This window comes from uncultured Bradyrhizobium sp. (assembly GCF_936928535.1).
In the GTDB taxonomy this organism is placed as follows: domain Bacteria; phylum Pseudomonadota; class Alphaproteobacteria; order Rhizobiales; family Xanthobacteraceae; genus Bradyrhizobium.
This window is the reverse complement of sequence record NZ_CAKZHY010000075.1, coordinates 1-48,407: the sequence shown is the minus strand read 5'-3', so window position 1 is coordinate 48,407 and position 48,407 is coordinate 1. Positions and strand designations below refer to the sequence as shown.

The window sequence follows — 48,407 nt, the reverse complement described above, 5'->3', positions numbered from 1 at the left end:
CCTCTCCCCTTGTGGGAGAGGGTGGCTCGCCGCACTAGCGGCGAGACGGGTGAGGGGTCTCTGTCCACGAATTCAACTCTCTTAGGAGCTCGCAGAAGCATACCCCTCATCCGGCGCTTTGCGCCACCTTCTCCCACAAGGGGAGAAGGGTTCGCACCGCGCGCGCCGACAGATTCATCTACCTGAACACATGCAGCGCCGCGTATTGCAGCAGCATGATCGCCTTGCCGTCGATAATCCTTCCGTCGGCGATCATCGCAAGGGCCTCGTCGATGCCGAGCTCCAGCACCTCGATGTCCTCGCCCTCGTGCTCCAGGCCGCCGCCGTCGCTGACCCGCATGTCCGGCTCGTACTCGGCGACGAAGAAATGCAGCTTCTCGGTGATGGCACCGGGGCTCATGAAGGCTTCGAAAACCTTGTGCACGTCGTGCAGGCGATAGCCGGTCTCTTCCTCGGCCTCGGCGCGGATGCGGGCCTCGGGTTCGGCGTTATCGAGCACGCCGGCGGCCGCCTCGATCAGCAGGTCGTCATAGCCGCGGATGAAGGCGGGCAGGCGAAACTGCTTCACCAGGATCACGCTGCGCCGCGCGCGGTTATACGGCAGGATCGCAGCGGCGTTGTCGCGCTCATAGGTCTCGCGCTTCTGCGTCTGCCACGCGCCATTGGCGCGCCGGTAGTCGAACGTAGTGCTTTTCAGCGTAGTCCAGCCGTCCGAGAGTACGCGAACGTCCTTGATGCGGACGCGATCGGAAATGGTCATTGCTGTCTTTCAGTGTTCGCGGCCGTCGAGCCATTTCTGGAACATCACTGAGGTCGATTCCTCGAACGCCAGCGACTGGTAGAACGCATTCGCCTGCGCATTTTCGCGCCGGACCAAAAGCTGCAGCTTTGCGATGCCGGCCGTGCGCAGCCAGTCCTCGGCGGCCGCCATGATCGCGCGGCCATAGCCGCGCTTGCGGCCATCGGGGTCGACCGCCACGTAATAGACCCAGCCGCGATGGCCGTCATGGCCGACCATGACGGTCGCCACCATCGCGCCGTCGTCGCGGCCAACGAGCACCGTCGAGTTCTCGCGCCGCCGCGCCAGCGCGATGTCGGCATGCGGGTCGTTCCAGGGGCGCGTCAGGCCGCAGCGCTGCCACAGCGCCACCACCGGCTCGACATCGGTATCGTTGATCGCATCGATCTTGAGAGCAGGCATGCCTAGAGCACCTTCCCCGGATTCATGATGCCCTGCGGATCGAGCATCGCCTTGATCGACCGCATCAGCTCGATCGCGGTCTTGTCCTTCACGTCCGGCAGCTCGTCACGCTTGAGCACGCCGATGCCGTGCTCGGCCGAGATCGAGCCGCCCATGCGCAGCACGATCTCGAACACCACGGCGTTCATCTCATGCCAGCGCGCCAGAAAGTCCGCGGTGTTGGCGCCGATGGGCTGGCTGACATTGTAGTGCAGATTGCCGTCGCCTAGATGGCCGAACGGCACCGGCCGCGCGCCTGATATCAGCTTGACCACCGCGGCATTGGCTTGCTCGATGAATTCAGGCACGGCAGCGACGGGAACGGAGATGTCGTGCTTGATCGAGCCGCCCTCCGGCTTTTGCGCCGCCGACATCTCCTCGCGCAGCTTCCAGAAGGCGTTGCGCTGGGTGAGGTTGGCCGCGATCACGGCGTCGTCCACGATCTCCGCTTCCATGGCGCGGGCGAGGATCGTCTCCAGCGGCGTGCGGGCGTCGTCGCTCGCGGAGGACAATTCCATCAGCACGTACCAGGGATGCTTCTCGGCAAGGGGATCGCGCACGTCGATGCCGTGCCGCACCGAGAAATCCACCGCCATCTCCGAGAGCAGCTCGAAGCTCGTCAGCGCGTTGGCGGCCTCGCTTTGCGCGATCGCCAGCAGCTGGAGCGCCGCCGCCGGCGACTTTAGCCCGACATAGGCGGTCTCGATCGCCCGCGGCTTCGGAAACAGCTTCAACGTCGCCGCGGTGATGATGCCGAGCGTGCCTTCCGCGCCGATGAAGAGATTATGCAGATTATAGCCGGTGTTGTCCTTCTTCAGCTTCGACAGCACGTTGAGCACCCGCCCGTCGGCGAGCACGACCTCCAGCCCCAGCGCCATCTCGCGCGCGACGCCATAGGCGAGCGCGGCGGTGCCGCCGGCATTGGTCGAGAGATTGCCGCCGATGGTGCAGCTTCCTTCCGCGCCGAGCGAGAGCGGAAACAACCGGTCGACGTCGGCGGCCTTCGCTTGCGCGATCTGCAGGATCACGCCCGCCTCGCATGTCATGGTGTTGGAGGCGGTGTCGATCTCGCGGATCTTGTCCAGCCGGCGCAGCGACACCACGACCTCGCCATTGTGCGGTGTCTGACCGCCGACGAGCCCGGTGTTGCCGCCCTGCGGCACCAACGCAATCCTGTGCTCGGACGCGAGCTTGCAGATCGCGGACACTTCCGCCGTCGAGCCCGGCCGCAGCACTAGCGGCGAGCGGCCGTGGAAGAGGTTGCGCTCCTCGGTAACGTAGGCCTCGATGTCGGCCGCGTCGGTGATGGCGTGACGATCGCCGACGATCTTGCGGAATTGGTCGATCAACTCGGGCGCAAGCGGCGGGGTGGCGGATTGATTGATGTTCATTGTCGTTTCTACTTCGCTTTTATCTCTTGCGCATGATCTCTGCGCAAACGCGTTCGCGTTTGTCGCGGGAAAACCGCTGCACACTTTTCCGGATCATGCGCTATCGAGCAACAGCTGCGCGTCGCAGCCGGTCGTTGATCGCCTCGCCCAGGCCTTCTTCCGGAATCGTCATCACGGCAATCGCCTTCGGTGCCTTCGCATCGAGGCTGCGAAGATAGCCGAACAGATTGGCCGCGGCTTCATCGAGATCAGCTGCGGGCGATAAATTCATGACAGCGGCAGCGGCCTCCTGGCCGGGCATGTGACCAGGGCCGAAAGCCAGCAGCGCCTCGCCGGGCGCAACGTCCCGCGCGTGAAGCCGCACGATGGCGCGCGGCGCGTAATGCGAGGCCAGCATGCCCGGCGCCAGCGGCTGGCTGTCGTCGCTGTCGGCCTCGACAGGCGGCCGCGCCAGCGGCGCGCCGAGCACGGCCTCGATCTTTTCGCGCGACAGCCCACCCGGGCGCAGCAGCATCGGCGCCTCGAAGCAGCCGACGATGGTCGATTCGACGCCGACCGCGACAGGCCCGCCGTCGATGATCAGGTCGATCCGCCCGGCGAGGTCGTTCTCGACATGGGCCGCCAGCGTCGGCGAGACGTGGCCGGAGATATTTGCTGACGGAGCCACCACGGCTCCGCCAAAGGCGCGCAAGATCGCCTCGGCCACCGGATGGGCGGGAATGCGGATCGCAACGGTGTCGAGGCCCGCGGTGGCAAGATCGGCCACAGGGCAGTTCTCCGTCTTCGGCACCACCAGGGTCAGCGGTCCCGGCCAGAACGCCTCCGCAAGTCGCAACGCGCGCGCGTCGAACCGGCCGATCCGCCGTGCCGCCGCGAGATCGGGGACATGGGCGATCAGCGGATTGAAGGCCGGGCGGCCCTTGGCGCTGTAGATGTGGGCGACGGCCGTCGCATTGCCGGCGTCGGCGCCGAGCCCATAGACCGTCTCGGTCGGAAACGCGACCAGCCCGCCGGCGGCCAGGATCCGGGCGGCGGCTTCCGCGCCAGCCTCGCCGGCCGGCAAAATCAGCGTTTCAAGACCCGTTTTCACAGGGACAAAATTCCTCATTCCGGCCGCTTGCGGTGCGCCAAGCCCGACGCTATAAGCCGGCCTCTTGTCGGAGTGTGGCTCAGCCCGGTAGAGCACTGCGTTCGGGACGCAGGGGTCGCAGGTTCGAATCCTGCCACTCCGACCATTCTAAAGCATTGAAATGCTTTTGATTTTTGTTTTGCTTCTTTGCTCAACCTGGGCGCAGGGTACGGGTTGGGGTACAGATTTAGCAAGCCTCGGCCTTTTCACTAAGAAGAACTAGAACTGAACGGCGTGTTTCCCGCCTTATTCGGCATGTGTCGGATCTTTGAATGCTGCATTCTGATATGCAGTGCGTCTTGCACGCAGGGCGCTTAGGTGGTGCTCTACCTATCTCAGTGACCTGGAACAAGGCGCATTTGCATTTCGATGCGCAGGTCGGTACGTCGCCTCTTGCTTGAGTTCGAGCAAGGACGTTTGCTTTTGCTTCTGGATTCAGGGCTAGCTGTGTTGCTATCCAATGCGCAGCATGATCGGGATTGGACAGACCGTCGGCCGAAGAGCGCAGAAATTCATTAAATTGATCTCGTGTTAAGAAGCGACCAATCTCGTAGCCGGCCGGAATGGTCCATAAATCTGGCAGCGCCCTATAAAAGCGATCGAGAATGGCCTTGTTCACGCGCAGCAGCGCGTCTTCTTTGTCTAGCGCCGCTCCGGCGTCCTCCACCAATATCTTGATCTTTGCTTCGTCTTTCCAAATAACAGACTGCATTAAACTGCGGCCGAGGCTTCTTACTGTCAGTTTGGTGAGTGCGGTCAAATCGCGCGATGCTGGAATGTAACGAACGGCAATTGCTGCTCTGTCATGCGCTCGGACGGCTCATGCTTGAACTGCCGCGCGGGTTCGCCGAGCCGGGTATCGGGCTAGAGGCAAATGCCTTGAAGGAATTGGAGGAGGAGACCGGTTATGTGGGGGCCGATCCGCGGCTGATCGGAACCGTCTTGACGGATAGCGGCCTGATGGACAACGAGGTTCACATCGTGCACGCCTCCGTGGTCGGCCGCCGGGAGCGGTCGCCCGAGGCACGTGAGGTCATTACCCGCACCTTGTTGATGCCTGCAGAGACGATCTGGTCAAAAATCCTGTCGCGTGAGATCAAGGACAGCTACACGCTTGAGGCAATCGCAATCTGGAGCAGACTGGAGCGGGGTATCTCGCCGAATTTCTCTTAGCGGCGCGTCACCAGCACACCCAGCAGGAACGCCACCATCAGCGATGGCAGCGGGGCCTCGCGCACCATGCCGCGGACGATCTCGGACCAGTGCGGCTCGGGGACAAGCTTTGGCGACCTGATCTTGGCCACCGGCGCGATGCCCCATTCTGTTGCGAGGTCGGCGATCTCGCCTGAAGCGAGACGCACGCCATCACGAACGCGGAAGATCGCGGCCTCCGCGCGCTCGCGTGGGGCGAGCAGCATCACGGTCGTGATCGCCGTGCGCAGCGTCATCTCGCCAAAACCTTGCAGCCTCACCGACTCCTCGGGTTCGGGCGTCATGCAAAACTCCTCACAGCGCCAGATTCTTCACAGCGCAAAGTGGCGCGCGATGGTGAAAGCCGCCGTCGCGCACAGGACCAGCGTGGAAACCGCGCCGGCCACGCCACGCGCGAAATGAGATCGCGTCAGATGCCTGGCCATGATTTAGCTCCATGCTCACCATGGCAATGGCGGGAACGCGCGTTGGTTCCGCGGCGCGCGCTCCGAATCATTGCGTGCTGGAGGACTACTTCCGCAGTAACTCCCGCAAGGCTGCCGTCGCCTCGGCGCAGCGGATGTCGTCGATCTCCCTGGACAGGTTGAGCGCGCTTGATTTCAGCTCTTCCACCTTCCAGCTCTCGGGGTGCTGGCTCTCGAGCTGGCTGAGCCGCTTGTTGAGATCGTCCAATCTGGACTGAAGCTGCCCGATGCTGGCAGCTCCATTCACGTTCCAAACGCGTTGTGCACGCATCGTCGTTCCCCTGACTTGTCTCACGGCGTTGTGAGCAGGGTTCGTGGCCGCAATGGGCGTTTCTTTTGTTCGGTGTTAGATCGTCGGGAACCGTTGCAGATTGGCAACGAAAGTTCCTGGAATGCCTGATTTCGCTGGTATCTCTAGCAGCATCGGGACCGGCAGGCGCGGAATGTGCATAGGCGCGGCTGGATATCTACGGCGTGTCTCGGGCTATCCGGAGAGCGAATGAGGGCAAACGCGTGGCGAGATTTTTGAGTGTTGCGGCCGGCCAGCTTGGCCCGATCGCGAGGACCGAGACGCGGACGGGGGTGGTGGCGCGGCTGACAGCGTTGATGCGACAGGCCAAGGCCAATGGCTGCGATCTGATCGTCTATCCCGAGCTCGCGCTGGCCACGTTCTTTCCGCGTTGGTATTTCGAGGATCAGGCGGAGATCGACAGCTTCTTTGAACGCGAGATGCCGGGGCCGGAGACGCAGGCGCTGTTCGACCTCGCTCGCGAGCTCGGCATCGGGTTTTGCCTCGGCTATGCGGAGCTTACGGTCGAGGCTGGAATCGTCCATCGCTACAACACCTCGATCCTGGTCGACAAAAGCGGCGCGACGGTCGCGAAGTACCGCAAAGTGCATCTGCCTGGACACGCCGAGCATGAGCCATGGCGCAGGTTTCAGCACCTCGAGAAGCGCTATTTCGAGCCCGGCTCCAGCTTTGGCGTCGTCGATGCCTTCGGCGGCGTGATGGGGATGGCGATCTGCAACGATCGCCGCTGGAGCGAGACCTATCGGGTGATGGGCTTGCAGGGCGTCGAGATGGTGATGATCGGCTACAACACGCCGGTGCACAATCCGCCGGCGCCGGAGCATGACGATCTCTCGCTGTTCCACAATCATCTGGTGATGCAATCGGGCGCCTACCAGAACGGCACCTTCGTGGTCGGTGTCGCCAAGGCCGGCGTCGAAGAGGGCGTCGACCACATCGGCGGCAGCTGCATCATCGCGCCGTCAGGTGAGATCGTCGCGCGATGCACGACCAAGGGCGACGAACTCGCGCTCGCCCGCTGCGATCTCGATCTCTGCATGTCCTACAAGCGCACGACCTTCAATTTCGATGTTCATCGTCAGCCGCGGGCGTACCGGATGATCGTCGAGCGGAAAGGCGTGACGACCATGGCGGACGGCACGCCGGTGCAGGCTAAGGGGTGATGCGCTCGATGCTGCTACATCCTACGCCGGGACGACATCGAGGGTGTGGCCGCCGGCCCATTCTCAATAATCACAACCCCGTGCCTTGATTTGGGAACATCATTCCCTAATATCCCGCAATGCAAAAAGCCGCCCGAAAATCCGAGCCGTCAGCTCATCCCCCCGGTCGCCCGCGGGAGTTTGACATGGACATCGCGCTGGACGGCGCCATCAGGGTGTTTTGCGAGCGCGGCTACCATGCGACCTCGATCGGCGAACTCACGGCGGCCATGCGGCTTGCCACCGGCAGCGTCTACAAGGCGTTCCGCGACAAGCATGCGGTCTTCCTTGCCGCCTTCGAGCGTTACATCGCGGTGCGGAGCGAGCAGACCCGCAGTGCAGCCGCGCGCGGCGCCAATGGCCGCGAGCGGGTGCGCAACGTGCTGCTGTCCTATGTCGAGCACTCCCAGGGCAGCGAGGGGCGCCGCGGCTGCATCGTGGTCGGCAGCGCGGTCGAGCTGTCGGCGGTCGATCCGGTGATGCGTGCGCGCGTCACGGCGCAGCTCAAGAGCAACGAAGGCTTCATCGCCGGCCTCATTCGCGAGGGCCAGGCCGACGGCTCGATCCCGGGCCATGTCGACGCCGACGATACCGCACGGCTGATGATCTGCATGACGCAGGGCATGCGCGTGGTCGGCAAGGCACGCCTGCCGCTCGACGGCGGGCGCCTGGTCGGCGTCGCGATGAAGCTGCTCGCCTGAATTTTTGTCAAATTAGGAAATGAACGTTTCCTATATGGAAGCTTCGTATGGAAGTCTTGGAGAGTCTGGAATGACGATGAATGCCACGGTCGACACCGCACCGGAAACCGATGCGGTGTCGCAACGACTGACCTTTGTGCTTGCGGCGGCCTGTGGCATGGTCGCCGCCAACATCTACTATGCCCAGCCGCTGATCGCCCCGATCAGCGCCGCGCTCGGCCTGTCGCATGCAGCGGCGGGCCTGATCGTGACCATGACGCAGATCGGCTATGGCACGGGGCTGCTCTTCATCGTGCCGCTCGGCGATCTCGTCGAGAACCGCACGTTGATCTGCGCCGTCATCGCGCTCGGTGCGGCGGCGCTGGTCGCGGCCGGATTTGCCACCCACGCGCTGCCGTTCCTGATCGCAGCGCTGTTCATCGGCCTCGGCTCGGTCGCAGTGCAGATCATCGTTCCCTATGCCGCGCATCTGGCGCCCGAAGCCGTTCGCGGCCGGGTCGTCGGCAATGTCTCGACCGGATTGATGCTCGGCATCATGCTGGCGCGGCCGGCCTCCAGCTTCGTTACATCAGTGCTGTCGTGGCATGCGGTGTTCTTCTGCTCGGCGGCATTGATGATCGCGCTGATCGTCGTGCTGCGCCTCACGCTGCCGAAGCGCAAGCCGGTGGCGCGGATGCACTACGGCACGCTGCTGCTCTCGATGCCGCATCTGGTGCGGACCATGCCGCTGCTGCGGCGCCGCGCCCTCTACCAGGCCGGCCTGTTCGGCGCCTTCGCCCTGTTCTGGACGGTCGTGCCGCTGCAGCTTGCCGGCGAATTCGGCTTGACCCAGAGCGGCATCGCGTTGTTCGCGCTCGCCGGCGTGTCAGGTGTGTTCGCGGCGCCGATCGCAGGGCGGCTCGCCGATCGCGGCCATAGCCGCATCGCTACACTTGCTGCGATGCTGTTCGTGGCCCTCGGCTTTCTCCTCACGCACGTCGGTGCGGCCGGATCGAACCTCAACCTCGCCGGTCTCGGCGTCGCCGCGATCGCGATCGATTTCGGCGTGCAGGGCAATGTCGTGCTGGGCTTCCGTGCCATCTTCGTGCTGGGGCACGAGCATCGCAGTCGCCTCAACGGCCTCTATATGGCGACGTTCTTCGCCGCTGGTGCGGCCGGATCCGCGGTCGGCGCCTGGGCGTTCGCGCAAGCCGGCTGGACGCTGGCCTCGGCCATTGGCCTTGCGCTGCCGGTCGCCAGCCTGATCTATGCCACGACCGAGTAGCGGTACGATTGTGTGACGCCGCCGTTTACCAGGACCGGATAGTCGGCCCAAAGGGCGCATTTTGCGCCTCGCAGATTCCCTGCCGTTGTAGTACTTTGGTCGCAAGCGGCCTGGTTAACGGCGGCAGGGGAGGCCCTATGAGGCGTGCGGGACTGGTTGGCGTACCGCGAGTACGGCCATGGTCGTGGCAGGCATTTCTGCTCGGATTTACGGCGGTCGCTATGTCGGCTGCGCTTCAAGGCGTATGCGTTGCGCTCGGCGCCAAGCTCTATTTCGCAACCTTCTTGCCGGGCCTGTTCGTGCTCTGCTTTGTCGCGGGTGCACCGGCGGCGATCTTCGCAGCTCTGCTCACCGTTCCGCTGGTGTGGTGGGCGTTCATGCCTCCGGTCTTCGAGATCACCCGCCTGACCGCAGCTGACGCGGATTCCATCAACCTGTTCTTCCTGCTTGCCGTCCTCCTGATCGGCCTTGCCGATCTCTGCCGCAAGGCCATGGCCATTGTCGGTCGCGGCGGGCTGAAGTCGCCAAGCGAGAGCACCGCAACGAATTCGCAATGATCGGTGGATGCGTTGCGCTCGCGCAACAGTCCGGCAACCATTCGTGCAGCTGGATCTCGCCGCTAACTTTTCGAAAAAGATTTGGCCGCAATTTCTCCCGCGGGAATACGAGGGAGTTTTCGTCATGAACGGGCACGCCATTTTCGAGAACGTGCGCCGCTACCGCGGCATCGCATCGCTCTATCGCCAGACCGCGGCGTTTCGCCCGAGCCAGCGCTGGTCGCTGCTGGAGCAGGCCAGCGAGTGGGAAGCCCGTGCGCTGTCGGAGCTCGAAGCCTATTTTGCCGCGCGTGCCGATTTCGCCACGCCGCTCGCTGCCTGATGCTTAACCATCGCCGGCATGCATGTCGGCAGGATATGTGGCGGGGATACGTGGGCCATACGGAGTTACGCCGCCGGCCCCCTATGCTAGCACTGGGCCGACAAATCCCATCATGACGACCGGGCGCGCGATGACCACCTTCAACCGCATCTTCACGACAGAGCGCCTGCTCCAGATCATCCTCATCCTGGCGGCAACAGTCGCGATGAAGCTGATGGCCTGATCGCCCCGGCGCTATCGCTCGCCGAAATCGGGCACTTCCGGCAGATAGTTCGCGCCCTCCGATCCCAGAAAATCGAACATCGCCTGCGCCGGCGGCAGCAGCACCTTGTCGCTGCGGCGGATCACGTACCATTGCCGGACGATCGGCAGGCCCGCGACGTCGAGCACGACGAGGCGGCCCTCGGCGAGCTCATGCGCCACGGTGTGCGCCGAGATGAAGGCGACGCCGAGCCCGGCGATGACAGCCTGCTTGATCGTCTCGTTGCTGCTCATCTCCATGCCGATAACAGGCTCGAGATCGGACTTCTGGAACATCCCCTCCATCAGCGTGCGGGTGCCTGATCCCGGCTCGCGGGTGAGGAAGGTCTCGTGCACGAGGTCGGTCAGGCTGAGGCCCGAATCCTTCTCCAACCAGTGCCCCTTGCGCGCGACGATGATGTGCGGATTGCGCCCGAGCTGACGCACGTCGACGCTGACATCGGCCGGTGGCCGACCCATCACGGCGAAATCGAGCTCGTAGCCGTGCATGGCCTCGCGGATCTCCTCGCGGTTGCCGATGGTGAGCTTGATCTCGATTTTCGGCGCGCGCTTGGAGAAGGCCGCGATCGCGTGCGGCACGAAGTATTTCGCGGTCGAGACCGCGCCGAGATGCACCGTGCCGCCGGTCTTGCCGGCGAGCAGGTCGAGCGCGCCCTGGCAGTCGGCGATCGCGGCTTCGACGCGTTCGGCAAGCGCCAGCACCTCCCGGCCTGCCTCCGTCAGCAGCATGCCGTCGCCGGTCCGCTGCACCAGCGGCAAACCTGCGAGGTCTTGAAGTTGTCGGAGCTGCTGCGTCACCGCCGGCTGGGTCAGTCCGAGCTGGGTCGAAGCCGCCGTCACGCTGCCCTTGGCCGAGAGCGCCGCAAGCGAGCGCAACTGCCGGATCGTCAGATGCCGGAGTTGGGTCGCCGCATGGCCGGAACCATTATAAGGAAATTCTTTGGAGCTCATTATGATTAGAAATTTTCCTTATTAAGCCGGCCCTGTCAATCTCCTCGGGTTGGGACAGACCGCGACCTGCCTCCCCACGGGAGGGAACTGGCTGCGGCGCCCGCAAGGGGATGGACGCAGATGACCGGGCAACTCAGGCTGGACGACCACCTTCAACGCTATTCCGAGACGGCGCCGCACGCCCTGGCCGTGGCCGCCGCAGTCGATGCCATCGCAACCGCCGCGATCGAGATCGCCGACCTCATCGCGACAGGCGATCTTGCCGACGCCTCCGGCCTCACCACCGGCTGCAACAGCGACGGCGACATCCAGCGCGACCTCGACGTGCAGGCCGATGCCATCCTGCGCCGCTGCCTCGGCAAGCTGCCGATCGCGGCGCTGGCCTCGGAGGAGATGCGCGAGCCGCGGATCTGCGACCGCGCAGCCAGGATCTGTGTCGCGATCGATCCGCTCGACGGCTCCTCCAACATCGACCTCAACATGACCGTCGGCACGATCTTCTCGATCCTGCCGGCACCGGACGATCTTGGTCTCGCCTTCCATCAGCGCGGCTCGGCGCAGCTCGCTGCCGGGTTCGTCACCTACGGTCCTCAGACCTCGCTGGTGCTGACGCTTGGCGAGGGTGTCGACATCTTCACGCTCGACCGCAAGGCCGGCTGCTTCCGTCTCGCGCGCAGCGCCGTGCAGATATCAGAGGCTTGCGAGGAGTTCGCGATCAACGTGTCCAACCGCCGCCACTGGGATCCGCCGGTGCGCGCCTTCATCGACGAATGCCTTGCCGGCGTCGACGGGCCCGCCAATCACGATTTCAACATGCGCTGGATCGGATCGCTGGTCGCGGAAGCCTATCGCATCCTGACCCGCGGCGGCGTGTTCCTCTATCCCTCCGACGCGCGGCCCGGTTACGGCGACGGGCGTCTCCGCCTGACTTACGAGGCCCACCCGATGGCCATGATCATCGAGCAGGCCGGCGGCTCGGCCTCGACCGGGCGCGAGCGCATCCTCGATCTCTCGGCGCAAAGCCTGCATCAGCGCGTGCCCCTGGTGATGGGCTCGAGCAATGAAGTGCGGCGCGTCGCAGAACTGCATTGCGATCCGCTGCTGGTCGCCAGCGTCTCCGCACCGCTGTTCGCGCGGCGCGGCTTCTTCTTGACGTGAGCGAGGTGTCCCATGTCCAGGAAGCATCCGATCATCTCCATCACCGGTTCGTCCGGCGCCGGCACCACCTCCGTCAAGAAGACGTTCGAGCAGATTTTCTTCCGCGAGAAGGTCAACGCCTGTTACATCGAGGGCGATGCCTTCCATCGCTACGACCGCGTCGAGATGCGCGCGCAGATGGCCACGGAGGCGGAGCGCGGCAACAAGCACTTCAGCCATTTCAGCCCCGAGACCAATCTGTTCGAGGAGTTGGAGCGCGCCTTTCGCGACTACGGCGAGACCGGCACGGCGACGACGCGGCACTACGTGCACGACGCCGAGGAATCCGCGCTGCATGGCGCTGCGCCCGGCACCTTCACCGAATGGGAGAAGCTGCCGGAGATTTCTGACCTGCTGTTCTACGAGGGCCTGCACGGCGCCGTCGTCACCGACAGGGTGAATGTCGCGCGTTATGCCGACCTCAAGATCGGCGTGGTGCCTGTCATCAATCTCGAATGGATCCAGAAGCTGCACCGCGATCGCAGCGCGCGGGGCTATTCCACCGAGGCCGTCACCGACACGATCCTGCGGCGGATGCCGGATTATATCAACTACATCTGCCCGCAATTCACCGAGACCGACATCAACTTCCAGCGCGTGCCGACCGTGGACACGTCCAATCCGTTCATCGCGCGCTGGATCCCGACGCCGGATGAATCGATGGTCGTGATCCGCTTCAAGAATCCGCGCGGCATCGACTTCCCCTATCTGCTCTCGATGCTGCCGCACAGCTGGATGTCGCGCGCAAATTCGATCGTGTGTCCCGGCGCGAAGCTCGACCTCGCCATGCAGCTCATCCTGACCCCGCTGATCATGCAGCTGATCGAGCGCAAGCGCAGCCTGAAGTGACAAGGAGGATCTGATGAACATCTCGGTTCATGCCGACGCCGACCTCACGGCCGTCGCGCACAGCGATCTCGCCAACGCCGTCCGCTTCCTCGCGGTCGATGCCATCGAGACATCGCAGTCAGGCCATCCCGGCCTACCCATGGGCATGGCCGATGTCGCGACCGTGCTGTTCTCGCGCTTCCTCAAATTCGACTCGGCGCATCCAAATTGGCCGGACCGCGACCGTTTTGTCCTTTCGGCGGGCCACGGCTCGATGCTGCTCTACGCATTGCTGCATCTGACCGGTGGCGATGTCAGCCTCGATGACATCAAGGCCTTCCGGCAATGGGGCTCGAAGACGCCGGGTCACCCCGAATATGGTCACACGCCCGGTGTGGAGACCACGACCGGTCCGCTCGGGCAGGGGATTGCGACCGCTGTCGGCATGGCGCTCGCCGAGCGCATGGCCAATGCGCGGCACGGCGACGGCCTCGTCGACCACTTCATTTATGTGATCGCTGGCGACGGCTGTCTCATGGAAGGCATCAGCCAGGAGGCGATCTCGCTCGCCGGCCATCTCGGGCTCGGCCGTCTGATCGTGCTGTTCGACGACAACGGCATCTCGATCGACGGGCCGACGTCGCTCGCGACCTCCGATGACCAGCTCACGCGCTTCGCCGCCTCCGGCTGGTCGGTGCGTCGCGTCGACGGACACGATCCCGAAGCGGTCGCGCAGGCGATCGCAGATGAGCGCGAAACCGCAAAGCCGTCGCTGATCGCCTGCCGCACCATCATCGGCTACGGCGCGCCGGACCGTCAGGGCACCGAAAAGGCGCATGGTGCGCCGCTCGGCACCGAGCAGACCGCGGCGGCGCGGCGGGCGCTCGGCTGGGACTATCAGCCCTTCGTGGTGCCTGTCACCGTCGCGAAGGCGTGGCGGATGATCGGGCAGCGCGGGCAGGTGGATCGCCTCGCCTGGCTCGATCGTTACGAAGACGCGACGCCGGAGCAGCGTGAGCTCTTCATCGAGGGCAAGTCGGTTGCCCTGCCGGACGCCTATGCCCGGGCGTCGGCGAAATTGCGCGAGCGCTTTGCCACCGAGCGTCCCAAGCTCGCGACGCGGCAGGCCTCGCAACAGGTGCTCGACGGCATCGCCGGGACCATTCCCGGATTTGTCGGCGGCTCCGCGGATCTGACGCATTCGAACCTGACGCACGCCAAGGCCCAGACGCCCGTCAAGCGTGATGCGTTTGCCGGTAACTACATCCACTACGGCATTCGCGAGCATGGCATGGCTGCGGCGATGAACGGCCTCGCGTTGCATGGCGGCTTCATTCCCTATGGCGGCACGTTCCTCGCCTTCTCCGACTACAGTCGTCCGGCGATCCGTCTTGCGGCCTTGATGCGGCTGCGGGTCATCCATGTGATGACCCATGACTCCATCGGGCTCGGCGAGGACGGGCCGACGCATCAGCCGGTCGAGCATCTCGCGGCGCTCCGCGTCATTCCCAACCTGCTTGTGTTCCGTCCGGCAGACGCCGTCGAGACGCTCGAAGCCTGGGATTGCGCACTCACGAGCGAAGATCGTCCGTCCGTGCTGTGCCTGTCGCGGCAAGCCCTGCCGACCTTTCGCAGCGATGTCCGCGGCAAGAATCGTGTCAGGCGCGGCGCCTATTTGATTGTTTCGCCGGACGGCGGCCGCGACGTCACGCTGATGGCGACAGGCTCGGAGGTCTCGATCGCGCTGGATGCTGCCCGCCTGCTTGCGACCGAGCATGTCCGTGCGGCTGTTGTGTCCGCGCCGTGCTTCGCGCTGTTCGAGGAACAGCCGGACGATTACCGCGCCGCCGTGCTCGGCACCGCACCCCGCGTCGGCATCGAGGCGGCCGTCGCCGGAGATTGGCATCGCTGGATCGGCCCTGACGGCGAGTTCGTCGGCATGCGCGGCTTCGGCGCCTCGGCCCCGGCGCCAGTGCTGTACCGCGAATTCGGCATCACGCCGCAAAGCATTGCGGAAGCCGCCCGCCGGGCAATCGCCCGCAAGCGCCAATAAGGAGGACGTCCCGTGGCCCGTATCACCCTTCGCCAATTACTCGATCACGCCGCGTCCCATGGCTACGCGGTGCCGGCGTTCAACATCAACAATATGGAGCAGGGCATCGCGATCATGCAGGCCGCGGCCGAAGTCGACGCGCCTGTCATCATCCAGGCCTCGCGCGGCGCGCGCAGCTATGCCGGCGACCTCATGCTCTCGCACATGATCGACGCGCTGGAGCGGACCTATCCTGATATCCCGCTCTGCATGCATCAGGACCACGGCAATGACGAGGCGACCTGCGCCTCCGCCATCGCCCACGGCTTCACCTCGGTGATGATGGACGGCTCGCTCAAGGCCGATGCCAAGACGGCGGCCGATTACGACTACAACGTCGCGATCACCCGCCGCGTCGTCGATCTCGCCCATTGGGTCGGGGCCTCCGTCGAAGGCGAGCTCGGCGTGCTCGGCTCGCTCGAGCATGGCGGCGGCGAGCAGGAGGATGGCCACGGCGTCGAGGGCAAGGTCAGCCACGACCAGCTCTTGACCGATCCTGATCAGGCCGTCGATTTCGTCCGCGCCACCGAGGTCGATGCGCTCGCGATCGCGATGGGCACCTCGCACGGCGCCTACAAGTTCAGCCGCAAGCCCGACGGCGATATCCTGGCGATGCGGGTGGTCGAGGAGATCCACCGCCGATTGCCGAATACGCATCTGGTGATGCACGGCTCATCCTCGGTGCCGCAGCCGCTCCAGGACATGTTCAATCAGTTCGGCGGCGAGATGCCGCAGACCTGGGGCGTGCCTGTCGAGGAGATCGTGCGCGGCATCAAGAGCGGCGTCCGCAAGGTCAACATCGACACCGATTGTCGCCTGGCGATGACGGCCGTGTTCCGCAAAGTGGCCGCGCAAGCGCGCTCCGAGTTCGATCCGCGCAAATTCCTGAAACCTGCGATGGATGCAATGCGCGCGCTCTGCCGCGAACGCTTCGAGCAGTTCAATACCGCCGGCCATGCCAGCAGGATCAAGGTCATCCCGATGAGCGAGATGGCGCGGCGCTACCGCGCCGGCGAGCTCGATCCGCGGATCGCCCCCCGCGAGCCCGTCGCCGCCTAGACATTGAGAGAGAAGAGCAGGAGAGAGCCATGAATGCACATGCTGGAACGGTCCGCGGCAAAGAGCGCTATCGCTCGGGCACGATGGAATACGCGCGCATGGGCTATTGGGAGCCCGAATACACGCCGAAGGACACCGACGTCATCGCGCTGTTCCGCGTCACGCCGCAGGATGGCGTCGACCCGATCGAGGCGTCGTCGGCGGTCGCCGGTGAGTCCTCGACGGCGACCTGGACGGTGGTCTGGACCGATCGTTTGACCGCCGCGGAGAAATATCGCGCAAAATGCTATCGCGTCGATCCGGTGCCGGGCACGCCTGGCTCGTACTTCGCCTACATCGCCTACGATCTCGACCTGTTCGAACCGGGCTCGATCGCGAACCTCTCGGCGTCGATCATCGGCAACGTGTTCGGCTTCAAGCCGCTGAAGGCGCTGCGGCTGGAGGACATGCGTTTCCCTGTCGCCTATGTGAAGACGTTCCAGGGGCCGGCGACCGGCATCGTGGTCGAGCGCGAGCGGCTCGACAAGTTCGGCCGGCCGCTGCTCGGCGCAACCGTCAAGCCGAAGCTCGGACTTTCCGGCCGCAACTACGGCCGCGTCGTCTACGAGGCGCTGAAGGGCGGGCTGGACTTCACCAAGGACGACGAGAACATCAACTCGCAGCCCTTCATGCACTGGCGTGATCGATTCCTCTATTGCATGGAGGCCGTGAACCGCGCGCAGGCCGCCTCCGGCGAGGTCAAGGGGACCTATCTGAACATCACCGCTGCTACGATGGAGGACATGTACGAGCGGGCGGAGTTCGCCAAGGAACTCGGCTCCTGCATCGTCATGATCGACCTCGTGATCGGCTACACCGCGATCCAGTCCATGGCGAAATGGGCGCGACGCAACGACATGATCCTGCATCTGCATCGCGCCGGTCACTCGACCTATACGCGGCAGAAAAGCCACGGCGTCTCGTTCCGCGTCATTGCCAAATGGATGCGGCTCGCCGGGGTCGATCACATCCATGCCGGCACGGTGGTCGGCAAGCTCGAAGGCGATCCCAACACCACGCGCGGCTATTACGACGTCTGCCGTGAGGAGTTCAACCCGACCAGGCTCGAGCACGGCATCTTCTTTGACCAGTCCTGGGCGAGCCTGAACAAGATGATGCCGGTTGCCTCCGGCGGCATTCATGCCGGCCAGATGCACCAGTTGCTCGATCTGCTTGGCGAGGATGTCGTGCTGCAATTCGGCGGCGGCACCATCGGCCATCCCATGGGCATCGCGGCCGGCGCAATCGCCAACCGCGTCGCGCTGGAAGCGATGATCCTCGCCCGTAACGAGGGTCGCGACTACGTCCATGAAGGTCCGGAGATCCTGGCCAAAGCGGCGCAGACCTGCACGCCGCTGAAGTCCGCGCTCGAGGTCTGGAAGGACGTCACCTTCAACTATCAATCCACCGACACGCCGGACTTCGTGCCGACGGCGCTGGAAACGGTTTGAGGAGAACCATCATGAAGTTGACCCAGGGCTGCTTCTCGTTCCTGCCTGATCTCACTGACGACCAGATCTACAAGCAGGTGCAGTATTGCCTCGCCAACAGCTGGGCGGTGAACATTGAGTTCACCGACGATCCGCATCCCCGCAACACCTATTGGGAGATGTGGGGCCTGCCGATGTTCGATCTCCAGGACGCCGCCGGCGTGATGATGGAGCTCGCCGAGTGCCGCAGGGTGTATGGCGATCGTTATATCCGCATCAGCGGTTTCGACTCGAGCCACGGCTGGGAATCGGTGCGGATCTCGTTCATCGTCAACCGGCCGCCGCAGGAGGCCGAGTTCGAGCTGGTGCGGCAGGAGGTCGGTGGCCGCGCGATACGCTACACCACCGTGCGCAAGCCGGCGGCCCACGCCTCGCAATAGCCACTCCTTATCCGCGCGGAGCGCTCCCTGCTCCGTTTCCTTGGCGGACCACTGCTTCGCCGCTCCCCCCGCGGCGAAGCTCCTTTCTTCGAGGCTAGCCATGCTCGACGTTCCCCACGCCGTCACGACATCAGGGCCGAACGAAACCCAGTTCGATCTCCGCAAGGAGGCCGAGGCGGCCGGCATCACCGATACCCTGCAACAGCTCGAACGCGAGCTGATCGGGCTGAAGCCGGTCAAGAGTCGCGTGCGCCAGATTGCTTCGCTGTTGCTGATCGAACGCATCCGGCAGCGTGCGGGGCTCGCCTCGGCGCCGCCGACGCTGCACATGTCGTTCACCGGCAATCCCGGCACCGGCAAGACCACCGTGGCGCTGCGCATGGCAAAGATCCTGCACGGGCTTGGCTTCGTGCGACGCGGACAGGTGATTTCGGTGACGCGTGACGATCTGGTCGGGCAATATATCGGCCACACCGCGCCCAAGACCAAAGAGATCCTGAAGAAGGCGATGGGCGGCGTGCTGTTTATCGACGAGGCCTATTATCTGCACCGCCCCGACAATGAGCGCGATTACGGCCAGGAGGCGATCGAGATCCTGCTCCAGGTCATGGAGAACCAGCGCGAAGACCTTGTCGTGATCCTCGCCGGCTATGGCGAGCGTATGACGAAGTTCTTCGGCTCAAATCCCGGCTTCCGCTCGCGCATCGCCCATCACATCGAATTTCCTGATTATGCGGAAGCCGAGCTGCAGGTCATCGCCGAGCTGATGCTGAGGGAACGCGGCTATCGCTTCTCGGCGGCGGCACGCGAGGCGTTCGAGAGATACATTGCGCTCCGGCGGACCCAGCCGTTCTTCTCCAACGCCCGCTCGATCCGCAACGCGGTCGACCGTATCCGCCTGCGCCAGGCCGACCGTTTGGTGTCGGATCTCGACCGCATCCTTGACGTCGCCGATCTCGAAACCATCGATCCCGTGGACGTTCTGGCGAGCCGTGTCTTCAGCGGTGGAACGGATGTAGGGAGCGAAAAGCCATGACCCGGGAGATCATCATAGCCCCGTCGATCCTGGCGGCGGATTTCGCGCGTCTTGGCGAGGAGATCGCGGCCATCGACGCCGCTGGCGCCGACTGGATCCATTGCGACGTCATGGACGGGCACTTCGTCCCGAACATCAGCTTCGGTGCCGAGATCATCAAGGCGATCCGGCCGATGACGAAGAAGATCTTCGACGTGCATCTGATGATCGCGCCTGTCGATCCCTATCTCGAGGCGTTCGCAAAGTCGGGCGCCGACGTCATTGCTGTTCATGCAGAGGCCGGCCCGCATCTCGACCGTTCGCTCCAGGCGATTCGCGCGCTCGGCAAGAAGGCCGGCGTCAGCCTGTGTCCATCAACGCCCGAGAGCGCGATCGAATATGTGCTTGATCGTCTCGACCTCGTGCTGGTGATGACGGTCAATCCGGGCTTCGGCGGACAATCGTTCCTCGGTTCCCAGCTCGAGAAGATCGCACGCATCCGCAACATGATCGGCGAGCGGCCGATCCGGCTCGAGGTTGACGGCGGTGTCACGCGCGACAATGCCACTGCGATCGCAGCCGCCGGTGCCGATACGCTTGTGGCCGGTTCCGCGGTGTTCCGCGGCAACAACAGTGCCGACTATGCCGCCAACATCGCGGCCATCAGAACCGCCGCCGAGGCCGGCCTGGTTCCGAAACGGCATGATAGTTCCGCGCAGCCGGTGCGCGCCGGAGAACGCGTGCTCGTCCGGTAGACTACGGAGGCACCGCGCGCACATGCGGCGCTTCTCCGGGCTCCTACGGGGAATTGGTTGCGAATGGGCCGCGGCCTTCATGCCGGGGTAACCAACGGCGGCAAAGCAGGCGCTGGATTAACGCCGACGCAATGCGCGACGTCACAATCTGTGGTTCAAGGACCGCAGAGAGCGCGGGATGCAGATTCAATATCGCCACTGGAATGCTGCCCACGGCTGGCGCGGAGCGAGTGCCCTGCGCGAGCCGCCTCAGCTCGTGCTTTATTTCGGCAGCCGTGAGGGACTGGCGGGCGGCGAGCGCTATCGCGAGCTGCGCGCCTTTTATCCCGACAGCCACATCGTCGGTTGCAGCACGGGTGGCCAGATTCATGGCGACGACGTCGCCGACGACGTCATCGTGGCCGTCGCCCTGCATTTCGACCGGACACAGTTACGGGTGGTGAACGAGACGATCGAATCCCGCGAGGCATCGCGCGCGTGCGGCATGCGTTTCGCCCGCGAGCTGGCGGCGCCGGATCTCGCCGGCGTCTTCGTTCTCTCCGAGGGATTGAACGTGAACGGCAGTGAACTGATTGCTGGTATCACCGAGATACTTGGACCCGAGATGTCGGTGACCGGTGGCCTTGCCGGCGACGGGACCAGGCTCGAGCAGACCCTGGTCGGCGCCAACAGCGAGCCGCAGCCGAACCAGATTGCCGCGATCGGCTTCTATGGTGCGTCCTTCCGCTTCGCACATGGCTGCGCCGGCGGCTGGGACGTGTTCGGCCCGCGTCGCAAGGTGACGAAATCGGACGGCCCCGTCGTGGTCGAGCTCGACGGCGAGCCGCCGCTCGACCTTTACACCCGTTATCTCGGCGAGGAGGAGGCCGCGGCGATGCCGGGCTCGGGCCTTGCGTTTCCCTTGCGTATTCACGACGAGGCCGCACCGGAGCGGCAGATCGTGCGCTCCGTGTTCGCGGTGGATCGCGATGCCGGGACGCTGACATTTGCGGCCGATATTCCGGAGGGATGCACTGCGCAATTGATGCGCGCCAATTTCGATAGCCTCGCCGCAGGTGCGGGGGAGGCAGGGCGACAGGCGCGTAGCGCCCTTGCCGACGAGGTCGTGGGCGACAAGCTTGCGATCCTCGTGAGCTGCACCGGCCGTCGCAAGGTGATGGGACAGCGCACCCAGGACGAGCTCGATGCGGTCGCCGCCGAGCTCGGCGACGACGTCACCCGCATCGGCTTCTACTCCTATGGCGAGATCGCGCCGCCCGCGGCGGCCGGCCGCTGCGAGCTGCACAACCAGACCATGACTGTCACTGTCATCGCGGAGGCGGCCGCGTGACCGTGCATCGCCTGCTGGCAAGGCAGATCAGACAAGCGACGGACGAATCCGGGCAGGTCGACATCACGAAGCTCAGCGAGCTCGTCAGCGCGGCCTATGAGGAGAGCGATCGAGATCGCAGACGGACCGATCGTGCGATCAAGCTGATGATCGAGGAGCTTGAGCAAACGCACAGGCGCGCCGAGCAGGACCTGTTGCGGGCACGCGAATTTCTCGACGGCATCATCGAGAACATCCCCATTGCGGTGTTCGCCAAGGATGCGCGAGACTCGCGCTACATCCTGCTCAACCGCGCCGGAGAAGAGTATTACGGCATGCCCCGCCAGGAGATGCTGGGCAAGACCCCGGAGCAGATCTTTCCCGACGATATCGCCCGCATCGTCACCGAACAGGATCGCCGTGTCGTCGATAGCGGCACGCCGATGTTCCTGGAAGGGCACCGGCTCGAAGTCGGCGTCAACGGTCCCGACCGCGTGGTCAATTCGCGCAAGCTACTGGTCCGCGATGGGAACGGCGCGCCGCAATATCTGATCGGGGTCATCGAGGATGTCACCGAACGGATCACCAACGAGGCGCGGATCAGCCATCTGGCCCATCACGATGCGCTCACGGATTTGCCGAACCGCAGCGCCTTCAATACCGCGCTGGCCGAACGGCTGGAGCGAGCGCAGGAGGCGTCGACCAGCTTTGCGGTCCTCAGCCTCGACCTCGATCGCTTCAAGGATGTCAACGACGTGTTTGGCCATCCCGTCGGCGATATGATGATGCGCGCCGCCGGCGAGCGTCTTGTCGCGGAGGCTGACGGCGCCTTTGTCGCCCGCATTGGCGGTGACGAGTTCATGATCCTGATGCCCGACGATATCAGGCGCGAAGACGTGCTCTCGCTCGCCGAGCGCATGGTCGAGGCGATCGGCAATGAGCTCGAGGTCGACGATTTCCTATCCCATGTCGGCCTGAGCATCGGCATCGCGGTCTATCCTGATGACGGTGTGGATGCAGCGACGCTGCTTGCCAACGCTGATTCCGCACTCTATCGCGCCAAGCGCGAGGGGCGGGGAAGGGTCTGTTTCTTTGAAACCGAGATGGACCGCGAACTGCGCGACCGCCGGCTGTTGCAGCACGATTTGCGGCAGGCAGTGGAGCAGAACCAGCTCCTGGTCTACTTCCAACCGCAGGCCCGGATGGATGGCGAGATCATCGGCTTCGAGGCGCTGGTACGCTGGAACCATCCGACGCGCGGTTTCGTGCCGCCGGACCAGTTCATTCCGCTCGCCGAGGAAAACGGGCTGATCATCACGATCGGTGAATGGGTGCTGCGGGAAGCGTGCCGGGAAGCGGCCTCCTGGCCGCGGCCCTTGCAGGTCGCGGTCAATTTGTCGCCGGTCCAGTTTCAGGCCGGCGATCTCGAACGGTCCATCCACCAGATCCTGCTGGAGACCGGATTGTCGCCGACGCGGCTCGAGGTTGAGATCACCGAGGGCGTGCTGATCGGCGATTTTACCCGCGCGCTCAACCTGCTGCGGCGGCTGAAGGCGCTCGGCATCCGGATTGCGATGGACGATTTCGGCACAGGGTACTCATCGCTGTCCTATCTGCAGTCGTTCCCGTTCGACAAGATCAAGATCGATCGCAGTTTCATTTCCAACCTCGAGGCGACGCCGCAATCGGCCGAAATCGTCCGGGCGGTGTTGAGTCTCGCACACGCCCTGCACATCCCTGTTGTCGCCGAAGGGGTGGAGACGGACGCGCAGCGCGCCTTCCTGGAACGCGAGGCCTGCGAGGAAATGCAGGGCTATCTGATCGGGCGGCCGGAGCCGATCGAACATCATTTCGGTTTGATCGGCATCAACGTCGAACGCCGCCGCTACGCCTAAAAATATGGTAAACTTCAAGAGCGGGTTCGCCGATTGGAACCAATGGGCGTCTGCACATTTTTCTGGAGTTAACCAAGGTTAACGGGCCGTACGCGCAGAAAATGTTTTGCACAACCGCCATCGGCCTGACGCAAATCAGGGCAATAAGCCCGGTGTGAATGCGAGGGAGGTCTTATGGAGAACGTACGTCGCTACCGCGCGTTGGCGTCCCTCTGTCGCCAACAGGCTGCCTATCGGCCGCTGCAGAACTGGCAGCTGCTCGGTCAGGCCGAACATTTCGAATATCTCGCCGAGATCGCGCTGAAGGCGCATTTCGAGGCGTGCAATGCCCAGCGCGAAGAAGACCAAATCGCCGCCGCGGCGTGGGAGACTTCCGCGGCCGCGTAATGGCGGCCGCTTCCGTCTTCGCTAGTGCGACATCAGCGTCGGGATCGTCATGGCATCCAGCATGGCGCGGGTGACGCCGCCGAGAAAGCGCTCCTGCAATCGGGAATGGCCGTAGCCACCCATCACCAGCACATCGAGGTTTTCATCGGCTGCCAGTGACAGGATGGTCGGCTGGATATCGGCGCGCGTGGCCGACAGGCCGATCATGCGAGGCGAGAGGCCGCGTCGTCCGAGATGCTTGGCCAGATTGTTTGCCGAGACGCCGGGAGCGGCGTCGTCCTCGTTGATCGCGATGATCGCGATATCATCGGCGCGGGCGAGGAATGTTGCTGCATCGCGGAGCGCGCGGGCCGCGACGCGGCTGCCGTCCCAACAGATGCCGATTCGCTTCGCCTTGAAGTTCCCGCGGAAGGTGTAGGGCAGGAACAGGACGGGGCCGCCAGCCTGGAACAGGATCTCGCGAGGGATATCGTTGTCGAACGTGACCTGCTCGGGATCCGGTTGAAGCACGACGCTGAGGTCATGCAGCCGCGCCATCTCGCCGAGCGAACCGGCTGCATCCACCGGAATCGCGCCGAGCGGGTGGCAGGTGCAGGAGATATCCGCGTTCCCCGCCTCGCTCCTGAAGACGGCCAGTGCGGCTTCGGCCCGTTCCACCGCGCGCTCGCGTTCCATCTCGAACACGGCCGCCACGGCAGCACCGCCTTCCATCACGTAGGCCGCAGTGCTTGCGACATAGCCGACCGCGACTGCATCGACATGGGCATTGAGGCTGGCTGCGAGCGAGATCGAGCCGTCGATGACGGCGCGCATCGGTCTTTCGGTCGGGATATGGACGAGAATGTCTTTGTACATGGCAATGCCTCCGGCGGACGTCATCCGATGACTGCAGTGTTTCACTGCCCGCAGGGCTCGCGTTGAGCTGCATCAAATGCGCGTTGGGATTTTCCCTGCGGCTGCCCGCCGCACTTTCTTTGCCAAGATTTAATCGCGTGGACGGGACGTCGTAAGGTGACGCTCTCCATATTGTGGGCAAGGCGACTTACCCAACATGGACATTTCGACATGAAAGATCCCGTCAATTCCGACACCACCAAGGCCTCGAGAATTCTGAAGCCGCGCCGGCTGGCACTCCTCGGCACCGTGGCCGCGCTCGGCGTGGCCATGCTGGCTGCTTCTCCCGCTTCCACGCATTTTGGCGTGTCCTCCCTGATCTCCCCTGCCCAGGCTGCTGAAAGCGCCACGACCCCGCCGGGCTTCGGTGACCTCGTCAGCAAGGTCAAGCCGGCCGTCATTTCGGTGCGTGTGAAGATCGACCAGGACAACGACAAGAGCGCGATGCTGCAACAGAACCGGATGGACCAGGACGAGGATTCCCCGTTCGACCAGTTCTCGCGGCAGTTCGGCTTCCGCGGTCCAGGCGGCATGAACGGCATGCCGCGCCAGCATCACCAGATGATCACGGGCGAGGGCTCCGGCTTCTTCATCTCGGCCGATGGCTATGCCGTGACCAACAACCACGTCGTCGATCACGCTGAGTCCGTGCAGGTGACGATGGACGACGGCACGATCTACACCGCCAAGGTGGTCGGCACCGATCCGAAAACCGATCTCGCGCTGATCAAGGTCGACGGCAAGAAGGACTTTCCGTTCGTCAAATTCTCTGATCAGAAGCCGCGGATCGGCGACTGGGTGGTCGCGGTCGGCAACCCGTTCGGCCTCGGCGGCACCGTGACAGCAGGCATTGTCTCGGCCAGCGGCCGCGACATCGGCAATGGCCCCTATGACGACTTCATCCAGATCGATGCGCCGATCAACAAGGGCAATTCCGGCGGTCCGGCCTTCGACATGAACGGCAACGTCATTGGCGTGAACACTGCGATCTATTCGCCCTCGGGCGGATCGGTCGGCATCGGCTTCGACATTCCCGCCTCGACGGCAAAGCTCGTCGTCGCGCAGCTCAAGGACAAGGGCGCCGTCACGCGCGGCTGGCTCGGCGTCCAGGTGCAGCCGGTGACCGCGGAGATCGCCGACAGCCTCGGCCTGAAGGCGGCACGCGGCGCGATCGTCGACAATCCGCAGGACGGCAGCCCGGCGGCGAAGGCCGGCATCGAGGCGGGCGACGTGATCACCGCCGTCAACGGCACCGCGATCAAGGACTCCCGCGATCTCGCCCGCACGATTGCCGGGCTCGCGCCGGGGACCTCGGTGAAGCTCGACGTCGTCCACAAGGGCGACAGCAAGACGGTAACGCTGGCGCTTGGCGAACTGCCGAACGAGCGGCAGGCCAAGGCCGACGACGGCAAGATGCAACAGACGCCCGGTACGCCGCGTCTCGGCCTCAGCCTGGCGCCCGCCGGCGAAGTCCAGGGCGCCGGACAGAAAGGCGTCGTGGTCACCGAAGTCGATCCGCAGGGACCGGCAGCGCAGCGTGGCATCCAGACCGGCGACGTGATCCTCAATGTCGGCGGCAAACCCGTCGCCAATGTCGGCGAGGTCCGCTCCGAGCTGGCGCAAGCCAAATCGTCCGGCAAGAACAGCGTGCTGTTGCAGGTGAAGAATGCCGAGGCGACCCGGTTCGTCGCGGTGCCGCTCGCCTGACCTTGCGTGCCTGATGGCAAATTCAAAAGGCGGCCCCCAAGGGCCGCCTTTTTCGTGCGCGCCTGCGAGATACCCACAGGCCACCGATAACATTCGCGTTAACGGCAGCAATGATGACGGGTTCGTCCGAAAAAGCCGCGTTCGCTCGTCAGACTTCGGAATACTGTTGTGCTTCGGCGGCAATGAAGCCGTGGAGGCAAATTGCAGGAGTGGAACTTCGGACGTCCGGCCGCTTTGTGGAACCGGCCGGTGGTTCGCATTTGATCGGTGCCGACATGGATCGATTGAAGCTCTCGCTGAAGCTTGCGCTGCTCGTCGCGCCTTTCCTGTTGTCGAGCGGAAGCGCCCTGGGTCGCGACGACGGTCGCTTCACCGACTCGCCGCTCAAACCCTGGTTCGACAGCTTGCGCAGCCATCTTGGTCCGTGCTGCTCGGATGCCGACGGCGTTGCCGTCGCCGATCCCGATTGGGACTCGCATAATGGTCATTACCGGGTACGGCTCGATGGAGAGTGGGTCGACGTCCCCGACGAAGCCGTGATCACCGAGCCAAACCGGGCCGGCCGCACCATGGTCTGGCCGGTCAAGACGGTGTTTGGCGTTTCGATCCGCTGCTTCATGCCCGGCAGCATGATCTGACGGCGGTCAACCTTACCGCTTGGAGGATTTGCGCTTCGAGCTCTTCCTGCTCGTCTTCTTTTTGGACGTCTTTCGCTTCGACGCCTTCTTCGGCACCTTCTTGCCCTTCTTACGCGCTTTTGACAGGCCGATCGCAATCGCCTGCTTGCGGCTCTTCACGCGTCCGCCCCGACCGCCGCGTCCGCTCTTGGCGGTGCCCTTTTTGTAGCGGCGCATCTCGCTCTCGACATCGCTGCCGGAGCTGCGTGAATAGCGGCGCTTCTTTGCCTTGCGTGCCATCAGCTCTCTCCCATGGCTCTGGAAGAGAACAGGAGTGCTGACCCAACGTTCCAAAAGCGTGCGGTGCGCGACTCCTTAGAAAGAGTTCGCGAGCTCGATCTCCGCTTCCAGGACCTGGATGCGGCGTGCGGCTTCGGCAGAGGACAGATCGCGATCATATTGCGCGGGCTGGTAGGCCTCTTCGCTCAGCCGCTTCAGCCGCAGCCCCTGCGCCCGCGTCATCTGCTCCATCAGAAAAGCCTTGGCGTCGTATTTACCCTGAACCTGCATGTCACCCTCCATCCTGATTTCGTGACTTGACTATATGTTCTTATTTTGTTCTAACAAGCCATGGACAACAGAATTAATGAAATTCGACGTAAAATCAGCGTCTTGAGGCCGGAGATGGCCGATGTCGAAGCGTCCGTGCGCGATCTTGTCAATCGCGGACGCGAGTGCACCGAAGGAGCCCAGGCGCAGCTCGACCTACGCCGGAAAATCAACCTGCTGATCAGCGAATGGAAGGCCGCGGGCGGCGGCGAGGTGTTGCCCGACATCCGCGCCCGGGTGCGTCTGCGTCCGCTGAAGACCGAGAGCAGGCCAGTACGCCGCTGAGGCGTACAAGGGTGGAGGCTGGTCGTGGAGGAAGACCCGGACACCTACCGGATCCTGAGACTGCGCGCCGAGATCCTCGAATTGGGCTCTGCGATCCGGCAATTGCAGCGGGAAGGCCTCGACCACGCCACCGCGCAGCTCCTGATCGCGCGCAAGCGGGCGCAGCTCGACCATCTCGTCAAGACGAGCTCTGCCTCCCCCCTTAACATCCCTGACATCCGACGCAGCTAAAGCGGTCGCGCAACGCGACATGCCGGAGCTCGTCCATGCCGGATGCCGAAATGACCGCCCTGCTGCAAGCGGTGCTCGATGAAGTCTGCGCAGACGTACCGCCGTGGGATGCGACGACGCGCGCGCGCGTTGCGATGAGATTGCGTGCGACTGCACGCCAGGATAGCTGCTCACCGGAGGATCTGCAGCGGGCGGGGCGAGACGCCCTGATCCGCGCGCCGACGATGTGGCGGTGAGGTCTGCGAACACGCAACGAAAAGCCCCGCGTCGCCGCGAGGCTTTTGTTTACGCTGAGTTGCGCTTACTTGCTCATTCCGTTCTGGGGCTTGGTCATGCCGCCCTGATCGCCGCCGGGAGTGGTGCCACCTTGGGGCGTGGGTTCGCTGCCCTTGGACTTCATGTTGGCGCCCGTCGTCGTCTGCGACATGGAGGAATGATGCTTTTTGTGCGACTTGGCTTGCGCGGCGAACGGAGCGGCGGCGAGGCCGGTTGCCAACATCACGGCGAGAGCGAGTCTGGTCGTCTTCATGTGAGGGAACTCCCTGAGTTGAATTGACGCAGGAGCCAACCGCCATTTGTCGCAGGAGTTCCGAATAAATTCGTTCCGCGCGCTTCACGCTCGCTTCAAGAATCCTTGTCCTCGTTGAGGATGAACACCACGCCCGTCAACGAGGCACCGATGGCAAACGTCGTCACCATCGTTGCAACGAGCACGAATCCCGCCGCACGGCCGCCATGGTTCAGCAATTCTGCAACCGCAGGATTGGCTAGAATGAGTGCGAGCGTGAACACCAGGCCGAGTGCCGCGCCCATCATCGCATGGGTCATCAGCTTGATCACGCCGGTGGGAGAAATCAGACTCGGCGACCTGTTGGGCGACTTTTTTGCGCGCATGGAACTGCTCGATTTGGCATGCAACGCGCGTCGTCATTGCGGGTTCCATTGTGCATGAATGATTTGTCATCGGCCGCTTCATCCGACGTTCATGCCGGCCTTGCGAGGATGTACGCCAGCAACACGGGAACATCAGCTATGGGTAAGGTCGTCTTTCTCTACCGTTCGCTGGCTTACCGCAACGCGGCGGCCGACATATTGCGCAAGGCGCGAAAGCTGCCGCACGGCGCAGACCGCAGCGCAGCCCGCAGCTATGCAAGGGCGCTGCGCGATCTGGCGCAAACGGAAGCCTGGCTCGAAGGCCGCATTGCCGATGAACCGCGGTCGTTTCGGCGACTGAAAGTTGCCGCGTCGGGTTAACCCGACGCGCGCTGAAGCTCGGGAGATCTGCTGGGCTCGAACTTGTCCTGCGTCGCTGCGCTTCTGCGCGTCAAGGGGACTTCGAGACGGCAGAGCAGGCCCTCTGAACGCCAATCGAATTGCGCCTGTCCGCCAAGCTGGGATTCAACGCTGGCGAGCAGGCTTCTCGTCCCGAAGCCGCGCGACATTGGCGTCCTGACCAGCGGCCCGCCGGTTTCGTCCCACGTCAAGGTGAGGAGATCGTTCTCGGATTGCCAGCCGATCGCGAGCCGTCCTGATCGTGTCGAGAGCGCGCCATACTTGGCCGAGTTGGTGAAGAGCTCGTGCAGAGCGAGGGCCAGCGTCTGCGCGGTCGCCGGCAGCAATTGCACTTCGGGACCCGCAAGCTTGATCTGTCCGCCAAGCGAGTAGGGCGCCAGTTCCTCCTCAATCAGCTTGGAGAGCTCGGCGCCCTGCCAGCTCGACAACGACAGGATCGTGTGCACGCGCGCGAGCGCATTGATCCGCCCCTCGACCGCGTTGACGTAAGCCTTGACCTCGTCGGCGCGGGTGAGGCGTACGATCGATTGCGCCAGCGCCAGCGCATTCTTGGCGCGATGATCGACCTCGCGCGCCAGCAGGTTCTGCCGTTCCTCGGCGCGCTTGCGTTCGGTGATATCGACGGTGACGCCGCTCACCCGCACGACGCGGCCGTTGCCATCGACCGTTGCGGCCGCCGTGCCGACGCACCAGCGCACCTCGCCATCGGGGCGACAGATGCGAAACTCGCCTTCATAGGCATGGGAGCCGGTGTTGAACGCGGCAATGGCGTGGCCGAACTGATCGGCATCGTCAGGATGCAGCAGCGCCTGGACGTTTGCCGATGTGACGTTGAAGCTTTCCGGCGTCACGCCAAAAATGCGGTACTGGCCTTCGTCCCACATCCAGTCGCCATTGACCCAATCCCAGTCCCACGAGCCCATCTTGCCGGCGGCGATCGCCATGGTCCGCCGTTCTTCGCTCTCGCGCAGCTTGGCGGTGGAATTCTCCAGCTCGGCCGTGCGGGCGCGGACGCGATCCTCCAGATCCTGGTTCAGCCGCTCAAGCTCGCGCGTCTTGCGATAGAGCTCGGCAAACACCTTGACCTTGGCGCGCAGTACTTCCGGGATGACAGGCACCGGCACGTAGTCGACCGCCCCCATCTCGTAGCCGCGCAAGCGGTCGATGTCGCTGACCTGAATGGCCGAAATGAAGATCATCGCGGTCTTCTGGAACCGCGGATGCTCGCGGATCATGGCGGCGAGCTCGAAGCCGTCGAGCTCGGGCATGCAGACGTCGACCAGAATGACGGCGATCTCGGTCTTGAGCAGCACCTCCAGCGCGTCCCGGCCGGACGAGGCGATCACGAGGTTCTCACCGAGTTCCTTCAGGATCACCTCGTAGGCGAGCAGCTTGGCCGGCTGGTCGTCGACGAGGAGGATGTTGACCTTTTCGTGGTCCATTCTCGGATCCAAACTCAACGGTGCAGCCACATGCGGATTGCAAGCAGCAATTGATCGGTGTTGACGGGTTTGGCGAGATAATCGGAGGCTCCTGCCTCCAGGCATTTCTCGCGGTCGCCCTTCATCGCCTTCGCTGTCAGCGCGATGATCGGCAGGCGCAGGAAGGCCGGGTTCTCCCGGATCACGCCGATGGTCTGATAGCCATCCATCTGCGGCATCATGATGTCCATCAGCACGATGGCGATTTCGGGGTTGGATTCGACCAGCGTCACTGCCTCGCGCCCGGTGGTCGCCGTCAGCACCTTCATGCCGCGCCGTTCCAGCACGCTCGACAGCGCGAAGATGTTGCGGGCGTCGTCGTCGACCAGCAGCGCGGTCTTGCCGATCAGGTCCTCGTCGGAACTGTTGAGCTTCTCCAGCATGCGCTGCTTCTCGACCGGCAGCTCAGTGATCACGCGGTGCAGGAACAGCGCGGTTTCATCGAGCAGGCGTTCGGGCGATTCCACGCCCTTGACGACGATGCTCCGCGCCATGGTGTGGAGCTCGGCATCTTCCTCCGCCGACAGCTCGCGACCGGTGAACACGACGACCGGGACGTTCAAGAGGGCGTCGTCGCGGCGGATCTGGTCCAGCACCTCGAAGCCGCTCATGTCGGGCAGGCGCAGGTCGAGCACCACGCAATCGCACGGCTGTTCGCGAAGGGTCGAAAGTGCGCCCGCGCCGGTGTCGGTGGTGACGATCTCGATGTCGTCGTGATGCAGCAGCTCGCGGATCGACAGCTGCTCGGCCTCGTTGTCTTCGACGATCAGCAGCCGTTTGCGTCGCGGCCTCGCATATTCCTTGATCTGCGTCAGCGCCGCGGCAACGCCCTCGGTCGTCGTCGGCTTGTTGACGAAGGAGAAGGCGCCGCGTGCCAGCGCGTGCTGGCGGTCCTCGTCGAGCGTGATGATCTGCACCGGGATGTGGCGCGTTAGCGGATTGTGCTTGAGCTGGCTCAGCACCGTCCATCCGAGCATGTCGGGCAGGAACACGTCGAGCGACACGGCGCGCGGTTGATATTGTTTGGCGAGCTCAAGCGCCTCCGCGCCGCGCGCGGCGACCAGAACCTTGAACCCCTTGTCCCGCGCGAGATCGACCAGAATCCGCGCATAATGCGGATCGTCTTCCACGATCAGGAGGATGCTGTCGCCGGGCTCGAGGTTGAGGCGGTCGTCGGGCAATTGCTCGATGACGCGTTCGGGCGCCGCTGTCGCCGGCTGTAGCGCAGGCGCCTGATTGTATTGCTGCCCCGCGGGCGCGCGCGGTGCCAGCGTCGGGCCGGAATATTTCAGCGGCAGATACAGCGTGAAGGTCGAGCCCTTGCCTGGTGCGCTGCGCAGATGGATTTCGCCGCCGAGCAGGCTCGCCAGCTCGCGGCTGATGGCAAGGCCGAGACCGGTGCCGCCGTATTTGCGGCTGGTGCCCGCGTCGGCCTGCTGGAACGCCTCGAAGATCAGCTTCTGCTTCTCCAGGGGGATGCCGATGCCGGTGTCCGAGACCTCGAAGGCGATCACGGCCGGCGCGGAGTTCAGGACCGGGTGATCGGGGCCCCAACCGCCGATCGCGGCGGCGACCTTCAGCCGGACTTCGCCTTCGCCGGTGAACTTGAAGGCGTTGGAGAGCAGGTTCTTCAGCACCTGCTGCAGCCGCTTGGAGTCGGTGACGATGCTGCGTGCAAGGTTCGGGTCGACGTCGATCTTGAACGACAGGCCGCGGTTCTCCGCCTCGTGCCGGAACGGCCGCCCGACCGTCTCGAGCAGGTTCGCGGTGAGGATTTCCTCGGCGTCGACGGTCACCGTTCCCGACTCGATCTTGGACAGATCGAGAATGTCGCTGATGAGGTTGAGCAGGTCGGTGCCGGCGCCGTGGATGGTGCGGGCGAATTCGACCTGCTTGGCGGAGAGGTTGCCGTCCGGATTGTCGGTGAGCTGCTGTCCGAGGATCAGGATCGAGTTCAGCGGCGTGCGCAGCTCGTGGCTCATATTGGCCAGGAATTCCGACTTGTACTTCGAGGTCAGCGCGAGCTCGGTCGCCTTTTCCTCGAGCGCGCGGCGGGCCTGCTCGATTTCCTGGTTCTTGCGCTCGACCTCGACGTTGCGTTCGGCGAGCTGCTGCGCCTTCTGCTCGAGCTGGTCGTTGGTCTGCTGCAATTCGCGCTGCTGGGTCTGGAGCTCGCCGGCGAGCTGCTGCGATTGCTTGAGCAGGCCTTCGGTCTGCATCGTCGCTTCGATCGAATTAAGCACGATGCCGATGGAGTCGGTGAGCTGCTCCAGGAACGTCATCTGCGAGGTCGTGAACGAGGTGAGCGAGGCGAGCTCGATCACCGCTTTGACCTGGCCCTCGAACAGCACCGGCAGCACCACGAGGTTCTTCGGCGCGACGCGCAGCAGCGCCGAGTTGATCGGCACCACGTCGGCGGGAATATCGGAGACCACGCGCGGACGCCGGTCGACGGCGCACTGGCCGATCAGGCCGTCGCCGAATTGCAGCGCGCGCTGATAGGGATAGACGCCGTCGCCGGCATAGGAGGCGAGCAGCAGGAGCTGCGGATTGTCTTCGTTCTCGACCTGGTAGATCACGCCGGTGTGGGCGTTCACCAGCGGCGACAGCTCGGTCAGCAGCAACCGGCCGACGGTTGCGAGATCGCGCTGGCCCTGCAGCATGTTGGTGAACTTGGCGAGGTTGGTCTTGAGCCAGTCCTGCTCGGTGTTCAGCTCCGTCGTCAGACGGAGGTTCGTGATCATCGTGTTGATGTTGTCTTTCAGCTCGGCGAGTTCGCCGCGGGCGTCAACCTGGATCGACGGCGTCAAATCGCCCTTGGTCACTGCGGTCGCCACTTCCGCAATCGCGCGCACCTGCGAGGTGAGGTTGGCCGCCAGAAGGTTGACGTTGCCGGTCAGGTCTTTCCAGGTGCCGGCAGCACCAGGCACGTCGGCCTGACCGCCGAGACGGCCTTCGACGCCGACTTCGCGGGCGACCGACGTCACCTGGTCGGCGAACGTCGCGAGCGTCTCGGTCATGTTGTTGATGGTGTCGGCGAGCGCGGCGACCTCGCCCTTCGACTTCACGGTGAGGTTCTGCTTGAGGTCGCCGTTGGCGACCGCCGTCACCACCTTGACGATGCCGCGGACCTGCTCGGTCAGGTTCGCCGCCATGAAGTTGACGGTGTCGGTGAGGTCCTTCCATGTGCCGGCCACACCAGGCACCTGGGCCTGGCCGCCGAGCTCGCCCTCGGTACCGACCTCGCGCGCCACGCGGGTGACTTCGCCGGCGAAGGCGTTGAGCTGGTCCACCATGGTGTTGATGGTGTTTTTCAGCTCAAGGATTTCACCCTTCACGTCCACGGTGATCTTGCGGGACAAGTCGCCGCGCGCGACGGCCGTGGTGACCTCGGCGATGTTGCGGACCTGCGTAGTCAGGTTCGCGGCCAAGAGATTGACGTTGTCGGTCAGGTCCTTCCAGGTGCCGCCGACGCCGGGCACGACGGCCTGGCCGCCGAGCCGGCCTTCGGTGCCGACCTCGCGCGCCACGCGCGTCACTTCGGCCGCGAACGAGCGAAGCTGCTCCACCATGGTGTTCAGGGTGTCCTTGAGCAGCAGGATCTCGCCGCGCACGTCCACCGTGATCTTCTTCGACAGGTCGCCGCCGGCGATCGCGGTCGCGACCTCGGCGATGTTGCGGACCTGCGCCGTCAGGTTCGACGCCATGAAGTTGACGTTGTCGGTGAGGTCCTTCCATGTGCCGGCGACGCCGGACACTTCGGCCTGACCGCCAAGCTTGCCTTCGGTGCCGACCTCGCGCGCGACGCGCGTGACTTCGCCGGCGAAGGCATTGAGCTGGTCCACCATGGTGTTGATGGTGTTTTTCAGCTCGAGGATTTCGCCCTTCACGTCCACGGTGATTTTTCGCGACAAGTCGCCACGCGCCACGGCTGTGGTGACTTCGGCGATGTTGCGGACCTGGGCGGTGAGGTTGCCCGCCATCGAGTTCACACTGTCCGTCAAATCCTTCCAGGTGCCGGCGACGCCGGGCACGTTGGCCTGACCGCCGAGGCGGCCTTCGGTGCCGACCTCGCGCGCCACGCGCGTCACCTCGCCCGCGAAGCGGTTGAGCTGGTCGACCATCGTGTTGAGCGTGTCCTTCAGCTGAAGGATCTCGCCGCGCACGTCCACTGTGATCTTGCGCGACAGGTCGCCGCCGGCAATCGCAGTGGCGACCTCGGCGATGTTGCGGACCTGGGCGGTGAGGTTGCCCGCCATCGAGTTCACGTTGTCCGTGAGGTCTTTCCAGGTGCCCGCGACGCCCGTCACCTGGGCCTGGCCGCCGAGCTTGCCTTCGGTGCCGACCTCGCGCGCCACGCGCGTGACTTCGCCGGCGAAGGCGTTGAGCTGGTCCACCATGGTGTTGATGGTGTCCTTCAGCTCCAGAATTTCGCCGCGTACGTCCACCGTGATCTTCTTGGACAAGTCGCCGCCGGCGACCGCCGTCGTCACTTCGGCGATGTTGCGGACCTGCGCGGTCAGGTTCGACGCCATCGAGTTGACGCTTTCGGTGAGGTCCTTCCAGGTGCCGGCAACGCCGAGCACATTGGCCTGACCGCCCAATCGTCCTTCGGTGCCGACCTCGCGCGCGACGCGCGTGACTTCGCCGGCGAAGGCGTTCAGCTGGTCGACCATCGTATTGAGCGTCTCCTTCAGCTGAAGGATCTCGCCCGAGACGTTCACCGTGATCTTCTTCGACAAATCGCCGCCCGCGATCGCGGTCGCGACGTCGGCGATGTTGCGGACCTGCGCGGTCAGGTTCGAGGCCATGAAGTTGACGTTGTCGGTGAGGTCCTTCCAGGTGCCGGCGACACCGGGCACCTGGGCCTGGCCGCCGAGCTTGCCTTCGGTGCCGACCTCGCGGGCGACGCGCGTCACTTCCGAGGCGAACGAGTTGAGCTGGTCCACCATGGTGTTGATGGTGTCCTTCAGCTCCAGGATCTCGCCGCGCACGTCCACGGTGATCTTGCGCGAAAGGTCGCCGCGCGCCACGGCGGTCGTCACGTTGGCGATGTTGCGGACTTGTGCGGTCAGGTTGCCGCACATCGCGTTGACGGAGTCGGTCAGGTCCTTCCATGTGCCGGCAACGCCGGGCACGATCGCCTGGCCGCCGAGCTTGCCGTCGGTGCCGACTTCGCGGGCGACGCGCGTCACTTCCGAGGCAAACGAGCGCAGCTGGTCCACCATCGTGTTGATGGCTTCCTTGAGCTGAAGGATTTCGCCGCGCACGTCGACGGTGATCTTCTTGGACAAGTCGCCGTTGGCGACCGCGATCGTCACTTCCGCGATGTTGCGAACCTGGTTGGTCAGGTTGTTCGCCATCGAGTTGACGCTCTCGGTCAAATCCTTCCAGACGCCCGTCACCTCCGGCACCTGGGCCTGGCCGCCGAGCTTGCCCTCGGTGCCGACCTCGCGCGCGACGCGCGTCACTTCGGAGGTGAACACGCCGAGCTGCTTGATCATCGTGTTGACGATGGTCGCCGATTGCAGGAATTCGCCGCGCAGCGGACGGCCGTCGACGTCGAGCTTGACGGTCTGAAGCAGGTCGCCCTGCGCCACGGCCGCCACTGCGCGCGTCACCTCGCGCGTCGGCCAGAGCAGATCGTCGATCAGCGTGTTGACGGAGCCTTCCATATCGGCCCAGGAGCCGGAGGCGAGGCCGAACTTGACGCGCTGACGGGTCTTGCCTTCGCGCCCGACCACCTGGCCGACCAGCTCGAGCTGCTGGGCCATACGCTGGTTGGCCGCGATGATCTCGTTGAAGGTGTCGGCGATCTTGCCGTCGATGCCGAGATAGTCGCCGCTCATGCGCACCGAAAAATCGCCGCTGCGCATCGCCTGGAGCGCAAGCAGCAATTCTTGCCGGGAGTCCGGCTCTGACGTGCCGTTAGGTTTGGGTTTTGGAACGCGACGACCGGAGCGTGATGCAGTTCCGGGATCGAGGTCGCTCATACTGATTCCCCCGCGGCCATCGGCCGAATCCACGGCCTGACGCATCTGGTTAACATAGAGCGTCAGCCAAATTCGAAATCAAGCGCCAAGGTTGCGACGCCCGGAATTGGAACCTGCCATGCTCAGCCCAACGAAGCTAACGACGAAGATTGACGAGAGTTCCATTGAAATAGCTAAAAATTCTCGCGCCTTAGTGGGGCGTCGGAATGTTCCAATCGCGAAACCCGCGGCCGGCGGCTTAGGAACGCCCGGACAGGTTCTGAGGTTAGCCCTGCAAACACAGGGAGAGCGCATATGAAAGCCGGATTGGTCGTCCTCATCGCCGCATTATTCGCGAGCGGATCTGCGCTGGCGCAGGCTGGCGCGCCCAGCGGGCGCGGTGCGATGACCGGAGATCCAGCCGCCAGTTCCGCCACGCCGCGTGCGGGTTCGCAGACCACGGGGACGGCGTCGAACCCCAGTGGCAGCGGCACCTCGACCTCGGGCGGCAAGGATGCCAATGGCGACGCCGGCCGGGACAACATGCCCGACAGCAATCGCACTGTGCGCCCAATGGATCAGCAACATCATCCGCAGGACAAGTAGGTCCGCTACTTGTCGGCCATGGTACGCTCGGCGTTCTCCAACTGGGCGCGGAGCAGGGGGAGCTGCTCGCGTGCGAAGGCCGCGAGCGCGGGGTTGTCAGGAGTCCTCAGATAACGCTCGAGCAGGGTGATCGTGGTCTCGTATTCAGGGATCTGGGCGGCGTAGAACGTTCTCACATAGGCCGGCCCCTCGGAATCATCGGGTTTTGCGAGGCTGATGCCTGAAGACGCCGCCTTGCTCACGCGCGGCTCGGCACCGATCGTATCCTGAATTGCCTTCAGCGCCTTGTCGCGCTGGGCCGCCTCTTCGGCACGAAGTGCGGCGAGGTTCTTGACCTCCGCATTACCCTTGAGGTCGGTACTCTCCAACAGACCTTGCTGGAAGCGGCTGAACGTGTAGAGGCCAGTGATGACGTCGGTCGCATCAGGCGCACGATCTGCGCGCATCTGCTCGCCGGTGCTGTCGGCAAGGGCCGCGGTGCTGATGAAGGCCAGGATGATCGCGACAAATATCCGCATCCTCATCCAATGACCTGTAGGGTGCAAAGTTCCCCCTGATGTTACGATCCCGTAAGGGCGGTTGCAGGCGAGGGGTTCCGTACCCACGTCTAGATCATGAAACAGTCTGACATCTTCAGGGACAACGCTGAGAACTGCCAGCAATTGGCCGAGCGATCGGAAGGGCGTCCCGCCTATAATCGCTACTCCCGCATGGCGGATGCCTGGACGGCTTTGGCGAAAGAGCAGGACTGGCTCGATGGCGAAATCGCGCCCGTTAGGGTCAGTGGCCTGAATCGCCAGGGCGCCTGACAGCTCTGTTTTTTGTGGATCTGCGTGTGATGCTGCTCACGGAATAAGCTGCAGCAATCGACAATCATCCAGGAATGGTCGGCCGCATTGATTTTCAGATTCCAGAAGGAGGTTTTGCAATGGCTCCACGTCTGGCACTTCTCTCGCTCATTCTCGCCTTTGGCGTTTCGGTCGCGTTTGCGACCGTGACGACGGTTCGGCAGGTCCATCAGGAAAATGCATCCGTGACGGTGCACGCGGCGCACAGCTAGCACTGCGGGCCTCTCGCTCTTAGGAACATTCGATGCATGGAAGCGTAAGCGCTTCGAGGCATCGGAAGAAGCGAGAGGACATCATGGCACACTCCGACCACGGTATCGTCAAGGACAAGCGCGCGGAGGATCAGCCGCGCGACAAGCACCGTGCGCAGACCGTGCACAAGACAGATCAAGCCGGTTCGCCGTCGCGCGAGGCGACGCGCGATCCCGCGCTCAACGACAACAGCAAGACGCCGGGCTCGGGCATGACGCCGGATGATTCCGGCGCTGCTCCGAGCGGCTGACGCCGCTGGGAACGAATCTTCTGACGAAGAGTCGACTGATTGCTTCCGGTGACATGCCCCCGGTGCTCCGGAAGCAATCTCCAAGGACGGCCCTGGCACCCACCGTGCCGGGGTCGTTTTGCTTTCCGGCTGTGATCAGTCGTCGCTGCCGCTTTCGGAGTCGCTCTGACTGTGTCCATCCGGCCCACGGCCAAATACGCCGAAGCTGCTCGATTTGACCCCGGGAATCGCATCAACGCCCACAGCCGCCAGCCCCAACTTGAGAAGGTCGCGGACGGCTGCCGCACGCGTCGGCATCCGGTGCTTGAACCGGAAATCGTCAACCGCGGCCAGCTCTTCCGGAGAAAGCATGACCTGAAGACGCTCTGCGCGAAGGTCATTCATCGTCGACCACACAAATTGATGAGTTTGAGTAGCTTACTCAACGGGCGAGGTTGGCGCGAGTTCCATAAGAGTCGGTAAACTCCTCAAATGAGTAGAAATGCCCAGCAAAATCAATAAGTTATTATTGAAACGACTTGGACTCTGGCGCATTCTCCTTGGAAGGGAGGTGGGCCATGACAGATGACGTCAGGTTACCCCGCAAGCTTTCCGACGAGCCCGAAGGACCAAAGCCGGTGCGTCCGAGCCACCAGAAGGTAATCGAGCAAGTCGAGCGCTGGGCCAATAGTCCCGGCCTGCAGCCACCGAGGAGAGATGATGCGAAAACGATCTGAACCGCACACATTCGAACAGCGCCTGGATGCGCAGAGGCTGCGACTGGAGCATGAGCTGTCGCGGTTGCCGGATGGTCGCGAGCGTGACTCCGTCGCGGCCCGCATCGAACAGCTCCAGACGGCGGCTGCGATGCACGATTTCCTGATGCCACGGGAAGCGGCGGCGGCTTCGCGCTGATCGCCCTCAGCGCTTGGCCTGTGCGGTGATGCGAAGCTTTCGCCTCAGCCACCACGCAGTCACCGAGACGGCAGTCCATACCAGGATAGCGGCCGCGAATGCCCCCATCACGCTCGTCGCAACGAGGGCGTAGAAGGTGGCGGCAAACGCCGCCAGACCCACGCTTCCAAGGCCAGCCCCCGCAGCATCGAGAGCCGCGGCCTGCTGGCCGCGTCGTCGCCCGGCAAGGCCGGCCTTCTCTTTCGCGCGACGCTCGTGGCTCTCGATCAGCGTCGCGCTGGCGCAGAAGATGGCAGGGATCGCGAGGAAGAGCCCGCCGATGGCGACGCCAAAGCGTGCGCTTACGAGGCCGGTGAAAACTGTCGCCAATCCGCCGAGCACAAAGCGAACGCCGTATTCGTACCAGCGCGTTTGCTTGAGGGCGGACGATGATAGCTTGACCAGCATCAGGCGGCACCTCCGAAACCGGCGAGAAGCGCAAAGGCAACCGCAAGCCATACGACGGAAGCCATGATGGTGGCCGGCAACGCCCCGCAACGATATCGCATCAGAAGCTGGCAGACCGCGACGCTGTAGCAGGCGAGGGCCGCCGCGCCGTAGATCATTGTCCAGCTTTCCGCTGCAGCATATCGCGGGCCGTGTTGAACGACGGCGATGCTCAGCGTCGCCAACGCCACTGACGGCGCGGCGCCGAGCAGGCCCCCAAAGCTTTTGGGCCGCAACATGTCGCCGAGGATTGCGAAGGCGGATACGATCACACCGCCGGCGATGAAGCGGATGGCGTACTCAGTCATGACCGCGCTCGGCTTTTCCAGGTTGGGCGCTCCACCTTGCGAGCGTCCACGGTCGCAGCATCCGCTCGATGACGATGCCCAATGTGAAGCCCGCGACCACATCGCTGGCCCAATGCGCAAGCAGAGCGATGCGCGTCAGCGAGAGCCCGACGGCAACGCCGCGCACGAGACGGCGCCGGGGCGGCGGCAACAGGCTCGCCGCGGACGCCAGCGCGCCCATATGCACAGCATGGCCGGACGGAAAGGCATCGCGCGCCTGTCCCGAAAACGGGACGCCGCGGCGATGGCCTTGCACCGTCAGCCGATCCGGCCTCACCTGATCGAATGCGGATTTCAGGACGTGCGGAAGCAACGCAGTCACCAGCGACACCGCGAGGATATGGTTGGCGACACGGCGCTCGTCGGCAGGTCGCCTTCTGGCGTAGAGCCACCCGGCAGCAGCGAGGGCGAGCAGCACATGCTCGTCCGCGCCCCAGGTCAACGCTTCGGCAGTCTCCTCGAGCTTCGGGTTGGTGTGCTCCGCGATTCCATCCGAGATCGCGATATCGATCCGCGTGGGTTTGACTGTTACAGGCGCCATTGATCCAGGCTTGGCGAAAGGTTCTTCATGACGTTTTTGTAAAGCCTGACGTCGATGATCGTTCCTGAGCCGCTACGGTTGGCCCGATCCACCGGCAGAGCCATAGACCTGGCCGGTCGCATAACTGGCATCGGCCGCAGCTAGCTGCACGTAGATCGAGGCCAGTTCGACGGGCTGGCCAGGGCGACCAAGCGGGGTCATGCCGCCGAACTTTTCGAGCTTCTCCATCGTCGCGCCGCCGGAGACCTGGAGCGGCGTCCAGATCGGTCCCGGCGCAACGCCGTTGACGCGAATGCCCTTCGAAGCGAGCTGCTTGGCCAGCGACTTCACGTAGTTCATCGTCGCCGCCTTCGTCTGCGCGTAGTCGTAGAGATCCGGTGAGGGATCGTAAGCTTGCTCGGATGTCGTGCCGATGAGACAGGAGCCGGGCTTGAGATGCGGCAGCGCCGCCTTGATGATCCAGAACGGCGCGTAGATATTTGTCTTCATGGTCGCGTCGAAATCCTCCGACGAGACGTCGAGAATGGAGGCACGTGCCTGCTGACGCGCCGCGTTGTTGACGATGATGTCGAGACCGCCAAGGCCCTGCACCGCCTGTTCGACCAGCTTCTTGCAAAAATCTTCATCCTTGAGGTCGCCGGGCAGCGCGAGGGCGGTGCGCCCCTCCTTCTTGATCAATGCGATCACCTCCTGCGCGTCCGGCTCCTCCGCAGGCAGATAGTTGATGGCGACGTCGGCGCCTTCGCGCGCATAGGCGATCGCCGCCGCCCGGCCCATGCCGGAATCGCCACCGGTGATCAGAGCCTTGCGGCCTTTGAGGCGGCCCGAGCCCTTGTAACTGCTCTCGCCGTGATCCGGCTTGGGCTCCATCTTGCCGGCAAGGCCGGGCCAGGGCTGCGATTGCTTCTTGAATGGCGGCTTTGGATAGCGGGTGACGGGATCGATCAGGTCTTGCTCGGCCATATCGGTGCTTCCTTTCGCTGTCGTCGATGCCAGCGAGGCCGCGGCAAGCGTGGCGCTTGCGGCGTGGACGATTTGCCGGCGGGACAATGAGGTCTTGTGGTGCTGGGGCATGCTGCTCTCCGCGATGTTGCAGTCCAATGCGCGGAGATCAGGGTCGTTGCTAAAATGTCGAGGACGCCGGTCAGAACGGCGTCCTCGATGAGCGTTCAAGAGATTACCTGGATTGACCGACGCTTGGCGCCTTGCCAAGCTCCTTGGCCATGTCGAGGTGATGCTTGAGCGCCGGTAGCGTCTTGCCGGCCCAATCCTTCAATGCCGAATTGTCACCACCCTTGGCATAGCGTTCGAACAGGGACACGGCGTCCTCGTGTGCGCTGACCTGGTAGGAATTGTAGTCGGAGCTGAAGTCCTTTCCGGTCGCGCTCTTCAACTTGTCGAGCTTGCTCTGGTGCGAGCTGTCGAGCGCGGTCGGCAACGTTGCCTGCACCTTGCCGTCGTTGACGAGGCCCTTCAGCTCGCCGCTGGTCTTGGTGTGGTCCGTGATCATCTGCTGCGCGAAAGTCTTTTCCTGCGCATTGCCCTTCTGCTCGGCGAGCTTGCTCGACTCGATCTCGAACATGTCGCTGACGGCGACCTCCTTGACGAAATCGGCGGTCGCAGGCGCAACGCCGAGCGCCGAATTGACGCCGGTCTTCTCGCCAAGCGACTGGGCAAGAGCTGGGCCTGCGACAAGAGCTGGGCCTGCAAGGAGCACGCAGGCAAACGCGATGACGGTACGTTTCATGGTTCGGTCCCTCTGATTGGCCACGCGGCTCCTGCCGCGTCGGTCTTTGCGGCGATCAACACGGCTTCTGGACCGAGGTTCCTAATCGGTCGGGTGACGGCCAGTGCGGGGATTGATCGGATCGGTCGGCTTCCGCCGCAATCGTTCCGGCAGGAACGGCTCGGACGGCGAGGCCGACGGTTCGGCTCTCACGTCGGCATGGCGCTGCGCCCGCTCGTGCGGCGTCTGGTTGGTGTTGATCTGGCGCTTCACGTCGACGCCGTCGACGGGATCGTTGACGCCATGCTGAATGTCGCGAAAGTCACTCATGAGTCACCTCATTGCTTTCCAGGCAGGATCTTTTCGAGCACCTGCCGCGCGGCCCCCTCGATCACGCCTCTTTCGTTGGGATCACCTTTCATCAAGGCGAGCGAGAAGTTCTTTGCCTGCTGCAAGGTGATGTGCGGTGGCAGCGGCGGCACCTCGGGATCGGTCTTCACCTCCAGGACGACGGGCTTCTCGCTTGCCAGCGCCTGCTCCCAGGCCGAGCCGAGGAGTTGCGGGCTGTCGACGAAGATGCCGGTGAGGCCGATCATCTCGGCGAAGCGCGAGTAGGGCACGTCGGGAATGCGTTGGGAGGCCTCGAACTTGGGATCGCCATTGATGATGCGCTGCTCCCAGGTGACCTGGTTCAGATCCTCGTTGTTGAAGACGCAGACGACGAAGCGCGGATCGCGCCAGGATCGCCAGTACTTGGCGGCCGTGATCAGCTCGGCCATGTTGTTCATCTGCATGGCGCCGTCGCCGACCAGTGCGATCACGGGCCGGTCGGGATGGGCGTATTTCGCAGCGAGCGCGTAAGGCACGGCGGCGCCCATCGAGGCGAGACCGCCCGAGAGCGAGGCCGTCATGCCGCGCCGGATCTTGAGATCGCGCGCAAACCAGTTGGCGCAGGAGCCCGAGTCGCTGGTGATGATGGCGCGCTCGGGCAGGCGCGGCGACAGTTCCCAGGCGACGAGCTGCGGGTTGATCGGTGCAGCGGGCTGATGCGCGCGACCGTCCAACGTCTTCCACCATTTGGCGACGTTGTCCTCGATCCCCTGGCGCCAGGCGCCGTCGCTCTTGGGGGCGAGCCGCGGCAGCAGGCTCCGCAACGTCTCGGCGGCATCGCCGACCAGGCCGACTTCCATGGGAAAGCGGATCGATGTCATGCCGGCATCGATGTCGATCTGCACGCCGCGCGCAGCCCCTTCCTTCGGCAGGAATTCGGCGTAAGGAAACGCCGATCCGACCATCAGCAGCGTGTCGCATTCCATCATCATGTCGTAGCTGGGCTCGGTGCCGAGCAGGCCGATCGAGCCCGTTACCCATGGCAGGTCGTCGGGCAGCGCCGCCTTGCCGAGAAGCGCCTTGGCGCAGCCGGCGGACAGGCGGTCGGCGACTGCGATCACTTCGTCGGTGGCGTGCAGTGCGCCGGCACCGATCAGCATCGCGACCTTCTTGCCGGCATTGAGCACCTCGGCGGCACGATCGAGCTCGGCCTCGTGCGGCACGATGCGCGGAGCTGTGTAGCCGACGCCGGAATGCAAGGTCCCGTGCGCACGGGGCGGGCCGTCGTAAACCTCCTCCTGGAGGTCGTTGGGCAGGATGATGGCCGTTGGGGCCCGGCGCGCGAGCGCGATCCGCACCGCGCGGTCGATCAGATGCCGCACTTGGGCGGAGGAGGAGGCCTGCGCGACATAAGCGCCGGCAACGTCCTTGAACATCGAGACCAGGTCGAGTTCCTGCTGATAACTCCCGCCCAATGCGTTTCGCGCCTGCTGACCGACAATCGCCAGAACCGGCTGGTGATCGAGCAGCGCGTCGTAGAGGCCGGTGACGAGATGCGAAGCGCCAGGGCCCGACGTCGCAATGCAGACGCCAAGCTCGCCGGAAAATTTCGCATAGGCTGACGCCATGAATGCCGCCATCTCCTCGTGGCGGGCCTGCACGAAGCCGATCCTGGTCTCGGCTTTGGCCTCGGCGCGGTTCAGTGCGCCGAACACGCCGTTGATGCCATCGCCTGGGTAACCGAAAATGTGACGCACGCCCCATTGATGCAGACGCTGGACGATGAAGTCGGAGACGGTCTGAGACATCGTGGGCGGCTCCCGGTTTCCTTGCGCTGGAAAATCAAGAACAGCGCGCTTTCGGCGATGTTCCTGTCTGGTGCCGTCTGGAACGATCACCCGTTCACGCAAGTTGATCCGCACATTGGCTGAGTGGAGAACCAACATGTTGAATCAGGGCGAGCTGGATCGCAGCGAGATGGGCCGGTTGATCGGCAGCGACAAGGTCGAGGGAACATCGGTCTACGGCGCCGACCGCAACCGGATCGGTTCGATCGAACGCGTGATGATCGACAAGGTCAGCGGCAAGGTGTCCTACGCCGTGCTTGGCTTCGGCGGATTCTTGGGATTGGGCAATGATCACTATCCCTTGCCCTGGCAGTCGCTGAAATACGACACCGAGCTTGGCGGCTATGTCACCGGGATCACCGCCAAGGCGCTCGAAGGCGCGCCGAAATACGGTGAGCGCGGCGACTGGAACTGGGGTGATGACGCCGCGATGCGCGGCATCGATGCCTATTACCGCGTTCCGTTCGCTTGAACCCTCAACGCAGACGAAGGGAGACCCGATGAGCAAGGAAAAGCCCACCGACGATCCCCGGCGGCAGAACGACTGGGGATCGCACGCCCAGACGGATAAGCCCTGGAAGGGCAATCCGGAGAAGGAGCAGAAGTCCGGCGACAAAAAGCCGGACCTGGAGAAATGGCACGAGACCAACACGCACTGACCGAGTGCGCAGGCCTTTGCTGAACCGCGGCGGGAACAGGGTCGCGCTTCTTTTCTGTGCAATGCATTCACGAATAACGGCGGTACTCCCGCGCGCCGGAACCCTGCGTCGGGGCTCCGGTTAGGCTTCCGGCGAGTGCGCATGTCAATGCGCAGGGCCAAGCCGGTCGCCAAGCCAAAACCCCGAACGAGGTGTTCGCAGTGGATGCTCAAACCCGGGAGCGTGGGCCGTCCGCGGAGCAACCGCAGAAGGTGGAAGCTCCAAAGAATTCGCCCGATGCCAGGCACGACGGCAAGGCGCAGCCCGCCAGCCCGGACAAAACTCCGACGCTGCGCGAGCGCATCGCCGAGCACTGGCTGCTCGCGACCGTCGCCGCCATCGTGCTGATCGCAGCTCTGGTCGGCGGTCTGCTCTACTGGCTTCAAGTCCGGCATTACGAATCCACGGACGACGCCTTCGTCGCCGCCCGCAGCTTCTCCGTGGCCTCGAAGGTCGGCGGCTACGTGACTGACATCCCGGTGACGGACAACCAGCACGTCAACGCCGGCGACGTGCTCGCCAGGATCGACGAGCGCGACTATCGCATCGCCGTTGATCAGGCCGCAGCGCAGGTCGAGGTCTCCAAGGCCAACATCAGCAATGTCGCGGCGCAAATCGATTCCCAGCAAGAGCAGATCAAGCAGGCCCAGGCGCAGCTCGAGCAGGCGCAGGCCCAGCTCCAGTTCTCGCAGGAAGAGTTTAACCGCGCGCAGGATCTGGTCGAGAAGGGCGCCGGCACCGTGCAGCGCCAGCAGCAGACCCGCTCCGACCTCCAGGCCCAGCAGGCCAACACCGAGCGCGCCAAGACCGCCGTGACGGCTGCGCAGGTCGGTATCAAGACGCTGCAAGCCCAGCTCGAAGGCGCCAAGGCACAGCTTCAGCAGTCGCAGGCGCAGCTGGATCAAGCCAGGCTGAATCTTCAATACACCAACGTCGTCGCGGCGCAGTCGGGCCGCATCGTCAAGCTCTCCGGCGCCAAGGGCACGTTCGTCACCGCAGGGCAGAGCCTGATGATGTTCGTCCCTGACGACGTCTGGATCGTCGCCAATTACAAGGAGACGCAGCTCGCCGACATGCGGCCGGGACAGCCGGTCGAGATCCGGATCGATGCCTATCCCGGGCGCAAGCTGATCGGCCATGTCGATTCCGTCCAGCCGGGCTCCGGCACGGCCTTCAGCCTGCTGCCGGCGGAGAACGCCACCGGCAACTACGTCAAGGTGGTGCAGCGCGTGCCGGTGAAGATCGTGGTCGACAATTGGCCGGCTGATCTGCCCGTCGGTCCCGGCATGTCGGTCGTGCCGTGGACCAAGGTGCGATGACTGATACCACGCAAGACGGCGCCGGAGGCTGGTCGCCGGAGCGCTCCGCGGCCGGCGGGCATAATCCCTATCTCATCGCTTTCGTGGTCTCGATCGCGACCTTCATGGAGGTGCTCGACACCACCATCGCCAATGTCGCTTTGCGCCACATCGCCGGCGGTCTTGCCGTCGGCATCGACGAGAGCACCTACGTCATCACCAGCTATCTCGTCGCCAACGCCATCGTGCTGTCGATCTCGGGCTGGCTGTCGACCGTGATCGGCCGCAAGCGCTTCTACATGATGTGCGTGGCGACGTTTACGCTGGCCTCGCTGCTGTGCGGCTTCGCCTGGAATCTGCAAACGCTGGTGCTGTTCCGCATCCTGCAGGGGCTCGGCGGCGGCGGCATGGCGACCAGCGAGCAGGCGATCCTCGCCGATTCCTTTCCGCCGGCGAAGCGGGGACAGGCCTTTGCCATCTACGGTGTCGCGGTGGTCGTCGCGCCGGTGATCGGCCCGACGCTCGGCGGCTGGATCACTGATACCTACACATGGCACTGGGTGTTCCTGATCAACGTGCCAATGGGACTGCTTTCGCTGTTTCTGGTCGGCACGCTGGTCAAGGAGCCGTCGGGCGCGGAGGAGGAGCGGGAGAAGCTGCTGAGCAAGGGCCTGCGCGTCGACTACATCGGATTCCTGCTCGTCGCGATCGGGCTCGGCTCGCTCGAATACGTCCTCGATGAAGGCCAGCGCAACGACTGGTTCGGCTCTAACATCATCATCGTCTTCGCGGTGCTGTCGGCCGCCTCGCTGCTCGCGCTGATCCCGTGGGAGCTGACGCGCGAGGATCCGATCGTCGATCTGCGGCTGCTCGGTCGCAGGCAGTTTGCGGCGTGCTTCCTCGTGATGCTGGGCACCGGTGCGGTGCTGATCTCGACGACGCAGATATTGCCGCAATTGCTCCAGACCGATCTGAACTACACAGCCTTGCTGGCGGGTCTCGCTCTGTCGCCGGGTGGTGTTGCGACACTGATGTTGATGCCCGTGGTCGGACGCCTCGTCAGCACGGTGCAGCCGAAATATCTCATCATGATGGGCGCAACCATTGTCGCGCTGTCGATGTGGCATCTGACCGGAATCAACGGCGATATCACCTACGGCTATGCCGCGCTCTCGCGCATCTTCCTGGCGATGGGTCTTCCGTTCCTGTTCCTGCCGGTGACGACTGCTTCGTACGACGGCGTGCCACCCGACAAGACCAACCAGGCCTCCGCGCTGATCAACGTCGCCCGCAATATCGGTGGTTCCATGGGTGTCGCACTGGCGCAGACGGTTCTGGCGCAGCGCCAGCAATTCCATCAGAGCCGCCTGATCGAGCACGCCGCGCCATCCGACCTCGGCTACCAGCAGACCATCGACGCGATGACGCGCTACTTCCAGGCCCAGGGCTCGAATGCGAGCGATGCGGCGTCCCAGGCGGTCGCCTGGGTCGGAAAGACCCTGCAGCAGCAGGTCGACTTCCTCGCCTATATCGATGTGTTCTGGACTCTTGCGATCATCGCCGTGCTGATGATTCCGACCGCGGCCGTGCTCCGCCCCATCAATCTCGGCGCGCCGGCGCGGGGGCATTGAACGGGACGATCCGTCACCCTGAGGTGCTCGCCTTACGGCGCGACAGCGCCGTAAGGCGAGCCTCGAAGGGCGACGGCCCGGCTGCATCTCGGCCGTTCATCCTTCGAGGCTCCC

Annotated in this window: 56 protein-coding genes and 1 tRNA gene; 33 read left to right on the top strand and 24 right to left on the bottom strand. The window is 64.0% G+C overall.

Annotated features, from left to right (window positions below; all coding sequences use genetic code 11):
* Window positions 1–178: 178 nt before the first annotated feature.
* From Q0687_RS11525 to Q0687_RS11510, 4 genes are all read right to left on the bottom strand, one after another.
* Window positions 179–760, bottom strand: a complete 582-nt coding sequence (locus tag Q0687_RS11525) for a GDP-mannose pyrophosphatase (RefSeq protein WP_298876255.1) — start codon at window positions 758–760, stop codon at window positions 179–181.
* Window positions 761–769: 9 nt separating this feature from the next.
* Complete coding sequence (locus tag Q0687_RS11520; RefSeq protein ID WP_298876251.1) at window positions 770–1,201, bottom strand: GNAT family acetyltransferase; 432 nt, start codon at window positions 1,199–1,201, stop codon at window positions 770–772.
* 2 nt (window positions 1,202–1,203) lie between these two features.
* Window positions 1,204–2,631 carry an FAD-binding oxidoreductase gene (locus tag Q0687_RS11515; RefSeq protein ID WP_298876248.1) on the bottom strand — a complete coding sequence of 476 codons (1,428 nt, stop codon included), beginning with the start codon at window positions 2,629–2,631 and terminating at the stop codon, window positions 1,204–1,206.
* A gap of 100 nt (window positions 2,632–2,731) precedes the next feature.
* On the bottom strand, window positions 2,732–3,721 hold the full coding sequence (locus tag Q0687_RS11510) for an L-threonylcarbamoyladenylate synthase (protein WP_298876245.1): 990 nt from the start codon (window positions 3,719–3,721) through the stop codon (window positions 2,732–2,734).
* A gap of 68 nt (window positions 3,722–3,789) precedes the next feature.
* Here Q0687_RS11510 and Q0687_RS11505 point away from each other — a divergent pair.
* Window positions 3,790–3,866 (top strand) — tRNA-Pro (locus Q0687_RS11505).
* 81 nt (window positions 3,867–3,947) lie between these two features.
* Here Q0687_RS11505 and Q0687_RS11500 read toward each other — a convergent pair.
* Complete coding sequence (locus Q0687_RS11500) at window positions 3,948–4,520, bottom strand: hypothetical protein (protein WP_298876242.1); 573 nt, start codon at window positions 4,518–4,520, stop codon at window positions 3,948–3,950.
* Between the two features lie 8 nt (window positions 4,521–4,528).
* Here Q0687_RS11500 and Q0687_RS11495 point away from each other — a divergent pair, with 8 nt between their 5' ends.
* A complete protein-coding gene (locus Q0687_RS11495) occupies window positions 4,529–4,933 on the top strand; it encodes an NUDIX hydrolase (RefSeq protein ID WP_298876264.1) in 405 nt (134 codons plus the stop codon).
* On the opposite strand, the gene Q0687_RS11490 is transcribed toward Q0687_RS11495, so the two are convergent.
* Both Q0687_RS11490 and Q0687_RS11485 read right to left on the bottom strand, forming a co-directional pair.
* Window positions 4,930–5,256, bottom strand: coding sequence for a hypothetical protein (locus Q0687_RS11490; RefSeq protein WP_298876240.1), 327 nt, complete (start codon window positions 5,254–5,256; stop codon window positions 4,930–4,932). The two genes, Q0687_RS11495 and Q0687_RS11490, sit on opposite strands and share 4 nt — an antisense overlap.
* Window positions 5,257–5,482: 226 nt before the next feature.
* Window positions 5,483–5,707, bottom strand: coding sequence for a hypothetical protein (locus Q0687_RS11485; protein WP_237863412.1), 225 nt, complete (start codon window positions 5,705–5,707; stop codon window positions 5,483–5,485).
* Window positions 5,708–5,949: 242 nt separating this feature from the next.
* Between Q0687_RS11485 and Q0687_RS11480 the strand changes: the two genes are divergently transcribed.
* The 5 genes from Q0687_RS11480 (at window position 5,950) to Q0687_RS11460 (ending at window position 9,792) form a co-directional block, all read left to right on the top strand.
* Entirely contained in the window at window positions 5,950–6,909 is a 960-nt protein-coding gene (locus tag Q0687_RS11480; protein ID WP_298876229.1) for an N-carbamoyl-D-amino-acid hydrolase, read from the top strand.
* 185 nt (window positions 6,910–7,094) lie between these two features.
* Window positions 7,095–7,649, top strand: a complete 555-nt coding sequence (locus Q0687_RS11475; RefSeq protein ID WP_298876226.1) for a TetR/AcrR family transcriptional regulator — start codon at window positions 7,095–7,097, stop codon at window positions 7,647–7,649.
* A 70-nt stretch (window positions 7,650–7,719) separates the two neighbouring features.
* Window positions 7,720–8,913: an MFS transporter gene (locus Q0687_RS11470; RefSeq protein ID WP_298876224.1), complete on the top strand. Its 1,194-nt coding sequence runs from the start codon at window positions 7,720–7,722 to the stop codon at window positions 8,911–8,913.
* 221 nt (window positions 8,914–9,134) lie between these two features.
* On the top strand, window positions 9,135–9,470 hold the full coding sequence (locus Q0687_RS11465; protein ID WP_298876222.1) for a DUF4118 domain-containing protein: 336 nt from the start codon (window positions 9,135–9,137) through the stop codon (window positions 9,468–9,470).
* Between the two features lie 124 nt (window positions 9,471–9,594).
* Window positions 9,595–9,792, top strand: coding sequence for a hypothetical protein (locus tag Q0687_RS11460; protein ID WP_298876220.1), 198 nt, complete (start codon window positions 9,595–9,597; stop codon window positions 9,790–9,792).
* 234 nt (window positions 9,793–10,026) lie between these two features.
* Here Q0687_RS11460 and Q0687_RS11455 read toward each other — a convergent pair whose 3' ends face one another.
* Window positions 10,027–11,004: a LysR family transcriptional regulator gene (locus Q0687_RS11455; RefSeq protein WP_298876216.1), complete on the bottom strand. Its 978-nt coding sequence runs from the start codon at window positions 11,002–11,004 to the stop codon at window positions 10,027–10,029.
* Between the two features lie 120 nt (window positions 11,005–11,124).
* On the opposite strand from Q0687_RS11455, the gene Q0687_RS11450 reads away from it, so the two are divergent.
* The 11 genes from Q0687_RS11450 to Q0687_RS11400 all read left to right on the top strand — a co-directional run bounded on the left by Q0687_RS11450 (window position 11,125) and on the right by Q0687_RS11400 (window position 23,450).
* A complete protein-coding gene (locus Q0687_RS11450) occupies window positions 11,125–12,162 on the top strand; it encodes a class 1 fructose-bisphosphatase (protein WP_298876213.1) in 1,038 nt (345 codons plus the stop codon).
* Between the two features lie 12 nt (window positions 12,163–12,174).
* Window positions 12,175–13,050: a phosphoribulokinase gene (locus tag Q0687_RS11445; RefSeq protein ID WP_298876210.1), complete on the top strand. Its 876-nt coding sequence runs from the start codon at window positions 12,175–12,177 to the stop codon at window positions 13,048–13,050.
* Between the two features lie 13 nt (window positions 13,051–13,063).
* Window positions 13,064–15,082 (top strand): transketolase, encoded by a 2,019-nt coding sequence (gene tkt / locus Q0687_RS11440; RefSeq protein ID WP_298876207.1) that lies wholly within the window; start codon window positions 13,064–13,066, stop codon window positions 15,080–15,082.
* Window positions 15,083–15,094: 12 nt separating this feature from the next.
* A complete protein-coding gene (fba, locus tag Q0687_RS11435; RefSeq protein WP_298876202.1) occupies window positions 15,095–16,180 on the top strand; it encodes a class II fructose-bisphosphate aldolase in 1,086 nt (361 codons plus the stop codon).
* 29 nt (window positions 16,181–16,209) lie between these two features.
* Window positions 16,210–17,670 carry a form I ribulose bisphosphate carboxylase large subunit gene (locus Q0687_RS11430; protein WP_298876199.1) on the top strand — a complete coding sequence of 487 codons (1,461 nt, stop codon included), beginning with the start codon at window positions 16,210–16,212 and terminating at the stop codon, window positions 17,668–17,670.
* A gap of 11 nt (window positions 17,671–17,681) precedes the next feature.
* Entirely contained in the window at window positions 17,682–18,089 is a 408-nt protein-coding gene (locus Q0687_RS11425) for a ribulose bisphosphate carboxylase small subunit (RefSeq protein WP_298876196.1), read from the top strand.
* A 100-nt stretch (window positions 18,090–18,189) separates the two neighbouring features.
* Window positions 18,190–19,125 carry a CbbX protein gene (gene cbbX / locus Q0687_RS11420; RefSeq protein ID WP_298876194.1) on the top strand — a complete coding sequence of 312 codons (936 nt, stop codon included), beginning with the start codon at window positions 18,190–18,192 and terminating at the stop codon, window positions 19,123–19,125.
* The gene (rpe, locus tag Q0687_RS11415; protein ID WP_298876192.1) at window positions 19,122–19,859 is read left to right on the top strand and encodes a ribulose-phosphate 3-epimerase; all 738 of its coding nucleotides are present in this window, start codon (window positions 19,122–19,124) and stop codon (window positions 19,857–19,859) included. Before cbbX ends, rpe begins: the two co-directional genes overlap by 4 nt.
* Window positions 19,860–20,037: 178 nt before the next feature.
* Window positions 20,038–21,189, top strand: coding sequence for an FIST N-terminal domain-containing protein (locus tag Q0687_RS11410; RefSeq protein WP_298876187.1), 1,152 nt, complete (start codon window positions 20,038–20,040; stop codon window positions 21,187–21,189).
* Complete coding sequence (locus Q0687_RS11405) at window positions 21,186–23,063, top strand: EAL domain-containing protein (protein ID WP_298876184.1); 1,878 nt, start codon at window positions 21,186–21,188, stop codon at window positions 23,061–23,063. The genes Q0687_RS11410 and Q0687_RS11405 overlap by 4 nt, the downstream gene beginning before the upstream one ends.
* 174 nt (window positions 23,064–23,237) lie before the next feature.
* A complete protein-coding gene (locus Q0687_RS11400) occupies window positions 23,238–23,450 on the top strand; it encodes a hypothetical protein (RefSeq protein ID WP_298876182.1) in 213 nt (70 codons plus the stop codon).
* Between the two features lie 21 nt (window positions 23,451–23,471).
* On the opposite strand, the gene Q0687_RS11395 is transcribed toward Q0687_RS11400, so the two are convergent.
* The gene (locus tag Q0687_RS11395; protein ID WP_298876179.1) at window positions 23,472–24,305 is read right to left on the bottom strand and encodes a universal stress protein; all 834 of its coding nucleotides are present in this window, start codon (window positions 24,303–24,305) and stop codon (window positions 23,472–23,474) included.
* 210 nt (window positions 24,306–24,515) lie between these two features.
* On the opposite strand from Q0687_RS11395, the gene Q0687_RS11390 reads away from it, so the two are divergent.
* A complete protein-coding gene (locus tag Q0687_RS11390) occupies window positions 24,516–26,051 on the top strand; it encodes a Do family serine endopeptidase (protein WP_298876176.1) in 1,536 nt (511 codons plus the stop codon).
* A 275-nt stretch (window positions 26,052–26,326) separates the two neighbouring features.
* Window positions 26,327–26,689, top strand: coding sequence for a hypothetical protein (locus Q0687_RS11385; protein WP_298876261.1), 363 nt, complete (start codon window positions 26,327–26,329; stop codon window positions 26,687–26,689).
* Window positions 26,690–26,701: 12 nt separating this feature from the next.
* Here the strand turns inward: Q0687_RS11385 and Q0687_RS11380 are convergent, their stop codons facing one another.
* On the bottom strand, window positions 26,702–26,968 hold the full coding sequence (locus Q0687_RS11380; RefSeq protein ID WP_298876173.1) for a DUF6496 domain-containing protein: 267 nt from the start codon (window positions 26,966–26,968) through the stop codon (window positions 26,702–26,704).
* A gap of 75 nt (window positions 26,969–27,043) precedes the next feature.
* Window positions 27,044–27,238, bottom strand: a complete 195-nt coding sequence (locus Q0687_RS11375; RefSeq protein WP_298876171.1) for a DUF3072 domain-containing protein — start codon at window positions 27,236–27,238, stop codon at window positions 27,044–27,046.
* Between the two features lie 114 nt (window positions 27,239–27,352).
* Here Q0687_RS11375 and Q0687_RS11370 point away from each other — a divergent pair, with 114 nt between their 5' ends.
* Genes Q0687_RS11370 through Q0687_RS11360 form a run of 3 tightly spaced genes read left to right on the top strand, consistent with a single transcriptional unit; the run spans window position 27,353 to window position 28,029 of the window.
* A complete protein-coding gene (locus Q0687_RS11370) occupies window positions 27,353–27,562 on the top strand; it encodes a hypothetical protein (protein ID WP_298876168.1) in 210 nt (69 codons plus the stop codon).
* A gap of 24 nt (window positions 27,563–27,586) precedes the next feature.
* On the top strand, window positions 27,587–27,793 hold the full coding sequence (locus tag Q0687_RS11365; RefSeq protein ID WP_298876165.1) for a hypothetical protein: 207 nt from the start codon (window positions 27,587–27,589) through the stop codon (window positions 27,791–27,793).
* A gap of 35 nt (window positions 27,794–27,828) precedes the next feature.
* On the top strand, window positions 27,829–28,029 hold the full coding sequence (locus Q0687_RS11360) for a hypothetical protein (RefSeq protein WP_298876162.1): 201 nt from the start codon (window positions 27,829–27,831) through the stop codon (window positions 28,027–28,029).
* A 65-nt stretch (window positions 28,030–28,094) separates the two neighbouring features.
* Here Q0687_RS11360 and Q0687_RS11355 read toward each other — a convergent pair whose 3' ends face one another.
* Both Q0687_RS11355 and Q0687_RS11350 read right to left on the bottom strand, forming a co-directional pair.
* Window positions 28,095–28,322, bottom strand: a complete 228-nt coding sequence (locus tag Q0687_RS11355) for a hypothetical protein (RefSeq protein WP_298876158.1) — start codon at window positions 28,320–28,322, stop codon at window positions 28,095–28,097.
* 95 nt (window positions 28,323–28,417) lie between these two features.
* Window positions 28,418–28,687: a hypothetical protein gene (locus Q0687_RS11350; RefSeq protein WP_298876155.1), complete on the bottom strand. Its 270-nt coding sequence runs from the start codon at window positions 28,685–28,687 to the stop codon at window positions 28,418–28,420.
* Window positions 28,688–28,705: 18 nt separating this feature from the next.
* Here Q0687_RS11350 and Q0687_RS11345 point away from each other — a divergent pair, with 18 nt between their 5' ends.
* Window positions 28,706–29,047: a hypothetical protein gene (locus Q0687_RS11345; RefSeq protein ID WP_298876152.1), complete on the top strand. Its 342-nt coding sequence runs from the start codon at window positions 28,706–28,708 to the stop codon at window positions 29,045–29,047.
* Here the strand turns inward: Q0687_RS11345 and Q0687_RS11340 are convergent.
* Both Q0687_RS11340 and Q0687_RS11335 read right to left on the bottom strand, forming a co-directional pair.
* A complete protein-coding gene (locus Q0687_RS11340) occupies window positions 29,044–30,528 on the bottom strand; it encodes an HWE histidine kinase domain-containing protein (RefSeq protein ID WP_298876149.1) in 1,485 nt (494 codons plus the stop codon). The genes Q0687_RS11345 and Q0687_RS11340 overlap by 4 nt on opposite strands.
* A gap of 14 nt (window positions 30,529–30,542) precedes the next feature.
* Complete coding sequence (locus tag Q0687_RS11335; protein WP_298876146.1) at window positions 30,543–36,560, bottom strand: HAMP domain-containing protein; 6,018 nt, start codon at window positions 36,558–36,560, stop codon at window positions 30,543–30,545.
* 294 nt (window positions 36,561–36,854) lie between these two features.
* Here Q0687_RS11335 and Q0687_RS11330 point away from each other — a divergent pair, with 294 nt between their 5' ends.
* On the top strand, window positions 36,855–37,145 hold the full coding sequence (locus Q0687_RS11330) for a hypothetical protein (protein ID WP_298876143.1): 291 nt from the start codon (window positions 36,855–36,857) through the stop codon (window positions 37,143–37,145).
* Between the two features lie 5 nt (window positions 37,146–37,150).
* Here the strand turns inward: Q0687_RS11330 and Q0687_RS11325 are convergent, their stop codons facing one another.
* Window positions 37,151–37,663 (bottom strand): DUF4142 domain-containing protein, encoded by a 513-nt coding sequence (locus Q0687_RS11325; protein WP_298876141.1) that lies wholly within the window; start codon window positions 37,661–37,663, stop codon window positions 37,151–37,153.
* 96 nt (window positions 37,664–37,759) lie between these two features.
* On the opposite strand from Q0687_RS11325, the gene Q0687_RS11320 reads away from it, so the two are divergent.
* The 3 genes from Q0687_RS11320 to Q0687_RS11310 all read left to right on the top strand — a co-directional run bounded on the left by Q0687_RS11320 (window position 37,760) and on the right by Q0687_RS11310 (window position 38,495).
* Window positions 37,760–37,954, top strand: coding sequence for a hypothetical protein (locus tag Q0687_RS11320; RefSeq protein ID WP_298876138.1), 195 nt, complete (start codon window positions 37,760–37,762; stop codon window positions 37,952–37,954).
* 119 nt (window positions 37,955–38,073) lie between these two features.
* Window positions 38,074–38,205 carry a hypothetical protein gene (locus Q0687_RS11315; protein ID WP_298876135.1) on the top strand — a complete coding sequence of 44 codons (132 nt, stop codon included), beginning with the start codon at window positions 38,074–38,076 and terminating at the stop codon, window positions 38,203–38,205.
* Between the two features lie 83 nt (window positions 38,206–38,288).
* The gene (locus Q0687_RS11310) at window positions 38,289–38,495 is read left to right on the top strand and encodes a hypothetical protein (RefSeq protein ID WP_298876132.1); all 207 of its coding nucleotides are present in this window, start codon (window positions 38,289–38,291) and stop codon (window positions 38,493–38,495) included.
* Between the two features lie 135 nt (window positions 38,496–38,630).
* On the opposite strand, the gene Q0687_RS11305 is transcribed toward Q0687_RS11310, so the two are convergent.
* Window positions 38,631–38,879 carry a hypothetical protein gene (locus Q0687_RS11305; RefSeq protein WP_298876129.1) on the bottom strand — a complete coding sequence of 83 codons (249 nt, stop codon included), beginning with the start codon at window positions 38,877–38,879 and terminating at the stop codon, window positions 38,631–38,633.
* Window positions 38,880–39,194: 315 nt separating this feature from the next.
* Here Q0687_RS11305 and Q0687_RS11300 point away from each other — a divergent pair, with 315 nt between their 5' ends.
* Entirely contained in the window at window positions 39,195–39,389 is a 195-nt protein-coding gene (locus tag Q0687_RS11300; RefSeq protein WP_298876125.1) for a hypothetical protein, read from the top strand.
* Window positions 39,390–39,395: 6 nt separating this feature from the next.
* Here Q0687_RS11300 and Q0687_RS11295 read toward each other — a convergent pair whose 3' ends face one another.
* The 7 genes from Q0687_RS11295 to Q0687_RS11265 form a co-directional block, all read right to left on the bottom strand.
* Window positions 39,396–39,836, bottom strand: coding sequence for a hypothetical protein (locus Q0687_RS11295; protein ID WP_298876123.1), 441 nt, complete (start codon window positions 39,834–39,836; stop codon window positions 39,396–39,398).
* Window positions 39,836–40,183, bottom strand: coding sequence for a DUF3147 family protein (locus tag Q0687_RS11290; RefSeq protein WP_298876120.1), 348 nt, complete (start codon window positions 40,181–40,183; stop codon window positions 39,836–39,838). Before Q0687_RS11290 ends, Q0687_RS11295 begins: the two co-directional genes overlap by 1 nt.
* The gene (locus tag Q0687_RS11285; protein WP_298876117.1) at window positions 40,176–40,763 is read right to left on the bottom strand and encodes a phosphatase PAP2 family protein; all 588 of its coding nucleotides are present in this window, start codon (window positions 40,761–40,763) and stop codon (window positions 40,176–40,178) included. Before Q0687_RS11285 ends, Q0687_RS11290 begins: the two co-directional genes overlap by 8 nt.
* Window positions 40,764–40,835: 72 nt before the next feature.
* Complete coding sequence (locus Q0687_RS11280; protein WP_298876258.1) at window positions 40,836–41,726, bottom strand: SDR family oxidoreductase; 891 nt, start codon at window positions 41,724–41,726, stop codon at window positions 40,836–40,838.
* Between the two features lie 214 nt (window positions 41,727–41,940).
* The gene (locus Q0687_RS11275) at window positions 41,941–42,510 is read right to left on the bottom strand and encodes a DUF4142 domain-containing protein (RefSeq protein ID WP_298876114.1); all 570 of its coding nucleotides are present in this window, start codon (window positions 42,508–42,510) and stop codon (window positions 41,941–41,943) included.
* An 81-nt stretch (window positions 42,511–42,591) separates the two neighbouring features.
* Entirely contained in the window at window positions 42,592–42,819 is a 228-nt protein-coding gene (locus tag Q0687_RS11270; RefSeq protein ID WP_128953211.1) for a hypothetical protein, read from the bottom strand.
* Between the two features lie 8 nt (window positions 42,820–42,827).
* Entirely contained in the window at window positions 42,828–44,627 is a 1,800-nt protein-coding gene (locus Q0687_RS11265) for a thiamine pyrophosphate-requiring protein (protein WP_298876101.1), read from the bottom strand.
* A 136-nt stretch (window positions 44,628–44,763) separates the two neighbouring features.
* Between Q0687_RS11265 and Q0687_RS11260 the strand changes: the two genes are divergently transcribed.
* From Q0687_RS11260 to Q0687_RS11245, 4 genes are all read left to right on the top strand, one after another.
* Window positions 44,764–45,138 carry a PRC-barrel domain-containing protein gene (locus tag Q0687_RS11260; RefSeq protein ID WP_298876099.1) on the top strand — a complete coding sequence of 125 codons (375 nt, stop codon included), beginning with the start codon at window positions 44,764–44,766 and terminating at the stop codon, window positions 45,136–45,138.
* A gap of 28 nt (window positions 45,139–45,166) precedes the next feature.
* On the top strand, window positions 45,167–45,325 hold the full coding sequence (locus Q0687_RS11255; RefSeq protein ID WP_298876097.1) for a hypothetical protein: 159 nt from the start codon (window positions 45,167–45,169) through the stop codon (window positions 45,323–45,325).
* 200 nt (window positions 45,326–45,525) lie between these two features.
* Window positions 45,526–46,683, top strand: a complete 1,158-nt coding sequence (locus tag Q0687_RS11250; protein ID WP_298876093.1) for an HlyD family secretion protein — start codon at window positions 45,526–45,528, stop codon at window positions 46,681–46,683.
* The gene (locus Q0687_RS11245) at window positions 46,680–48,293 is read left to right on the top strand and encodes a DHA2 family efflux MFS transporter permease subunit (protein ID WP_298876090.1); all 1,614 of its coding nucleotides are present in this window, start codon (window positions 46,680–46,682) and stop codon (window positions 48,291–48,293) included. Before Q0687_RS11250 ends, Q0687_RS11245 begins: the two co-directional genes overlap by 4 nt.
* Window positions 48,294–48,407: the final 114 nt, after the last annotated feature.

Coding starts and splice junctions, on each gene's coding strand:
- Q0687_RS11525 (WP_298876255.1), bottom strand. CDS start 760: ATGACCATTTCCGATCGCGTCCGCATCAAGGACGTTCGCGTACTCTCG.
- Q0687_RS11520 (WP_298876251.1), bottom strand. CDS start 1,201: ATGCCTGCTCTCAAGATCGATGCGATCAACGATACCGATGTCGAGCCG.
- Q0687_RS11515 (WP_298876248.1), bottom strand. CDS start 2,631: ATGAACATCAATCAATCCGCCACCCCGCCGCTTGCGCCCGAGTTGATC.
- Q0687_RS11495 (WP_298876264.1), top strand. CDS start 4,529: ATGCTGGAATGTAACGAACGGCAATTGCTGCTCTGTCATGCGCTCGGA.
- Q0687_RS11490 (WP_298876240.1), bottom strand. CDS start 5,256: ATGACGCCCGAACCCGAGGAGTCGGTGAGGCTGCAAGGTTTTGGCGAG.
- Q0687_RS11485 (WP_237863412.1), bottom strand. CDS start 5,707: ATGCGTGCACAACGCGTTTGGAACGTGAATGGAGCTGCCAGCATCGGG.
- Q0687_RS11475 (WP_298876226.1), top strand. CDS start 7,095: ATGGACATCGCGCTGGACGGCGCCATCAGGGTGTTTTGCGAGCGCGGC.
- Q0687_RS11470 (WP_298876224.1), top strand. CDS start 7,720: ATGACGATGAATGCCACGGTCGACACCGCACCGGAAACCGATGCGGTG.
- Q0687_RS11465 (WP_298876222.1), top strand. CDS start 9,135: ATGTCGGCTGCGCTTCAAGGCGTATGCGTTGCGCTCGGCGCCAAGCTC.
- Q0687_RS11460 (WP_298876220.1), top strand. CDS start 9,595: ATGAACGGGCACGCCATTTTCGAGAACGTGCGCCGCTACCGCGGCATC.
- Q0687_RS11455 (WP_298876216.1), bottom strand. CDS start 11,004: ATGAGCTCCAAAGAATTTCCTTATAATGGTTCCGGCCATGCGGCGACC.
- Q0687_RS11450 (WP_298876213.1), top strand. CDS start 11,125: ATGACCGGGCAACTCAGGCTGGACGACCACCTTCAACGCTATTCCGAG.
- Q0687_RS11445 (WP_298876210.1), top strand. CDS start 12,175: ATGTCCAGGAAGCATCCGATCATCTCCATCACCGGTTCGTCCGGCGCC.
- tkt (WP_298876207.1), top strand. CDS start 13,064: ATGAACATCTCGGTTCATGCCGACGCCGACCTCACGGCCGTCGCGCAC.
- Q0687_RS11430 (WP_298876199.1), top strand. CDS start 16,210: ATGAATGCACATGCTGGAACGGTCCGCGGCAAAGAGCGCTATCGCTCG.
- Q0687_RS11425 (WP_298876196.1), top strand. CDS start 17,682: ATGAAGTTGACCCAGGGCTGCTTCTCGTTCCTGCCTGATCTCACTGAC.
- cbbX (WP_298876194.1), top strand. CDS start 18,190: ATGCTCGACGTTCCCCACGCCGTCACGACATCAGGGCCGAACGAAACC.
- rpe (WP_298876192.1), top strand. CDS start 19,122: ATGACCCGGGAGATCATCATAGCCCCGTCGATCCTGGCGGCGGATTTC.
- Q0687_RS11410 (WP_298876187.1), top strand. CDS start 20,038: ATGCAGATTCAATATCGCCACTGGAATGCTGCCCACGGCTGGCGCGGA.
- Q0687_RS11400 (WP_298876182.1), top strand. CDS start 23,238: ATGGAGAACGTACGTCGCTACCGCGCGTTGGCGTCCCTCTGTCGCCAA.
- Q0687_RS11395 (WP_298876179.1), bottom strand. CDS start 24,305: ATGTACAAAGACATTCTCGTCCATATCCCGACCGAAAGACCGATGCGC.
- Q0687_RS11390 (WP_298876176.1), top strand. CDS start 24,516: ATGAAAGATCCCGTCAATTCCGACACCACCAAGGCCTCGAGAATTCTG.
- Q0687_RS11385 (WP_298876261.1), top strand. CDS start 26,327: ATGGATCGATTGAAGCTCTCGCTGAAGCTTGCGCTGCTCGTCGCGCCT.
- Q0687_RS11380 (WP_298876173.1), bottom strand. CDS start 26,968: ATGGCACGCAAGGCAAAGAAGCGCCGCTATTCACGCAGCTCCGGCAGC.
- Q0687_RS11375 (WP_298876171.1), bottom strand. CDS start 27,238: ATGCAGGTTCAGGGTAAATACGACGCCAAGGCTTTTCTGATGGAGCAG.
- Q0687_RS11370 (WP_298876168.1), top strand. CDS start 27,353: ATGGCCGATGTCGAAGCGTCCGTGCGCGATCTTGTCAATCGCGGACGC.
- Q0687_RS11360 (WP_298876162.1), top strand. CDS start 27,829: ATGCCGGATGCCGAAATGACCGCCCTGCTGCAAGCGGTGCTCGATGAA.
- Q0687_RS11355 (WP_298876158.1), bottom strand. CDS start 28,322: ATGAAGACGACCAGACTCGCTCTCGCCGTGATGTTGGCAACCGGCCTC.
- Q0687_RS11350 (WP_298876155.1), bottom strand. CDS start 28,687: ATGCGCGCAAAAAAGTCGCCCAACAGGTCGCCGAGTCTGATTTCTCCC.
- Q0687_RS11345 (WP_298876152.1), top strand. CDS start 28,706: ATGCAACGCGCGTCGTCATTGCGGGTTCCATTGTGCATGAATGATTTG.
- Q0687_RS11340 (WP_298876149.1), bottom strand. CDS start 30,528: ATGGACCACGAAAAGGTCAACATCCTCCTCGTCGACGACCAGCCGGCC.
- Q0687_RS11335 (WP_298876146.1), bottom strand. CDS start 36,560: ATGAGCGACCTCGATCCCGGAACTGCATCACGCTCCGGTCGTCGCGTT.
- Q0687_RS11330 (WP_298876143.1), top strand. CDS start 36,855: ATGAAAGCCGGATTGGTCGTCCTCATCGCCGCATTATTCGCGAGCGGA.
- Q0687_RS11325 (WP_298876141.1), bottom strand. CDS start 37,663: ATGCGGATATTTGTCGCGATCATCCTGGCCTTCATCAGCACCGCGGCC.
- Q0687_RS11320 (WP_298876138.1), top strand. CDS start 37,760: ATGAAACAGTCTGACATCTTCAGGGACAACGCTGAGAACTGCCAGCAA.
- Q0687_RS11315 (WP_298876135.1), top strand. CDS start 38,074: ATGGCTCCACGTCTGGCACTTCTCTCGCTCATTCTCGCCTTTGGCGTT.
- Q0687_RS11310 (WP_298876132.1), top strand. CDS start 38,289: ATGGCACACTCCGACCACGGTATCGTCAAGGACAAGCGCGCGGAGGAT.
- Q0687_RS11305 (WP_298876129.1), bottom strand. CDS start 38,879: ATGAATGACCTTCGCGCAGAGCGTCTTCAGGTCATGCTTTCTCCGGAA.
- Q0687_RS11300 (WP_298876125.1), top strand. CDS start 39,195: ATGCGAAAACGATCTGAACCGCACACATTCGAACAGCGCCTGGATGCG.
- Q0687_RS11295 (WP_298876123.1), bottom strand. CDS start 39,836: ATGCTGGTCAAGCTATCATCGTCCGCCCTCAAGCAAACGCGCTGGTAC.
- Q0687_RS11290 (WP_298876120.1), bottom strand. CDS start 40,183: ATGACTGAGTACGCCATCCGCTTCATCGCCGGCGGTGTGATCGTATCC.
- Q0687_RS11285 (WP_298876117.1), bottom strand. CDS start 40,763: ATGGCGCCTGTAACAGTCAAACCCACGCGGATCGATATCGCGATCTCG.
- Q0687_RS11280 (WP_298876258.1), bottom strand. CDS start 41,726: ATGGCCGAGCAAGACCTGATCGATCCCGTCACCCGCTATCCAAAGCCG.
- Q0687_RS11275 (WP_298876114.1), bottom strand. CDS start 42,510: ATGAAACGTACCGTCATCGCGTTTGCCTGCGTGCTCCTTGCAGGCCCA.
- Q0687_RS11270 (WP_128953211.1), bottom strand. CDS start 42,819: ATGAGTGACTTTCGCGACATTCAGCATGGCGTCAACGATCCCGTCGAC.
- Q0687_RS11265 (WP_298876101.1), bottom strand. CDS start 44,627: ATGTCTCAGACCGTCTCCGACTTCATCGTCCAGCGTCTGCATCAATGG.
- Q0687_RS11260 (WP_298876099.1), top strand. CDS start 44,764: ATGTTGAATCAGGGCGAGCTGGATCGCAGCGAGATGGGCCGGTTGATC.
- Q0687_RS11255 (WP_298876097.1), top strand. CDS start 45,167: ATGAGCAAGGAAAAGCCCACCGACGATCCCCGGCGGCAGAACGACTGG.
- Q0687_RS11245 (WP_298876090.1), top strand. CDS start 46,680: ATGACTGATACCACGCAAGACGGCGCCGGAGGCTGGTCGCCGGAGCGC.